The 57,671-nt window shown below is 57.1% G+C and carries 45 protein-coding genes (2 of these 45 running past the window's edge); 35 read left to right on the top strand and 10 right to left on the bottom strand.

Going from position 1 to position 57,671, the window contains the following annotated elements; translation table 11 throughout:
* The 3 genes in view from xerD to recJ are tightly spaced (at most 45 nt apart) and all read left to right on the top strand, a layout consistent with a single transcriptional unit that may run on beyond the window.
* Nucleotides 1-205: the 3' portion of a site-specific tyrosine recombinase XerD gene (xerD, locus tag ACZ3HG_RS09615; RefSeq protein WP_191933914.1), read on the top strand. The gene continues 689 nt to the left of window position 1, outside the view; the window shows 205 of its 894 coding nt (coding positions 690-894); its start codon lies beyond the left edge, outside the window; the stop codon is at nt 203-205.
* Between the two features lie 45 nt (nt 206-250).
* A complete protein-coding gene (gene dsbC / locus ACZ3HG_RS09620) occupies nt 251-955 on the top strand; it encodes a bifunctional protein-disulfide isomerase/oxidoreductase DsbC (RefSeq protein WP_191933915.1) in 705 nt (234 codons plus the stop codon).
* Between the two features lie 4 nt (nt 956-959).
* Nucleotides 960-2,678, top strand: a complete 1,719-nt coding sequence (gene recJ / locus ACZ3HG_RS09625) for a single-stranded-DNA-specific exonuclease RecJ (RefSeq protein WP_191936353.1) — start codon at nt 960-962, stop codon at nt 2,676-2,678.
* A 58-nt stretch (nt 2,679-2,736) separates the two neighbouring features.
* Here the strand turns inward: recJ and ACZ3HG_RS09630 are convergent, their stop codons facing one another.
* Complete coding sequence (locus ACZ3HG_RS09630) at nt 2,737-3,360, bottom strand: LysE family translocator (RefSeq protein ID WP_465332744.1); 624 nt, start codon at nt 3,358-3,360, stop codon at nt 2,737-2,739.
* Nucleotides 3,361-3,505: 145 nt separating this feature from the next.
* On the opposite strand from ACZ3HG_RS09630, the gene prfB reads away from it, so the two are divergent.
* The 3 genes from prfB (at nt 3,506) to ACZ3HG_RS09645 (ending at nt 6,749) form a co-directional block, all read left to right on the top strand.
* Nucleotides 3,506-4,604 (top strand): peptide chain release factor 2 gene (gene prfB / locus ACZ3HG_RS09635; protein WP_137269027.1). Its coding sequence is split into 2 segments (ribosomal slippage): nt 3,506-3,580 and nt 3,582-4,604, totalling 1,098 coding nucleotides; the frame shifts between segments, so codons are not numbered across the junction.
* Nucleotides 4,605-4,613: 9 nt separating this feature from the next.
* The gene (gene lysS / locus ACZ3HG_RS09640) at nt 4,614-6,134 is read left to right on the top strand and encodes a lysine--tRNA ligase (protein WP_191933918.1); all 1,521 of its coding nucleotides are present in this window, start codon (nt 4,614-4,616) and stop codon (nt 6,132-6,134) included.
* A 114-nt stretch (nt 6,135-6,248) separates the two neighbouring features.
* Nucleotides 6,249-6,749 (top strand): cupin domain-containing protein, encoded by a 501-nt coding sequence (locus tag ACZ3HG_RS09645; RefSeq protein WP_191936248.1) that lies wholly within the window; start codon nt 6,249-6,251, stop codon nt 6,747-6,749.
* A 76-nt stretch (nt 6,750-6,825) separates the two neighbouring features.
* Here ACZ3HG_RS09645 and ACZ3HG_RS09650 read toward each other — a convergent pair whose 3' ends face one another.
* Nucleotides 6,826-7,449 carry a serine protease gene (locus ACZ3HG_RS09650; protein WP_191933919.1) on the bottom strand — a complete coding sequence of 208 codons (624 nt, stop codon included), beginning with the start codon at nt 7,447-7,449 and terminating at the stop codon, nt 6,826-6,828.
* A gap of 483 nt (nt 7,450-7,932) precedes the next feature.
* Between ACZ3HG_RS09650 and ACZ3HG_RS09655 the strand changes: the two genes are divergently transcribed.
* A complete protein-coding gene (locus tag ACZ3HG_RS09655) occupies nt 7,933-9,096 on the top strand; it encodes an MFS transporter (RefSeq protein WP_191933920.1) in 1,164 nt (387 codons plus the stop codon).
* Here ACZ3HG_RS09655 and ACZ3HG_RS09660 read toward each other — a convergent pair.
* A complete protein-coding gene (locus tag ACZ3HG_RS09660) occupies nt 9,093-10,013 on the bottom strand; it encodes a LysR family transcriptional regulator (RefSeq protein ID WP_191936247.1) in 921 nt (306 codons plus the stop codon). The two genes, ACZ3HG_RS09655 and ACZ3HG_RS09660, sit on opposite strands and share 4 nt — an antisense overlap.
* 123 nt (nt 10,014-10,136) lie before the next feature.
* Between ACZ3HG_RS09660 and lysA the strand changes: the two genes are divergently transcribed.
* On the top strand, nt 10,137-11,390 hold the full coding sequence (gene lysA, locus ACZ3HG_RS09665) for a diaminopimelate decarboxylase (protein WP_465332745.1): 1,254 nt from the start codon (nt 10,137-10,139) through the stop codon (nt 11,388-11,390).
* 61 nt (nt 11,391-11,451) lie between these two features.
* Here the strand turns inward: lysA and ACZ3HG_RS09670 are convergent, their stop codons facing one another.
* Nucleotides 11,452-11,763, bottom strand: a complete 312-nt coding sequence (locus tag ACZ3HG_RS09670) for a PTS lactose/cellobiose transporter subunit IIA (RefSeq protein ID WP_191933923.1) — start codon at nt 11,761-11,763, stop codon at nt 11,452-11,454.
* Between the two features lie 182 nt (nt 11,764-11,945).
* On the opposite strand from ACZ3HG_RS09670, the gene ACZ3HG_RS09675 reads away from it, so the two are divergent.
* From ACZ3HG_RS09675 to ACZ3HG_RS09695, 5 genes are read left to right on the top strand one after another with little or no spacing between them, the layout of a single operon-like run.
* The gene (locus tag ACZ3HG_RS09675) at nt 11,946-13,280 is read left to right on the top strand and encodes a PTS sugar transporter subunit IIC (RefSeq protein WP_062744271.1); all 1,335 of its coding nucleotides are present in this window, start codon (nt 11,946-11,948) and stop codon (nt 13,278-13,280) included.
* Nucleotides 13,281-13,289: 9 nt separating this feature from the next.
* The gene (locus ACZ3HG_RS09680; protein ID WP_191934054.1) at nt 13,290-14,717 is read left to right on the top strand and encodes a glycoside hydrolase family 1 protein; all 1,428 of its coding nucleotides are present in this window, start codon (nt 13,290-13,292) and stop codon (nt 14,715-14,717) included.
* Nucleotides 14,718-14,727: 10 nt separating this feature from the next.
* Entirely contained in the window at nt 14,728-15,045 is a 318-nt protein-coding gene (locus ACZ3HG_RS09685) for a PTS sugar transporter subunit IIB (RefSeq protein WP_062744269.1), read from the top strand.
* 40 nt (nt 15,046-15,085) lie between these two features.
* Nucleotides 15,086-15,859 (top strand): FCD domain-containing protein, encoded by a 774-nt coding sequence (locus ACZ3HG_RS09690; protein WP_062744268.1) that lies wholly within the window; start codon nt 15,086-15,088, stop codon nt 15,857-15,859.
* A 5-nt stretch (nt 15,860-15,864) separates the two neighbouring features.
* Complete coding sequence (locus tag ACZ3HG_RS09695) at nt 15,865-16,317, top strand: GNAT family N-acetyltransferase (RefSeq protein WP_191934055.1); 453 nt, start codon at nt 15,865-15,867, stop codon at nt 16,315-16,317.
* Nucleotides 16,318-16,454: 137 nt separating this feature from the next.
* Here the strand turns inward: ACZ3HG_RS09695 and galR are convergent, their stop codons facing one another.
* On the bottom strand, nt 16,455-17,456 hold the full coding sequence (gene galR, locus ACZ3HG_RS09700; RefSeq protein WP_191933924.1) for an HTH-type transcriptional regulator GalR: 1,002 nt from the start codon (nt 17,454-17,456) through the stop codon (nt 16,455-16,457).
* A 194-nt stretch (nt 17,457-17,650) separates the two neighbouring features.
* Between galR and ACZ3HG_RS09705 the strand changes: the two genes are divergently transcribed.
* From ACZ3HG_RS09705 to ACZ3HG_RS09750, 10 genes are all read left to right on the top strand, one after another.
* Entirely contained in the window at nt 17,651-19,924 is a 2,274-nt protein-coding gene (locus ACZ3HG_RS09705; protein ID WP_191933925.1) for a molybdopterin guanine dinucleotide-containing S/N-oxide reductase, read from the top strand.
* A gap of 371 nt (nt 19,925-20,295) precedes the next feature.
* Entirely contained in the window at nt 20,296-22,011 is a 1,716-nt protein-coding gene (locus ACZ3HG_RS09710) for a penicillin-binding transpeptidase domain-containing protein (RefSeq protein ID WP_191933926.1), read from the top strand.
* A 261-nt stretch (nt 22,012-22,272) separates the two neighbouring features.
* On the top strand, nt 22,273-22,461 hold the full coding sequence (locus ACZ3HG_RS09715; protein ID WP_191934056.1) for a toxin-antitoxin system HicB family antitoxin: 189 nt from the start codon (nt 22,273-22,275) through the stop codon (nt 22,459-22,461).
* A 195-nt stretch (nt 22,462-22,656) separates the two neighbouring features.
* On the top strand, nt 22,657-23,787 hold the full coding sequence (locus ACZ3HG_RS09720) for an efflux RND transporter periplasmic adaptor subunit (protein ID WP_465332746.1): 1,131 nt from the start codon (nt 22,657-22,659) through the stop codon (nt 23,785-23,787).
* Between the two features lie 15 nt (nt 23,788-23,802).
* Nucleotides 23,803-26,931 (top strand): efflux RND transporter permease subunit, encoded by a 3,129-nt coding sequence (locus ACZ3HG_RS09725; RefSeq protein ID WP_465332747.1) that lies wholly within the window; start codon nt 23,803-23,805, stop codon nt 26,929-26,931.
* Nucleotides 26,921-28,324: an efflux transporter outer membrane subunit gene (locus ACZ3HG_RS09730; RefSeq protein ID WP_274604363.1), complete on the top strand. Its 1,404-nt coding sequence runs from the start codon at nt 26,921-26,923 to the stop codon at nt 28,322-28,324. The genes ACZ3HG_RS09725 and ACZ3HG_RS09730 overlap by 11 nt, the downstream gene beginning before the upstream one ends.
* Nucleotides 28,325-28,531: 207 nt before the next feature.
* Complete coding sequence (locus ACZ3HG_RS09735; RefSeq protein WP_465332748.1) at nt 28,532-29,755, top strand: MdtA/MuxA family multidrug efflux RND transporter periplasmic adaptor subunit; 1,224 nt, start codon at nt 28,532-28,534, stop codon at nt 29,753-29,755.
* A complete protein-coding gene (locus ACZ3HG_RS09740; protein ID WP_465332749.1) occupies nt 29,752-32,910 on the top strand; it encodes an efflux RND transporter permease subunit in 3,159 nt (1,052 codons plus the stop codon). Before ACZ3HG_RS09735 ends, ACZ3HG_RS09740 begins: the two co-directional genes overlap by 4 nt.
* On the top strand, nt 32,907-36,005 hold the full coding sequence (locus ACZ3HG_RS09745) for an efflux RND transporter permease subunit (RefSeq protein ID WP_465332750.1): 3,099 nt from the start codon (nt 32,907-32,909) through the stop codon (nt 36,003-36,005). The genes ACZ3HG_RS09740 and ACZ3HG_RS09745 overlap by 4 nt, the downstream gene beginning before the upstream one ends.
* 10 nt (nt 36,006-36,015) lie before the next feature.
* On the top strand, nt 36,016-37,404 hold the full coding sequence (locus ACZ3HG_RS09750) for an efflux transporter outer membrane subunit (RefSeq protein WP_465332751.1): 1,389 nt from the start codon (nt 36,016-36,018) through the stop codon (nt 37,402-37,404).
* A 60-nt stretch (nt 37,405-37,464) separates the two neighbouring features.
* Here the strand turns inward: ACZ3HG_RS09750 and ACZ3HG_RS09755 are convergent, their stop codons facing one another.
* The gene (locus tag ACZ3HG_RS09755) at nt 37,465-37,665 is read right to left on the bottom strand and encodes a hypothetical protein (protein ID WP_465332752.1); all 201 of its coding nucleotides are present in this window, start codon (nt 37,663-37,665) and stop codon (nt 37,465-37,467) included.
* A gap of 778 nt (nt 37,666-38,443) precedes the next feature.
* On the opposite strand from ACZ3HG_RS09755, the gene aas reads away from it, so the two are divergent.
* Together aas and lplT are read left to right on the top strand one after the other, a co-directional pair.
* Entirely contained in the window at nt 38,444-40,600 is a 2,157-nt protein-coding gene (aas, locus tag ACZ3HG_RS09760) for a bifunctional acyl-ACP--phospholipid O-acyltransferase/long-chain-fatty-acid--ACP ligase (protein ID WP_465332753.1), read from the top strand.
* Nucleotides 40,597-41,814, top strand: coding sequence for a lysophospholipid transporter LplT (gene lplT / locus ACZ3HG_RS09765; protein ID WP_191933934.1), 1,218 nt, complete (start codon nt 40,597-40,599; stop codon nt 41,812-41,814). The genes aas and lplT overlap by 4 nt, the downstream gene beginning before the upstream one ends.
* A gap of 54 nt (nt 41,815-41,868) precedes the next feature.
* Here the strand turns inward: lplT and ACZ3HG_RS09770 are convergent, their stop codons facing one another.
* The 4 genes from ACZ3HG_RS09770 to mutH all read right to left on the bottom strand — a co-directional run bounded on the left by ACZ3HG_RS09770 (nt 41,869) and on the right by mutH (nt 44,981).
* Nucleotides 41,869-42,909 carry an NADP(H)-dependent aldo-keto reductase gene (locus tag ACZ3HG_RS09770; RefSeq protein ID WP_465332754.1) on the bottom strand — a complete coding sequence of 347 codons (1,041 nt, stop codon included), beginning with the start codon at nt 42,907-42,909 and terminating at the stop codon, nt 41,869-41,871.
* Nucleotides 42,910-43,111: 202 nt separating this feature from the next.
* Nucleotides 43,112-43,327: a YgdI/YgdR family lipoprotein gene (locus ACZ3HG_RS09775; RefSeq protein WP_191933936.1), complete on the bottom strand. Its 216-nt coding sequence runs from the start codon at nt 43,325-43,327 to the stop codon at nt 43,112-43,114.
* Nucleotides 43,328-43,495: 168 nt separating this feature from the next.
* Nucleotides 43,496-44,206: a TerC family protein gene (locus tag ACZ3HG_RS09780; protein WP_191933937.1), complete on the bottom strand. Its 711-nt coding sequence runs from the start codon at nt 44,204-44,206 to the stop codon at nt 43,496-43,498.
* An 88-nt stretch (nt 44,207-44,294) separates the two neighbouring features.
* Complete coding sequence (mutH, locus tag ACZ3HG_RS09785; protein WP_191934058.1) at nt 44,295-44,981, bottom strand: DNA mismatch repair endonuclease MutH; 687 nt, start codon at nt 44,979-44,981, stop codon at nt 44,295-44,297.
* A gap of 685 nt (nt 44,982-45,666) precedes the next feature.
* Here mutH and rppH point away from each other — a divergent pair.
* From rppH to ptrA, 10 genes are all read left to right on the top strand, one after another.
* Nucleotides 45,667-46,194 (top strand): RNA pyrophosphohydrolase, encoded by a 528-nt coding sequence (gene rppH / locus ACZ3HG_RS09790; RefSeq protein ID WP_156286951.1) that lies wholly within the window; start codon nt 45,667-45,669, stop codon nt 46,192-46,194.
* 12 nt (nt 46,195-46,206) lie between these two features.
* Nucleotides 46,207-48,453: a phosphoenolpyruvate--protein phosphotransferase gene (ptsP, locus tag ACZ3HG_RS09795; protein ID WP_191933938.1), complete on the top strand. Its 2,247-nt coding sequence runs from the start codon at nt 46,207-46,209 to the stop codon at nt 48,451-48,453.
* 259 nt (nt 48,454-48,712) lie between these two features.
* Nucleotides 48,713-49,591, top strand: coding sequence for a prolipoprotein diacylglyceryl transferase (gene lgt / locus ACZ3HG_RS09800; protein ID WP_191933939.1), 879 nt, complete (start codon nt 48,713-48,715; stop codon nt 49,589-49,591).
* Entirely contained in the window at nt 49,588-50,382 is a 795-nt protein-coding gene (gene thyA / locus ACZ3HG_RS09805) for a thymidylate synthase (RefSeq protein WP_465332755.1), read from the top strand. Before lgt ends, thyA begins: the two co-directional genes overlap by 4 nt.
* 193 nt (nt 50,383-50,575) lie before the next feature.
* Nucleotides 50,576-51,037, top strand: a complete 462-nt coding sequence (locus ACZ3HG_RS09810) for a prepilin peptidase-dependent protein (protein ID WP_191933941.1) — start codon at nt 50,576-50,578, stop codon at nt 51,035-51,037.
* Nucleotides 51,028-51,579, top strand: coding sequence for a prepilin peptidase-dependent protein (locus tag ACZ3HG_RS09815; protein ID WP_191933942.1), 552 nt, complete (start codon nt 51,028-51,030; stop codon nt 51,577-51,579). Before ACZ3HG_RS09810 ends, ACZ3HG_RS09815 begins: the two co-directional genes overlap by 10 nt.
* Entirely contained in the window at nt 51,579-51,992 is a 414-nt protein-coding gene (locus tag ACZ3HG_RS09820; protein WP_465332756.1) for a DUF2509 family protein, read from the top strand. The genes ACZ3HG_RS09815 and ACZ3HG_RS09820 overlap by 1 nt, the downstream gene beginning before the upstream one ends.
* Nucleotides 51,982-52,299 (top strand): prepilin-type N-terminal cleavage/methylation domain-containing protein, encoded by a 318-nt coding sequence (locus ACZ3HG_RS09825; RefSeq protein ID WP_191936239.1) that lies wholly within the window; start codon nt 51,982-51,984, stop codon nt 52,297-52,299. Before ACZ3HG_RS09820 ends, ACZ3HG_RS09825 begins: the two co-directional genes overlap by 11 nt.
* A 75-nt stretch (nt 52,300-52,374) precedes the next feature.
* Nucleotides 52,375-55,743, top strand: coding sequence for an exodeoxyribonuclease V subunit gamma (recC, locus tag ACZ3HG_RS09830; protein ID WP_191936238.1), 3,369 nt, complete (start codon nt 52,375-52,377; stop codon nt 55,741-55,743).
* Between the two features lie 142 nt (nt 55,744-55,885).
* Nucleotides 55,886-57,671: the 5' portion of a pitrilysin gene (gene ptrA, locus ACZ3HG_RS09835; RefSeq protein ID WP_191936237.1), read on the top strand. Its footprint extends 1,100 nt past the window's final position; only the first 1,786 of its 2,886 coding nucleotides appear in the window; it begins with the start codon at nt 55,886-55,888; its stop codon lies off the right edge, out of view.

The following is a 57,671-nucleotide window of genomic DNA, read 5'->3' on the forward strand; positions in this document are numbered from 1 at the left end:
CACACTGGCGGGCATCGATAGCGCAAAACTGTCACCGCACGTGCTGCGCCATGCGTTTGCCACCCATCTGTTGAACCACGGCGCAGATTTGCGTGTCGTACAGATGCTGTTAGGTCACAGTGATTTATCGACCACCCAGATTTACACGCACGTAGCGACCGAACGACTGCGCCAGTTACACCAGCAGCATCATCCACGTGCCTGATTGATATAAAATACAGCCCGCTTAGTGAGGCTATAAGGACATGAAATGAAGAAGCACTACCTGTTACTTTCGGGACTCATCGCGCTGGCCAGTGGACTGGCTCATGCCGACGATGCCGCCATTAAACAGTCGCTGAGTAAGCTGGGCTTACAGCAGACCGAGATCCAACCTTCGCCGCTGCCTGGTTTTAAAACAGTATTGAGCGAAAGCGGTGTGCTGTACGTTACCGACGATGGTAAACATTTTGTACAGGGTCCTCTCTATGACGTCAGCGGCAGCCAGCCGGTCAACGTCACCAATCAGCTGCTGGAAAAGAAAGTGGAAGCACTGAGCAAAGAGATGATCGTGTATAAAGCGCCAAAGCAGCAGTATGTGGTGACGGTCTTTACCGATATTACCTGTGGCTATTGCCGCAAACTGCACGAGCAGATGGCCGACTACAACGCGCTGGGGATCACCGTGCGTTATCTGGCCTTCCCGCGTGAAGGGCTGAACGGCAACGTGGCGAAAGAGATGAAATCGATCTGGTCTGCGGGTGACCCCCATAAAGCCTTTGATGCGGCGATGAAAGGCGAGGCCGTGTCACCGATTGATGGCAAAATCGATATTGGTCAGCAGTATAAATTAGGCGTGCTTTACGGCATTCAGGGCACCCCGGCGATGCTGCTGGAAAACGGGACGATGATCCCGGGTTACCAGAGTCCGCAGGATCTGAAAAAATTCCTCGACAGCCAGAAAAACGGCGGCTGATTTGGTGAATCGTAAAACTGAACTCCGTCGCCGTGAGGCGACGGACGCTGCTGCACTTCCTGCCGATCTTCACCCGCTGTTACATCGTCTGTATGCCCGCCGGGGGATACAGCAGGCCAGTGAGCTGGAGCGGGGGGCGAAATATCTTCACCCCTTCCAGTCGCTGAGTGGTATTCAGGCGGCGGTGACTGTTCTGCAACAGGCGCTGACCGATAACCTCTGCATTATGATTGTCGGTGATTTCGATGCTGATGGTGCCACCAGCACCGCGCTGACGGTGCTGGCACTGCGCAGCATGGGCGGGCAGAACATTAAGTATCTGGTGCCAAACCGTTTTGATGACGGCTACGGTCTGAGCCCGGAAGTAGTCGAGCAGGCCGCCGCCCGCGGTGCCCAGCTGATCCTGACGGTGGATAACGGTATCTCGTCACACGCCGGGGTGGCGCTGGCCAACGAGAAAGGCATTGCCGTGGTGGTGACCGATCACCACCTGCCGGGGGAGACACTGCCGGAGGCGGCGGCCATCGTTAACCCTAACCTTGCAGACTGTGATTTTCCCTCCAAGTCGCTGGCGGGCGTAGGCGTGGCGTTTTACCTGATGCTGGCGCTGCGCGCCCGGCTGCGTGACAGCGGGGTGACAACGCTACCCAATCTGGCAGAGCTGCTGGATCTGGTGGCGCTGGGTACCGTGGCCGACGTGGTGCCGCTAGATGCCAACAACCGCATCCTGGTCTGGCAGGGACTGAGTCGTATCCGGGCCGGTAAGTGCCGTCCGGGGATCCGGGCGTTGCTGGAAATTGCTAACCGCGATGCGCGTCAGCTGGCCGCCAGTGATCTGGGATTTGCCCTTGGGCCGCGTCTGAATGCCGCAGGAAGGCTGGATGATATGTCGGTCGGCGTGGCGCTGCTGCTGAGTGAAGATTTGGGCCAGGCGCGAATGCTGGCCAGTGAGCTCGATGCGCTGAATCAGACGCGTAAAGAGATCGAGCAGGGAATGCAGTCCGAAGCCCTCGCCCTGTGTGACCGGCTGGAAAGCACCAGTGAAGCGCTGCCGTTGGGCATCGCTATGTACCATCCTGAGTGGCATCAGGGGGTGGTCGGTATTCTGGCCTCCCGTCTGAAAGAGCGGTTTAACCGGCCAGTGATTGCCTTTGCACCGGCAGGGGACGGGACGCTGAAAGGGTCGGGACGTTCGATCGCCGGGCTGCACATGCGCGATGCGCTGGAGCGTCTGGATACGCTGAATCCGGGGCTGATCATTAAGTTTGGTGGTCATGCCATGGCAGCCGGTCTGTCGCTGGAAGAGGCTAACTTTGAGCGCTTCCGTCAGTGTTTTGCCGAACTGGTGGGGGACTGGCTTGATGCCGAATCCCTGCAGGGCATCGTCTGGTCTGATGGCGAACTGATGGCCCAGGAGCTGACGTTACCGACGGCCGAGTTGCTGCGCGAAGCAGGCCCGTGGGGGCAGGCGTTCCCGGAGCCGACGTTTGACGGCAAGTTCAGGCTGCTACAGCAGAAGCTGGTAGGTGAACGCCACCTGAAAGTGATGATTGAGCCGCTGGGCGGCGGGCCGCTGCTGGACGGCATCGCGTTTAACATTGATACGACGCTGTGGCCCGATCCGAGTGTCAGGCAGGTGGAGCTGGCCTACAAGCTCGATGTCAATGAGTTCCGTGGTAACCGTACCGTGCAGCTAATTATCGAGCATCTCTGGGCGCTGTAGCCTGCCCGTGCGGCAGAGGAAACAGCGGGCTGACCAAAACAGAAGGTCAGCCCGGGCATTATCCCGGCCGGCGGCTTAATGCCAGCCTGGCAGCAAACAGCAGAAATACCGTGCCGGTGGTGCGGTCCAGCCACTTCACCACCTTCTCACGCTTCAGCACGCCGGAGAGCTTACGCGTGCTGCCAATCAGTAGCGATGACCACAGCGAGCCCAGTACCACATGGATCAGCACCAGCCCGAACGTCCATAGCACCGGCGAATGCCCGGTTGGAATAAACTGCGGCAGGAAAGAGACATAGAAAATCCCCACCTTGGGGTTCAGCAGGTTGCCAAAAAAGCCGCGCAGGAACGCGTTCTGAGATCCTGTTGCCAGCGCCGCATCACCCATCTTTGTCCGCGGTTTCAGCAGCATTTGCACGCCCAGCCAGGCAAGATACGCGGCCCCGCACCACTTCAGCAAATTATACGCCAGTTCAGAGACGGCAATCAGCGCTCCCAGACCAAAAGCCACCGCTACCGCCCAGGCCAGACACCCGGCATTAATCCCCAGCTGTGCCTGAATCGCTTTTTTCGTTCCCTCCACGGCAGAGGTACGCAAAATCAGCGCGGTATCCAGCCCCGGGGTAAGGGTGAGCAGGGTGGCAGCGAAGGTAAAGGCCAGCAGGGCATCGGTCACGGACATATTCAGACTCCACTTGGTAAGGCGTTCCGGGGTACGGGCACTGAACAGGCAATGCGCGTTCAGTGCTACAAACTGTGCGCTATTTCGGTTAAACTGCGTGGTTACTATTACGCCCTTTTCGATCACCTAAAAAGATTCTAAAACCATGTTTGAAATTAATCCGGTAAAGAACCGTATTCAGGATCTCACTGAACGCAGCAGCGTTCTTCGGGGGTATCTTTGACTATGATGCCAAGAAAGAACGTTTACAGGAAGTTAACGCTGAACTAGAGCAGCCTGATGTCTGGAACGAACCTGACCGCGCACAGGCGCTGGGTAAAGAACGTTCCGCCTTAGAGGCCGTTGTCGAAACGCTGGATCTGATGGAGCAGGGGCTGGAAGATGTCGCTGGTCTGCTGGAGCTCGCCGTTGAAGCCGAAGATGAGGACACGTTCAACGAAGCGATTGCCGAACTTGACGTGCTGGAAAAGAAACTCGGTGAGTTAGAGTTCCGCCGCATGTTCTCCGGGGAATACGACAGCGCCGACTGCTACATGGATATCCAGGCCGGCTCGGGCGGTACGGAAGCTCAGGACTGGGCCAGCATGTTGCTGCGTATGTACCTGCGCTGGGCGGAAGCCCGCGGTTACAAAACTGAGATCATCGAAGAGTCCGACGGCGAAGTGGCAGGCACCAAATCCGCGACCATCAAAATCATCGGCGACTACGCGTTCGGCTGGTTACGTACTGAAACCGGCGTGCATCGCCTGGTGCGTAAAAGCCCGTTCGACTCCGGTGGCCGTCGTCATACCTCGTTCAGTTCGGTGTTTATTTACCCGGAAGTGGATGACAACATCGATATCGATATTAACCCGGCCGACCTGCGTATCGACGTATACCGCGCTTCAGGAGCGGGTGGTCAGCACGTTAACAAGACCGAGTCGGCGGTGCGTATTACCCACTTACCGACCAACATTGTGGTGCAGTGTCAGAACGATCGTTCTCAGCATAAAAACAAAGACCAGGCTTTCAAGCAGCTGCGCGCGAAGCTTTACGAATATGAAATGCAGAAGAAAAATGCGGATAAACAGGCGGCGGAAGACAATAAGTCTGACATCGGCTGGGGTAGCCAGATCCGCTCTTACGTGCTGGATGATTCCCGCATCAAGGATCTGCGTACTGGCGTAGAGACGCGCAACACTCAGGCGGTTCTGGACGGCGATCTGGATCGTTTTATCGAAGCAAGTTTGAAAGCAGGTTTATAAGGAACTCACATGTCTGAACAACAACCGCAGGCTGCGGACGCCGCACTTGAGCTGAACAATGAATTAAAATCACGCCGTGAGAAGCTGGCCGCGCTGCGTGAAGCCGGTCTGCCGTTCCCAAACGATTTTCGCCGTGACCGCACTTCCGATACGCTTCATGCCGAATTTGATGGTAAAGAAAACGAAGAGCTGGAAGCACTGAACATCGAAGTCAGCGTTGCAGGCCGAATGATGACCCGCCGTATTATGGGTAAAGCCTCTTTCGTCACGCTGCAGGATGTGGGTGGCCGTATTCAGCTTTACGTTGCCCGCGACGATCTGGCAGAAGGCATTTATAACGAACAGTTCAAGAAGTGGGATCTCGGCGATATCGTCGGCGCGCGCGGTAAGCTGTTCAAGACGAAAACCGGTGAGCTGTCTATTCACTGTAGCGAACTGCGTCTGCTGACCAAAGCCCTGCGCCCGCTGCCGGACAAGTTCCACGGCCTGGCCGATCAGGAAACCCGTTACCGTCAGCGTTACCTTGATCTGATCTCTAACGACGAGTCGCGCAACACGTTTAAAATCCGCTCACAGATCATGGCCGGCATCCGCAGCTTTATGGTGGGCCGCGAGTTTATGGAAGTGGAAACCCCGATGATGCAGGTGATCCCCGGCGGCGCGGCGGCGCGTCCGTTTATCACCCATCATAATGCGCTGGACATTGATATGTACCTGCGTATTGCACCGGAGCTGTATCTGAAGCGCCTGGTAGTGGGAGGATTCGATCGCGTCTTCGAAATCAACCGTAACTTCCGTAATGAAGGGGTCTCCCCACGTCATAATCCAGAGTTCACCATGATGGAACTCTATATGGCCTATGCGGATTATAAAGACCTGATCGAACTGACCGAAAGCCTGTTCCGTACGCTGGCGCAGGATATTCTGGGCAACACCGTGGTGCCTTACGGCGATCAGGAGTTCGACTTCGGTAAGCCGTTTGAAAAGCTGACGATGAAAGAGGCCATTCTGAAGTATCGTCCGGAGACTAATCTGGCCGATCTTGATGACTTTGATAAGTCGGTGGTGATTGCGCAGTCTCTGGGCATCAAGGTCGAGAAGAGCTGGGGACTGGGACGTCTGGTTACCGAGATCTTCGAAGAGACCGCCGAAGCGCATCTGATCCAGCCAACCTTTATTACGGAATATCCGGCAGAAGTTTCGCCACTGGCACGTCGTAACGACCAGAATCCGGAGATCACCGACCGCTTCGAATTCTTTATTGGCGGCCGTGAAATCGGTAACGGCTTCTCCGAGCTGAACGATGCAGAAGATCAGGCAGAGCGTTTCCTGCAGCAGGTTAATGCGAAAGACGCCGGTGATGACGAAGCGATGTTCTATGATGAAGACTACGTGACGGCACTGGAACACGGTCTGCCGCCAACGGCAGGTCTGGGGATCGGTATTGACCGCATGGTGATGCTGTTTACCAACAGCCATACCATTCGTGATGTGATCCTGTTCCCGGCAATGCGGCCAGGCAACAAGTAAGCGTCTATCGCAGCATCAAACGGTCAGCCTTATCGCTGGCCGTTTTTTTTTGCGTCCCTCTGCAAAATAGCCAATAGTTACGTTTTATCACATCGTACTGCAGGGAGAATCCCCATGGCCCGACCTGGTTTTATCCGCCACTGGCAGGAACTGGAGGGAGAGGATAATGAACATTATCCGGACAGCGACGAGCTGATGTCGATTGGCGCCCCGCTTGGCAGAGCTCTGGGCCTGACGCGTCTGGGTATTCACCATGAACGCTTACTACCTGGGCGGCGAATGTCGTATCCCCACGCAGAAAGTGCGGAGGAAGAGTTTGCTTTTGTGCTGGAAGGTGAACCGGACGTATGGATCAACGGCGAGCTGTATCGGTTAAGGCCCGGAGATGCGGTGGCATTCCCGGCAGGCACCGGTATTTGTCATACCTTTATCAATAATAGCGACCGTGAGGCCCGCTTTATTGTGGTCGGCGAAGCGAATAAAAAAGATAACCGCATCTGGTATCCCAAAAATCCGGTCTATCTCTCAACGCGAGAGGACCGCTGGGAAAACCCGCCAGAACAGGATTTTGGCCCCCACGACGGATTGCCTGACACATTGAAAAAAGAGCCATGAGAAAAACGTTGGGACAGTACGATACCTGTCCGGATGGCGAGGGGGCTTATGCAGGCGTCATGTGCTGCGGTGAGTATCAGGATTTCACCGCATCATTCAGCCAGTCTTTAAAGCGAGCGTAGGGAATATACAGCGAGACATCTTTATACAGTGTTTTGCCGGTTTTCATGTCGTTAATGCGCTTGCTGTAGCCCACAATCACCCCGCCGATAGAGTCGTCAGAGGCGTTATACACCGCGCCGCCGGACATGCCCTGCACCACGCCCGCATCGGACGCCACCACCACGCAGCTGACTTTATTCCAGGAATTTTTCAGCCCGGTATTGATCAGGTTGGTGCCCGTTGAGGCCACCGGCATCGCGGAGATAAAGCTGTAGCCATACATGTTGATTTTGTCGCCGATCAGGCCATTACGAAAATGCGGGGGAGGGACGTTATCATTTTTATGGTACACCACCGCCAGATCGCACTCAGGATGATACGACTTCACCCGGTACATGGAGAATTTAGCGACATGGGCCGCCGTCAGGCTGTAGTTGGCCGTCAGGGGGATGGTGGTGCCCAGCGTCCCCAGCCCCAGAACGGTTGGGATACCGGTGACAGTCATATCCACCCGGTCATGCGCTTCACTGCTGTACTGATACTTCCCTACGGAACACCCGCCCAGAAAAAGGGCTAGCAGGCAAATGGCGAGTCGCATCGGGTCTCCTCAGTGATGAGTATTTCAGGTAAAGCAGGAAAGGTCATAACCTCGTTAACTGACATATCGGCCGTGGTTCGCAAAACTTTAATGTATCGATTACGCCTGAAATTGTGCTGATGACCTTCAAAGACCCGACAAGGCTCAGTCTCAATTTAAAATCATAGGACGAATCGCAAAAAAGAATGATTAGAAATAATGATGTAATTTGGGTTTAGGGAAAAGTATAGCGAAATACGCTGACGAAATGTGCACTCGATCGCATTTTTTTTGCTCTGCATTGACCTTAATCAGACGATTCTTGCCTGCAAGACAACAGTCTCTTGCAGAATCCGCGCTGTAAGCCTTTCTGCTGCTATGTTTTAATAAGTTGCTGTGACCCAGATCACTCATCCTGAGCGGACTGCGTTAATTTAATTCAATACCCGACTGAGCTCTCTGCTGGCAGAGGGCAGGGTTTCTATTCTCCTGGGAGTGTGTGACATGCCTGTTTCATTACTGGCGCTGGCGTTGAGTGCCTTTGCTATCGGCACCACCGAATTTGTCATTATGGGGCTGTTGCCGGAGGTCGCGAATGACCTGAGGGTGTCTATTCCCTCTGCGGGCTGGCTGATCAGCGGCTATGCGCTCGGCGTAGCGATTGGGGCACCGATTATGGCTCTGCTGACGGCAAAACTGCCGCGCAAGCGGACGCTGACGCTGCTGATGGCGATCTTCATTGTCGGCAATGTGCTCTGTGCGCTGGCCTATACCTATAACCTGCTGATGCTGGCCCGCATTGTGACGGCACTCTGTCACGGGGCCTTCTTTGGTATCGGGGCGGTGGTGGCCGCCAGCCTCGTGGCGCCGGGTAAACAGGCCTCCGCGGTCGCCCTGATGTTTACCGGTTTAACGCTGGCTAACGTGCTGGGCGTTCCGCTGGGTACCTGGTTCGGTCAGATGTTTGGCTGGCGCGCCACGTTCTGGGGCGTGGCGGTGATTGGTGTGCTGGCCTTTATTGGCCTGATTGTCAGCCTGCCCACCAACAAAGATGAAAAACCGGTGCATCTGGCGTCAGAGGTGAGTGCGCTGAATAACGGCAAACTGTGGCTCTCCCTGCTGATGACTGTGTGCTTCGCCGCCGCCATGTTTGCGCTGTTCAGCTATATCGCGCCGCTGCTGTTAGAAGTCACCGGGATTACTGACCGGGGTGTCAGCTGGACCCTGTTCCTGATCGGTGCCGGTCTGACCGTGGGCAATATTGTTGGCGGGAAACTGGCAGACTGGAAAGTGTCCTTCAGCCTGATCCTTAGCTTTTCGCTGATTGCGGTGTTCTCGCTGCTGTTCAGCTGGACCAGCCATTCACTGTGGCTGGCGGAAATCACCCTGTTCCTGTGGGCGATGGCGACCTTCGCCATGGTTCCGGCCCTGCAGATAAACGTAGTCCGCCACGGTAAAGATGCCCCGAACCTGGTCTCAACGCTGAATATCTCGGCCTTTAACGTCGGCAATGCGTTGGGTGCCTGGGTCGGTGGGGCAGTGATTGGCGGCGGCTACGGGCTGACGGCGGTGCCGGTTTCGGCCGCGTTACTGGCGGTGGCCGGGCTGCTGGTCTGTCTGTATACCTTCCGGGGATCGCGCGGCCGCCCGCAGGAGGCCCGCGCTTAACGCAGTCGCTGTGCCAGCCGTTCGCTAAACGGCGCAATATGCTGATGCAGATGCCGACTAAAGGCGTCGGCCAGCGCAGAGGCCGGACGGTGACGCGGCCGGATCAGACTGACGGTGAACGGCACGGCAATGCTGAAACGCCGTATTACCACCCCGCTGTCGGCGTAATCGAGCGCCGTCAGTGGGTTCACAACCGACACGCCCGCCCCCGCTTTCACCATTGAACAGACCGACGCCGCACTGTGTGTCTCCATCACCATACGCCGCTGTACCCCATGCTCGGCAAAAATGCCATCCAGTATCTGCCGGTAGCTGTCGGTGCGGGACAGGCTGATGTAATTCTGTCCGTGGAAATCGGCTGGGGTTAGCGTGCTCCGCTGTGCCAGGATATGCCCGGCGGGCAGTACACAGACTTCATCGCCGGTAAACAGGGCGCTGCGATCGGTACCCGCCGGCGTATGTGTGGTTTCGGTGAGGCCCAGATCGTAACGCTGTGCCGACAGCCACTCCTCCAGTAGTGGAGATTCCTGCGGAATAATATTCAGGCTGAGATCCGGGTAGTGCTGCATAAACGGCTGGCACAGCAGCGGCAGTAGCGATTGGGAAAACACCGGCAGGCAGGCGACTGACAGCTCACCCTGACGAAACTGGCGCAGCCCCTCGGCGGCGCTGATAATGCGGTCAAGCCCGTACCAGGATCGCTGCACTTCTTCAAAAAGCTGCAGCCCCTGCACCGTGGGCTGCAACCGGCCCCGCACCCGTTCAAACAGCTGCAGGCCGGTCAGCTTTTCGAAACGCGCCAGCTCACGGCTGACGGTAGGCTGTGAGGTGTGCAGCAGCGTGGCGGCTTCGGTCAGGTTGCCGGTGGTGACCACGGCATGAAAAATTTCAATATGACGCAGAGAAATGCCTGCCATCGATGATTACCGGGTTAAGCGCAGATAACCCATATCATGGGTGAATAGAGTCCAATAAAAAAGATATTTTTATCCCACATCAGGATGTGGCGTAATGGCCGTATCATCTTATGGAGAATGCTTATGCCACGCCTGCTGACCGACACCACCACCGCCCTGACTCAGGACAACCTGCTGCCGCTGGCACTGCAGTACGATGGCCCGATCTGGGCTTATGATGCCGCGATTATTCATGAACGCATCCGCCAGCTGCAACAGTTCGACGTGGTGCGCTTCGCACAGAAAGCCTGCTCCAACATTCATATCCTGCGCCTGATGCGCAGCGCCGGTGTCAAGGTCGACTCCGTGTCGCTGGGCGAGATTGAGCGCGCGCTGGCAGCGGGCTACGTGGCGGGAGGCGATGAAATTGTTTTCACCGCCGACCTGCTGGATGAACCTACGCTGGCGCGGGTGGCAGAGCTGAAGATCCCGGTCAATGCCGGCTCGGTTGATATGCTGCACCAGCTTGGGCAGGTTTCCGCGGGGCATCCGGTCTGGCTGCGCGTGAATCCCGGATTTGGCCACGGCCACAGTCAGAAGACCAATACCGGCGGTGAAAACAGCAAGCACGGTATCTGGCACGGCGATATGGCGCTGGCGCTGACGGCTATTCAGCAGTATCAGCTGAAGCTGGTGGGGATCCACATGCACATCGGTTCCGGCGTTGACTACAGCCACCTGGAGCAGGTATGTGATGCAATGGTCAGCCTGGTAGTGAGCTTTGGTCAGGATCTGGAGGCGATCTCCGCCGGAGGCGGGCTGTCAGTTCCGTACCGCTTTGGTGAAGAGACCATCGATACCCGTCACTATTACGGCCTGTGGGATGGCGCGCGTCAGCGCGTGGCGCAGCATCTTGGCCATCCGGTGAAGCTGGAAATTGAACCGGGACGTTACCTGGTGGCGGAGTCGGGCGTGTTGATAAGCCAGGTACGCGCCGTGAAGTCGATGGGCAGCCGCCACTTCGTGCTGGTGGATGCCGGATTCAACGACCTGATGCGTCCGTCGCTGTACGGCAGCTACCACCATATCTCGGCCATCGCCGGAGATGGCCGGCTGCTGGACGAGCAGACGACCCTTGATACCGTAGTGGCAGGACCGCTGTGTGAATCGGGTGATGTCTTCACCCAACTGGAAGGCGGCAAGGTCGAAACGCGTGCCCTGCCTGCGGTTCAGGTCGGTGATTATCTGGTCTTCCACGATACCGGTGCCTACGGTGCATCGATGTCGTCGAATTACAACAGCCGTCCGCTGATCCCGGAAGTGCTGTTTGAAAATGGTCAGCCGCGCCAGATCCGTCGCGCACAAACGGTGGCCGAGCTGCTGGCGCTGGAACTGTAATCCACTCCCTGCGTGCCATATGGGCCGATCATTTTTCCGATCGGCCCGTTGCCGCACACGACTATCCGGCAAACATCTCTTTCCTCAGCAGGACAATCTCTTCCGCCAGATCCCGGCACAGCATCGCATTCATCAGATGATCCTGAGCATGGACCAGAATCAGTGTCACCGGCACCTTGCCACAGCCCTCATCGGCCCCAATCAGCTGGGTCTGGATCTTATGTGCCCCGCGTGAGGCCTCTACCGAGGCTGCCAGCGCCTCATCTGCCTGTTGCCACTCCCGCTTGCGGGCATGCTGGATTGCGCTCATGGCGTGGGAACGTGCTTCACCCGCGTTGATCAGCAATTCCATCATCGTTTGCTCGAAATCCATCACAGCCTCCATTGGTATACCAAAATTGGTCTGATTATCTTATTGGAATACCAGTGATCACTTCTGAGAGATAAATCACAGTAAATAATCAGCGATTGTTTATTTTTGGTATGCCACAACAGCGGAAGTTCAACAAACTATCAATGCCTGGATGCCTGACCCTTTACCTCGAGGATTCACACATGTCTCTACAGGATCGGCTAATCGACTCGCTGGGGAGTTTTGCCACTAAGTTCAACAGCTACCGCTATATTATGGCGATCAAATCATCGTTTATTACGCTGATGCCGGTGATTATCGTCGGCGCGTTTTCGGTGCTGATTTCCAATATGGTACTGGACGGTAAGAACGGCCTGGCGAGCTTTGCGGCGCTGTCGTTTCTGGCAGAACTGAAGCCCATTACTTCCAGTATTAACTACGCCACCCTCAGCTTCCTGAATATCGGTGCGGTATTTTTGATCGGTATTGAACTGGGGAAAATCAACGGCATCAAGACCCTGTTCCCGGGCCTGCTGGCGATTATCTGTTTTGTCGCGGTGACGCCCACCACCTTAAGCATGATGGTCAACGGGGAAATGCAGGTGGTGACCGACGTGCTGGCAAAACAGTTCTCTGATACCAAAAGCCTGTTCCTTGGTATGTTTATCGCCATTCTTTCCGTTGAGATTTACTGCCGTCTGGAGCATGTGGATCGGCTTAAGATCAAAATGCCGGACACCGTCCCGCCCAATGTGGCTGCTTCGTTCTCCGCGCTGATCCCGGCGATCATTACCGTTTCCGCCATTGCCACCTTTGGTTTTATCTTCCACCGTTTTACCGGCATGTATCTGTACGACGCCGTGTACAAAATTGTGCAGGAACCGCTGGAATCGGTAGTGCAAAGTCTGTGGGGCATTCTGCTGCTGATGTTTGTTGCCCAGTTGTTCTGGGTGATCGGCATCCACGGTAATCAGATGGTCAAACCGATCCGTGAACCACTGCTGCTGGGGGCGATCCTCGTTAATATGAACGCCTTTGAGCAGGGGATTGAAGCGCCGAATATCATCACCATGCCGTTCTGGGATGTGTATATGAGTATCGGTGGTTCCGGGCTGACCATTGGTCTGCTGACGGCAGTCATGCTGGCAACCAAACGTAAAGAGATGCGTGAGATAGCTAAACTCTCCTTCGGCCCGGGCCTGTTCAATATCAATGAGCCGGTGATCTTCGGTATGCCGATCATGCTGAACCCGATCCTCGCCATTCCGTTTATTATCACCCCGCTAATCACCGGCTCGATCGGCTACTTCGCCACGGTGACCGGTTTTGCCGGTAAAGCAGTGGTGATGGTGCCCTGGACCACGCCGCCGATCATTAATGCCTGGCTCTCCACGGCCGGATCGATGGGGGCGGTAGTGACGCAAATTGTCTGCATCCTGGTCTCTATTCTGATCTATCTGCCGTTCGTCAAAATTGCCGCACGCCGTGCGGAAGCCGCTGACGCTAAAGCGTTACAGCCTGAACCCGCGAAAAATTAAGGAGTTATGATGAGTACCTTTAACGTCACCATCCCGGACGATTTTATCCTCGGTGCTGCCGCGTCGGCGTGGCAAACCGAAGGTTGGAGCGGCAAAAAATCCGGCCAGGACTCCTATCTCGATGCCTGGTATCAGCACGATCGCCACGTCTGGCATAACGGTTTCGGGCCGGCGGTCGCTACCGATTTTATTAACCGCTACAAAGAAGATGTGGCGCTGATGAAAGCCTCGGGCCTGACGCACTACCGCACCTCGATTAACTGGGCGCGCTTTCTGACCGACTATGAAAATGCGGTGGTAGATGAAGAGTACGCGGCTTACTACGACAGCCTGATCGATGAACTGCTGGCCAATGATATTCAGCCGATGCTGTGCCTGGAACATTACGAACTGCCTGCGGTCCTGCTGGAACAGTACGGTGGTTGGGGTTCGAAACAGGTGGTGGAGATGTTCGTCCGCTATGCGGAGCAGGTATTTGCCCGTTACGCCCACAAGGTAACGCGCTGGTTTACCTTTAACGAGCCGATTGTGGTGCAGACCCGGGTTTATCTGGATGCGCTGCGCTGGCCGTATGAGCAGAACACCGATAAATGGATGCAGTGGAATCATCACAAAAACCTCGCCACGGCGAAAGTGGTGCAGCTGTTCCGTGAGAAAGGTTATCAGGGTAGCGTCGGCACCATCCTTAACCCGGAAGTGACTTACCCGCGCTCCAGCGCCGCGCACGATGTCAGGGCGGCCGAGATTTACGATCTGTTCTACAACCGCGTGTTCCTTGACCCGGCGATCAAGGGCGAATACCCGGCAGAGCTGATAGCGCTGCTGGCAAAACATCACGTTAACTGGGAGTACGATGCGCAGGAGCTGGCGATTATTCATGCCAATCGCGTCGACGAAGTCGGGATTAACCTTTATTACCCGCACCGCGTTAAAGCGCCCTCGCGGGCATGGCATGCGGAAACGCCGTTCCACCCGGCCTTTTACTACGAACATTTTGAGCTGCCGGGACGGCGGATGAATACCTCTCGCGGCTGGGAAATTCAGCCCGCTATCGTCTGGGATATGGCGGTACGCATGAAAAATGACTACGACAATTTCCCGTGGTTTGTCGCAGAAAATGGCATGGGCATTGAGAACGAAGCCCGCTTCAAAAACGCCGATGGCGAAATCCAGGACGACTATCGCATCGCCTTTATCACCGAACATCTCTATCAGGCGCTTCGCGCCAGGGACGCAGGCATGAACTGCCAGGGCTATATGCTGTGGGCCTTTACCGACAACGTCTCGCCGATGAATGCGTTTAAAAACCGTTACGGACTGATTGAAATCGACCTGGAAAATCAGCGTCAGCGCCGGATGAAAAAGTCCGCCCGCTGGTATCAGCAGGTCAGTGAACAGCGCCAGCTTTCTGTCACGCTGGACGATGAAGCCAAATAAGGAGCAACTGATGCAACGTATCGTACTGGCCTGCGCAGCAGGCATGTCCACCTCCATGGTGGTGACACGCATGGAAAAAGAAGCGGCCGCACGCGGGCTGGAGTACCAAATCTATGCGATCCCGGAACAGAACCTGCGCGATGAGCTGGAAAATTACCCCGGCGAAGTCGCCGTGGTTCTGCTGGGACCGCAGGTACGCTTCAAGCTGGAAGAGAACCGCAAGCTGACCGACAGCCATCAGATCCCGATTGCGGTGATTGATTCGGTGGCTTACGGTACCCTTAACGGCGCAAAAGTACTCGATCAGGCGCTGGCTTTGGTAAACTAGCGGCCATCAATAGTGATAATGGTTTAAAAGGTGAGGATCCGTGGACAAAGGTGCGCCTGCGCAGGACAAAAAGCAGTATCAGGAAATCGGGCACGATCTGCGTCAGCAAATCATCGAGGGCCACTATCCGGTAGGATCGCGCCTGCCGCCGGAGCGTCAGATCGCCGAGACCTGGGGCGTCAGCCGCACCATTGTCCGAGAAGCGTTACTGATGCTGGAGCTGGAAGGAACGGTGGATATCCGCCAGAGCTCCGGCGTGTACGTGATGCGTATCCCTTCGGAAAGCAGCGATGAAGAGGAAGCGTTCTTTCGCAGCGATGTCGGCCCGTTTGAAATGCTGCAGGCGCGTCAGCTGCTGGAGAGCAATATCGCCGCCTTTGCCGCAAAAATGGCGACCAAGGCGGATATTGAAAATCTGAAGCGTATCCTGGAGCAGGAACAGCGTGCCATCGCCCTTGACGATAAAAGTCAGGACAATGACAAGGTGTTCCACCTGCTGCTGGCCGGAGCCACACAAAATCAGATGCTGCTGGATACCGTTAACAGCATCTGGCGTCATCATGAAAGCAGTCCGCTGTGGCAGCAGTTACGCAGCCATATTGAAACGCGCAGCTACCGTCTGAAGTGGCTGGGCGATCATCAGACCATCCTTGCCGCTTTGCGGCGGCGGGACGTGATGGGGTCCTGGCAGGCGATGTGGCAGCATCTGGAAAATGTGAAGCACAGCCTGCTGGAGCTGTCGGACGCCGACGCCCCGGACTTTGATGGTTATCTGTTTGAATCCGTACCCATTTTTCAGGGTAAGCTGGTGTGAGTTTACTGCGTATAGTGCCATTGAGCGCCGTGCCTGAACACCGGGACATCCTCGCTGACTGGCTGTGGCGGGCGTTTGGCAGTGAAAACAGTCGCGATTTTTTTGCCAGCATCCTCGACAGCAGCCTGAGCGGTGCCGATCTGCCGCTGACTTTTGTGGCGCTGGACGGCGACCGTCCGGTGGGCACCGTCGGGCTGTGGCGCTGCGATTTGATCAGCCGTCAGGATCTGTTTCCCTGGCTGGCGGCGCTGTATGTGGATGAGCCTTATCGCGGGCAGGGGGTAAGCGGGCAGCTGCAGCAGACGATCATTGACCGCTGCCGTCAGCGGGGCGATCGCCATCTCTACCTCTATTCAGCCTGTGCGGATTATTACGAACGTTTTGGCTGGGCGTACATCGGCGATGCGCTGGATTATCCGGCGACAGCGGTACGGCTATACCACAAAACGCTGGAATAACATCGGGACGCTGGAATAACATCGGGGCGTGCGGGCCTGACCGGTAATGCTGGCCTTCAGCATGGGACGACCAGAAAACGTCGTCGTCGCGGCGAAAGAGCGCACTGCAGGCCCGGTCTTTAATCAGCACCCCAGCATTACGACGGTGCCCCCACCGAATGACGGCGCACCAGCGTCGGGCTGAACAGATTGGTGATCTCCGGCAGTGGCTGCCCGTGAGCCAGAGCCAGCGCCAGTTCAGCCGCCTGCTGGGCCATCGTCACGATAGGGTAACGCACCGTTGTCAGACGGGGGCGCACGTAGCGAGAAACCAGCACGTCATCGAAGCCGATCAGCGACATCTCCTCCGGCACGCGCACGCCGTTATCACTCAGCACGGCCAGCGCCCCGGCGGCCATCGAATCGTTATAGCAGGCGACGGCGCTAAACGTTTTCCCCTGGCCAAGCAGTTCGGTCATCGCCTGCTCACCGCCTACTTCATCCGGCTCACCAAAAGCCACCAGCCGATCGTTACACGGCAGGTTGTGCTCCTTCAGCGCATCGTAGTAGCCCTGCAGGCGGTCGGTGGCATCGGAGATGGAGTGTGTGGAACAAATATAGGCAATGTTAGTGTGGCCCTGCTGGATCAGATAGCGGGTCGCCAGCCAGGAACCATAGCGGTCATCCAGCGCAATGCAGCGGGTTTCATAGCCCGGCAGCACGCGGTTCAGCAGTACCATGCCGGGGATCTGCTTCATCAGCGGCATCAGCTCCTGGTCGGGAACCTGCTTGGCATGAACGACCAGGGCCGCGCAGCGGTGGCGCATCAGTTGCTCAATCGCCTGACGCTCTTTCTGCTCATTATGGTAACCGTTACCAATCAGTAAAAAGTTCCCGGTTTCCCAGGCGACGGAATCCACCGCTTTGACCATTGCGCCAAAAAAAGGGTCGGAAACGTCCCCAACCACCAGTCCGATGGTTTCGGTTGACTGCTGCGCCAGCGCGCGTGCATTGGCGTTGGGGTGATACTGCAACGACTCCATCGCAATGGTCACCGCCAGGCGTGAGGCTTCACTGGCTTTAGGAGAGTGGTTAATGACACGGGACACGGTCGCTACCGAAACGCCCGCGAGTCTGGCAACATCCTTTATGGTAGCCATGAGTTAAATGCCTTCCTGGGTAAGCGTTTACATTGCCATTAGTGTTGCGGAAAGCGTCAGTGACTGCAAGCCTGCGGAGTGATGCAGAATGTCGCAGACATCGCAAAGCCAGACGATAAAACGCCCTGTGCCGCTGCCCGGTGAAAAATGATATTCTGCTTTTCCAGAAAAACACCTGTTTAACGGATCCTGCAATGACGATTATTAATGTGCCACACCTTGCCCACTGGGGTGCCTTTAGCGCCGTGGTTGAAGACGGAAAACTGCTGCGTTGTGAGCCGTTCTTCGCCGATCAGGATCCGTCCCCGATGCTCAACAGCATTCCCGAACTGGTTTACTCAGATAAGCGTATCCGCAGGCCGATGGTGCGGCGTTCATGGCTGGCGTCACGCGAGAACAGTGACCGCACCCTGCGCGGCCGGGAAGCGTTTGTCGAAGTGGACTGGGATACCGCGCTGGACCTGGTGGCAGAGGAAAATCGTCGGGTGCGCGATCGTTACGGTGCCAGCGCTATTTTCAACGGATCTTACGGCTGGTCCTCGGCCGGGCGCGTCAATCATGCCCGCACCCTGGTCCGCCGGTTTTACAACCTGGGCGGCGGGGGCATTGACCAGCAGGGAAATTACAGCTGGGGGGCCGCGCAGTTCTTTCTGCCTTATGTGATTGGCACCTATATGCCGCTGACCGGACGGGTGACTGACTGGCCGAGCGTGATTGATCACTGCGAAATTTTTATCGCCTTCGGCGGCCTGGCGCTGAAAAACAGCCAGGTGGCTTCCGGTGGGGCAGGGGAGCACAGCCTGAAGCCAGCGCTGTTAAAGCTGGCCGCTAAAGGGACCCCGGTGGTCAACATCAGCCCAATGCGCGATGACTGCCCGGCCTTCGTCAATGCGGAGTGGATCCCCATCCGCCCCAACACAGATGTGGCGCTGATGCTGGCGCTGGGCTATGAAATTGACCGCCTGGGAGCGGTGGATCATGCCTTCCTGCAGTCGCACTGCGTGGGGTATCCGCAGCTGCGTGCTTATCTGCTGGGCGAGAGCGATGGCCAGGCGAAAACGCCGCAGTGGGCCAGCGAGATCACCGGTATTCCGGCATCGCGTATCAGTCTGCTGGCCAGACAGTTGTGCGGCAAACGCAGCTTTATCACCTGTTCCTATTCCGTGCAGCGCGCCCATCGCGGCGAGCAGCCCTACTGGATGATGATTGCCCTCTCCTCCATGCTGGGTCAGCCGGGCCTGCCGGGGGCCGGGTTCTCCTTCGGCCACGGCTCAATGAACAGCGTGGGTAACCCGCGCACGGAGGGGCCATCGCCGCTGATGTCGACCGGCTTTAATCCGATTGCTGACCAAGCCATCCCGGTGGCGCGCATCAGCGATATGCTGCTGAACCCCGGTACGGAATATACCTTCCAGGGGCAGACGCACACCTACCCGGATATCCATCTGGTGCACTGGGCGGGGGGCAATCCTTTCCATCATCACCAGCAGCTTAACCGTCTGGTGGAGGGCTGGCAGCGCCCGGATACGGTGATTGTACAGGATATCGTCTGGACGCCTGCGGCACAGATGGCAGACATTGTCCTGCCGGTCACCACCTCGCTGGAGCGTAATGATATTGGCGGCTCGTCTAAAGACCGCTTTGTACTGGCGATGCATCAGGCCATCAAACCGCAGCATCAGGCGCGCAACGATTTTGATATTTTTGCCGATCTCGCTGACCGTCTGGGGTATCGCGATACCTTTACTGAAAAGCGCAATGAGCGCCAGTGGATTGAGCACCTCTACCAGCAGTGCGCGGTGGCACATCAGGGCAAAGGCATTGATTTCCCATCCTTTGATGATTTCTGGCAGACGGGTCACGTCGAGATCCCGGCGTCGGAAAAAGAGTGGGTATTTATGGAGGCGTTCCGCCAGGATCCGGTTGCCCACCCAATTAAAACTGCCAGCGGTAAGATCGAGCTCTTCTCGGAAACCATTGCCGGTTACCAGCTTCCCGACTTTGGCCCTCACCCGGAGTGGCAGCCGCCACAGGAATGGCTGGGTGCGCCGCTGGGTGAACGTTTCCCGCTGCATATGATCTCTATTCAGCCTCACGACCGTCTGCACAGCCAGATGGATGCCACGCCCTCGGTGCAGGCGAATAAAACTGCCGGACGTGAAACGCTATTGATGCACCCGCAGGATGCCGCAGCCCGCGGCATCAGCGACGGGGACGTGATTGAAGTTAGCAACGATCGTGGCACCATGCAGGCAGGGGTGCGTCTCAGCGACGGGATCAGTCCGCAGGTGGTGCTGATCGCGACCGGCGCCTGGTTCGATCCGGGTTTCGGCAAAGCCTGGAAGCCTTACGACCGGGCGGGGAACCCGAACGTACTGACGCTGGACATTGGTACCTCCTCACTGACCCAGGGGCCCAACGCCATGAGCTGCCTGGTGGAGATCAGAAAAGCGGACGTTGACGGCTGAAGCGAGGAGACATTGCAAAAAACCCTACAAATCACATAGCTGGTTACATTTTGCGGGTAACTGTTGCGATTGGCGTGTAGCGGCATATCGTCCAGGATTGCTACAGTTCAAGTCCCAGAGGTATTGATGGGTGAACATCAAAAAGTTTTTATCGCTTTGTTTCACCAACCTGCGCAGATGCGCAGGTTTTTTTTGCCTGCAACGCAGTGAGTAATGGCTAACAATCTGATTTATAAAGTTTTTTTATTCGCTGATACCGTCGCGGTTGCCGCGCGACCACTCACGATCTGAAACACAGTTTCCCTGTCATCCCCGCAACATTTTTTGTATAACTGCCAGCAAGTTATCTTCCAGCCCGTTCCGGAACCCACATGCCCCCGTTAAAAAAATTCCTGGCAAAGTCTCAGTCAGCTCCGACGTTTAACCCCGTGCGTTTCAGGCTCGTTTGCCTGGGCGTGGTGGTCTGCCTGGTGCTGCTACTGGCGAGGGTCGCTGATTTACAGCTGATCAACCATCCGATGCTGGAAAAGCAGGCCGATGAGCGTTCGCTGCGAACCGTGACGCTGCCGACCAACCGGGGTACGCTGCTGGATCGTAACGGTGAAGCCCTGGCCCTCAGCGTTCCGTCGCGTGATGTGATTGCGGATCCGCAGCGCGTACTGCAGGCACACCCGGACTTTACCAACGCCAAATGGCAGTATCTGGCCAACGCGCTGGAGCAGCGCCCGGAGCAGCTGGCGGCGCAGATTAATGCGAACCCCAACCGTCGCTTTCTCTATCTCGGGCGCAAGGTGGAACTGGGCATTGCGAAGGATATTGTCAAACTGCATCTGACCGGCATCAGCACCGTGTATAACGACAGCCGCTTCTATCCGATGAGCGAAGCCACTGCGCCGCTGCTCGGCATTGTGGGGGCGGATAACAGCGGGCTGACCGGGCTGGAAAAAGGCTTCGATAAGCTGCTGCAGGGCACCCCGGGAGTGGAGAAGTATCGTCAGGATGCCAGCGGTAACATTGTCGCGATGATCAACTATGAGCCGCCGCAGCAGCCGCCGACGGTACAGCTTAGTATTGATAAATTCGACCAGTACACCATGTACAGTAAGCTGCGCGATGGCGTGCTGCTTAACAAGGCAGACTCGGGGGCGGCAGTACTGGTGAAGATCGACACCGGGGAGATCCTCGGAATGGCCTCCTATCCGTCGTTCAACCCCAACAATTTTGTTGATGTCTCTCCGGCGCAGATGCGTAATACCGCCATTAATGACAGTTTTGAACCCGGCTCAACCGTCAAGCCGCTGGTGGTGATGGAAGGGCTGGAGCGTAAGCTGGTTCGCCCCGATTCGGTGCTGGATACCACGCCTTATCGCGTCAACGGCCACCTGATCCGCGATGTCGGCCATTGGCCGCGTCTGACCATGACCGGCATCCTGCAGAAATCCAGTGATATCGGGGTGTCCCATATTGCACTGGCAATGCCGGCCGAAGTGCTGGTGAACACCTATCATGCTTTTGGCCTGGGCAAACCCACCGGGCTGGGGCTGACCGGCGAGAGCGTGGGCTACTTCCCGCTGCACCGTGAACGCTGGGCAGATATTGAACGTGCCACCTTCTCGTTTGGCTATGGCCTGCGCGTGACGCCGCTGCAGATTGCCCGCGAATACGCCACGCTGGGCTCCTTTGGCATCTACCGGCCGCTCTCTATTACCAAAGTCACCCCGCCGGTCTCGGGCCGACGGGTGGCCGATGAAGAGATCGTGCGTGAAGTGGTGCATATGATGGAAAGTGATGCGTTACCCGGCGGGAGTGGGGTGCGTGCCGCCGTGCCGGGCTACCGCCTGGCGATCAAAACCGGGACGGCAGAAAAAATGGGCGACAGCGGTAAATATGATGGCGGCTATATCAACTACACCGCTGGCGTAGCGCCAGCCAGCAATCCGCAGGTGGCGCTGGTGATTATGATCAACCATCCGACGGCGGGCGATCACTTTGGCGGCTCGGTGGCGGCACCGGTCTTTGGCAATATTATTGGCCCGGTACTCAAGCATATGAACATTGCACCGGATGCGATTTATCATCCGGGCTGATACAACAGGCTTTTCCGCTAACCCACGCTAATGCGTGGGTTTTTTTATCTTTACGCCCTCTGTTGCCTGCCGACTTGTTACAGCGGTGAAATTCGCTGACAACTTTTCCTTACCACATACACTAATCGGCAAAATAAACCTCGTCCATCGCGCTACTGTGATGCCACCACGGTGCGGTACGCATTCCATTGCATCGTGTCAGCCCCCTGAGGTGTTGGTAGCGCTGCAGGGGGCGTTTTTCACCTTCAGGAACCGACGATGATGCCGAAACTTAAAGACAGGACGCCCAAAACCGGCGGCCGTTCAGCGGCTTTTCAGCTACGCATTCACCCTGAACTCCATGACCAGCTGAGGGTGCTGACGGACAATGAAAATGTGACGCTTGCCTGCTGGCTGAAAGAGCTGGCACGGCGTGAACTCAGGAGGAGAGGAATCGAACCACAGGGCTAGTCAGAGCCGTTATCGCGGGAGCAACAGGGCGGCATCCGTCGATGCGAACAGCACGACCGGTTTACTCGTCGCGTTTCGATAGAAAACTTAGCAGACACTTAACAAGCCAGATTTTTGCCCCCGCTATAATGCTTTTCTTTTATGAGAATAATCACTCTCGTTATTAATTTAAATCATTCTAATTGAGACTTCACCATGCGCTTAAGGATCCTTTCCGCGAGTTTAGTTTTTGTGCTGTCTGCCTGTGACCAGACAGCGGCACCTTCCGGCGATGTGCCGGTTAATGTGGGGGTCAGCACGCTGAAAAGCGAAGCCGTTACCCTGTTCACTCAGTTGCCCGGCCGGACTACGGCGGTGCGCACGGCAGAAGTGCGCCCGCAGGTCAGCGGTATCGTGCTGAAACGCCTGTTTAAAGAGGGGAGCGAGGTCAAAGCCGGACAGCCTCTCTATCAGATCGACCCGGCGAGCTATCAGGCGACCTACGATAAAGCCATGGCTACCCTGATTAACGCGGATAAAGTCGCTGCACGCTACAAACCGCTGGCTGCCGCCCATGCCATCAGTCAGCAGACTTACGATGATGCTGTTGCCACGGCTCGTGAGGCGAGGGCGGATGTGGAAACAGCGCGGGTCAATCTGAACTACACCCATGTCCGGGCACCCATCACCGGGCATATCGGTCGCTCCCTCGCCACGGAGGGGGCACTGGTAACGAACGGCCAGAGCAGCTACATGAGTCTGATCCAGCAGCTTGACCCGATCTATGTGGACGTCAGCGAGTCGTCGCTCGATCTGCTGGCACAGCGCCGCGCGCTGGCAAACGGGCAGATGAAAAAAGCCGGAGACAATGCGGCAGCGGTGACGCTCACGCTGGAGGACGGTTCTCCCTACCCACTGGAGGGGCGACTGGAGTTCTCCGAAGTGACGGTAGATGAAAGTACCGGCAGCGTCACCATGCGTGCCGCCTTCCCCAACCCGCAGCGCAATCTTCTGCCGGGGATGTTTGTTCACGCCAGCTTCCCCCAGGGCGTGGCAGAGCAGGGCATTCTGGTACCGCAGGAGTCGATTATGCACGACACCAAAGGTCGGCCGTATGTCTATCTGGTAGATGCGAAAAACCGTATCACCGAGCAGCAGATCGTCACGGGCCAGATGCTGGGCAACAAATGGCTGGTGAATGCCGGTCTGAAGTCGGGCGACAGGGTCGTGGTCAACGGCCTGCAGAGCGTTCATCCGGGATCGCGGGTATCAACCAGCGCCAGTGAGAGTCAGAGGCCGGAAGCATCAAAGGCAAATCTGACCACCGCCGACCCGTCGGCTCAGTAAGTAAAGGAAACGTGGATGTCTAAATTTTTTATTGAACGCCCTATTTTTGCCTGGGTGATTGCCATTGTGGTGATGCTGGTCGGGGGGCTGTCGATTCTCAGCCTGCCTGTGAACCAGTATCCGAATATCGCGCCGCCGGCGATTTCGGTCCAGGTCGCCTACCCTGGTGCCAGCGCAGAAACCACACAGAATACGGTGGTGCAGGTTATTGAACAGCAGCTTAACGGGCTGGATCACCTGCGCTATATCGAATCGCAGAGCAACAGTGACGGCAGCGCCACGATTATCGTCACCTTCAACCAGGGTACCGATCCGGATATCGCTCAGGTTCAGGTGCAGAATAAGGTCTCGCTGGCCGAGTCACAGCTACCGACTGAAGTGGTTAATCAGGGGATTAATATCCGTAAATACCAGTCCAACTTTATGCTGGTTGTCGGGCTGACATCGAGTAATCCTAACCTGAGCAACGGCGATCTTGCTGACCTGATGGTGTCGAAATTACAGGACCCGATCGCCCGCAGTAACGGCGTGGGTGACTTTATGGTGATGGGGTCAGAATACGGAATGCGTATCTGGCTGGACCCGGCAAAACTGTATAAATACCAGCTGGTCCCCAGCGATATTACAACGGCCATCAGTCAGCAGAACGTGCAGGTCTCCAGCGGTAAGCTGGCCGGCTTGCCGACGGTGAATGGAGCCCGATTCAGCGCTACCGTGGTGGGCAAAACGCGTTTGCAGTCGGTGGAGCAGTTTAAAAATATCCTGCTGAAGGTCAACCCTGATGGCTCTCAGGTGCGCCTGCGTGATGTGGGTGGCATCGATCTGGGGCCGCAGGATTACAGCATCTCGGCCACCTACAACGGTGAGCCCTCGGTGGGGATTGCGCTGCGTCTCGCCAGCGGCGGTAACGTGCTGGATGCGATCAACAACGTGCGCAAAACTGTCAACGGCATCAAACCCTTCCTGCCCGAAGGGGTGAAAGTGAACTTCCCCTACGATACCTCGCCGGTCGTCAGCGCCTCGATTAAAGAGGTGGTAAAGACCCTGGTTGAGGCGATCGTTTTGGTGTTCCTGGTTATGTTGCTGTTTTTACAAAACCTGCGGGCGACGCTGATCACCACCATGGTCGTGCCGGTCGTCCTGCTGGGCACCTTCGGTATTCTCGCGGCTTGCGGTTACACCATCAACATTCTGACGATGTTCGGCATGGTGCTGGCCATCGGCCTGCTGGTGGATGACGCCATCGTGGTGGTAGAAAACGTCGAGCGTGTAATGCACGACGAGGGACTCGACCCGAAAGCGGCCACCATAAAATCCATGCAGCAGATCCAGGGCGCCCTGCTGGGTATTGCCCTCGTCCTGTCGGCGGTACTGCTGCCGATGGCCTTCTTTAGTGGTTCTACCGGTGTGATTTACCGCCAGTTTTCGATCACCATCGTGTCGGCGATGGCACTCTCCGTGCTGATGGCGATGATCTTTACCCCGGCGCTGTGTGCCACCTTACTGAAAGCCAGCTCCGCCGAACATAAAAACACCGGGATGGCTGGCTGGTTTAACCGTAAGTTTGATGCCGGCACGCTGCGCTACACCCGCAGCGTTGGGGTGGTGATCTCCAGGCGCTATCTGTTCCTGCTGATCTATCTGGGCATCGTGGTGGCCACCGGCTATCTGTTCACGCGCGTACCCACTTCATTCCTGCCGGATGAGGATCAGGGGGTCATGATGGTGCAGGTAACGCTGCCGGCCAATGCTTCCAGCGAACGCACACAGGAGGTACTGAATAACATTGGCGGCTGGCTGCTGAAAAATGAACCGGAAGTCAGATCCGTGTTTTCACCGAACGGATTCAGCTTTGCCGGACGTGGGGAAAATACCGCCATGTCTTTCGTTCTGCTAAAACCCTGGGATCAGCGCAACAGTAACCAGTCGGTGGCCAAACTGGCACAGCGAACCATGGCGCACTTTGCCTCCCTGAAGGATGCCAAAGTGTTTGCCCTGGTGCCGCCTGCGGTCATGGAGCTGGGCAATGCGACCGGCTTTGACTTCTTCCTGCAGGATGTGAATAACCAGGGCCACGCGGCGCTGATGGCGGCGAGAAATCAGTTCCTCGCGATGGCGGCAAAAGACAAACGGCTGTTCGCCACCCGACCCAACGGCATGGAGGATGAACCGCAGTACCATCTGATCATTGACGATGAGCGGGCAAGGGCGCTGGGCCTGAACCTGGAAGATATCAACGACACGCTCTCCACCGCCTGGGGTTCCAATTATGTGAATCAGTTTATTTACAACGGCCGCGTGAAGAAAGTCTACGTGCAGGGGAATGCGGGTTCCCGCGTCACCCCGGAAGATCTGGACAAGTGGTACTTCCGCAACGCCAGCGGTGACATGGTGCCGTTCTCGGCGTTTGGCAGCGGTAAATGGGAATACGGTTCGCCACGCTATGAACGTTTCAACGGCGTGTCGGCGGTCGAAATTATGGGCTCCCCGGCTCCCGGCTACAGCTCCGGTGAGGCGGTCAAAGCGGTCAATGAGATCGCTGCCAGACTGCCCAAAGGCTTCAGCGTGCAGTGGCACGGCCTGTCCTATGAGGAACAGATGTCGGGCTCACAAACGCCTGCGCTGTATACCATTTCCATCCTGATGGTCTTCCTCTGCCTCGCCGCGCTGTATGAGAGCTGGTCGATCCCATTCTCGGTGCTGATGGTGGTACCGATGGGCGTGCTGGGGACGATTCTGGCCGTGCTGCTGCGCGGGCTGGAAAATGATGTTTTCTTCCAGGTGGGGCTGCTGACCACCGTCGGGCTGGCGGCAAAGAACGCCATTCTGATTGTTGAGTTCGCCAAGGATCTGCATGAGAACGAAGGTAAAGGGCTGGTGGATGCGGCGATGGAGGCGGCCAGACTGCGTATCCGGCCGATCATCATGACGTCGATGGCCTTTGTGCTCGGCGTGATGCCGCTCACCATCTCACACGGGGCAGGTGCCGGTAGCCAGCACTCCATCGGGACAGCCGTGGTGGGCGGGATGATCACCGCTACCTTCCTCGCTATCTTCTTTGTCCCGATGTTTTACGTTGCGGTTGCGCAGCATTTTGCTGGTAAAAGAAAATCGAAAACTGAGGTCGAAGAACATGATGCGTAACGCTTTTTCTCTGGGGATGTTACCACTGGCAGTCATACTGGCAGGCTGTACGATGGAGCCGGACTATCAGCGTCCGGCCCTGCCGGTGGCCGCGCATTATGACCAGAATAACCCCCTTGCCGGCAACGGTGCGGATATCCGCTGGCAGAACTTCTTTACCGATCCGGTAATGCACCGGTTGATCGCCAGTGCGCTGGCCAATAACCGCGATCTGCGCGTGGCGGCGCTTAACGTCGAAGTGGCGCGTTCACAGGTGCAGATTGACCGTGCGGCGCTGATGCCCTCCGTTGACTTCAACGGCAGTGATGACGTGACGCATCTGCCGGGTAACCTCTACAGTACGAAAAGCAGTGGGCCGGTTACCTACCGGCAGATGAATACCAGCCTGGGCGTAACGGCGTGGGAACTGGACTTCTTCGGTCGGCTGCGCAGCCTGCGCGATCAGGCGCTGGAAGCCTGGCTGGCCAGCGCGGCCACGCAGCGGGCTACGCAGATCAGCCTGATTGCCGAAGTGGCCTCGGGCTATCTTTCGCTCTGTGCGGATAATGCACTGCTGAAGCTGGCGCAGGATACGGCGAAGAGTCAGCAGGATTCCTACGATCTGACCAAACGCAGTTATGACGGCGGCGTGGCCAGCGAGCAGGACCTTGTGCAGGCCGAAACCTCGGTGCGGGCAGCACAGGCCGACATCGCCAGCTACAGTCGTCAGGTGCGACAGGACGTTAACGCCCTCAGGCTGCTGGTGGGCACCGAACTCCCGCCGGATTTACTGGCGGGGGCACATTTACAAAAGGCGTGGCACTTCCCGCCGACGCCGGCCGGACTCCCGTCCGATCTGCTGACGCGCCGCCCGGATATCATCGCCGCAGAACATACGCTGAAAGCGGCCAATGCCAACATCGGGGCGGCGCGCGCCGCCTTCTTTCCCAGCATCTCGCTCACCGCGGCGGGGGGCTCCACCTCCAGTACCTTCAGTCATCTGCTCTCTGGCGGAACGGCGGCCTGGTCGTTTGGCCCGGGTATCAACCTGCCGATCTTCGACGGCGGGGTGAATATGGCCAATCTGGATATCGCCAAACTGCAAAAACGCATTGAAATTGCAGACTATGAAAAAACCATTCAGACGGCATTTAAAGAGGTGGGGGACGCGCTGGCAGGACAGGAAACCTATCAGGATGAGCTAAAAGCACGGCAGTTGGATGAGGCGGCAAACCAGCGTAATTTCAGCTTCGCAGACGTGCGCTACCGTGAAGGCGTGGACAACTATCTTAACGTGCTGGTGGCGCAGCGCTCACTGTATGCCTCACAGCAGTCGCTGATCACCACGCGCCTGGGACAGCTCAACCAGCAGATAACGCTGTATAAGGCACTGGGAGGTGGCTGGAAATCGTGATGAAAACAGAGTGAATATTGCAGTTCTTACGAAAACCTTACGCCCCTCGTATAGAACCTCCGCAGATAATTAGATGATAATGGGAATTACTATCAACAAGTATTGATGGTGCCGCCGGTCAGCCAGGTCTGACCGACGTTAAATCCCAACTGCGCTGGACCTGTCAGCGCAGTTCTCTTTTTACTGCATCCTGAAGACGTTAACCCCATGATCGCGAACCTACCGAAGAAACCTCACTCCCGGCGAACTCAGTTTCTCTGCCTGATTATGCTGCTGATTGCTGTCGCACTGATCTGGCATTTCTGGCCGCAGGGGCATTCCGCCACGGGTACACCCGGCGGTATGCGGGGGCCGGGCGGGCCGGGAAAGACGGCGGGAATGACCACGCCTGTGCATACCGGTACGGTGGTGCAGGCCGATGTGCCGGTTTATCTCGATGCGCTGGGAACGGTGATCCCGAATGCAACGGTGACCGTCACCAGCCGGGTGGAGGGGCAGCTGGTACACGTCTACTTCAAAGAGGGGCAGAAAGTGGCGGCGGGGGAGTTGCTGGCACAGATTGACCCGCGCAGCTATCAGGCGACGCTGGCGCAGTATCAGGGCGAGCTTAATCAGAATCAGGCGCTGCTGAGAAGTGCGCAGCTGACGCTGGCGCGCTATCAGAAACTGTATGCTCAGGACTCGCTGGCGCGCCAGGATCTCGATACCCAGACCGCCACCGTCGGCCAGTACCGCGGTGCGGTGACAGCGGATCGGGCGCAGATTGACGCGGCAAAACTCAATATTGAATATGCCCGTATTACCGCCCCGATCGGCGGGCGGGTGGGCCTGCGCCTGGTGGACGCCGGTAATCAGGTACAGAGCAGTTCGACCACCGGGCTGGTGACCATTACCCAGACGCAGCCTGCAGCGGTCACCTTTAGCCTGCCCCAGAGCCATATCCCGACGCTGCTGGCCGCCCTGCACCATGACCGGACGCTGCCTGCGACCGCTTTTGATCAGCAGGGCAGCCGCGCGCTGGCGCAGGGGGCGGTGCAGTATATCAGTAACCAGATCGACACCAGCACCGGCTCGGTGGAGCTGAAAGCGCTGTTTGCCAACGGGGATGAGGCGCTGTATCCGAATCAGTTTGTGAATCTGCGTCTGCAAACCGGCACCCTCAAACAGGTTACGGTGATCCCTGCTCAGGCCCTGCAGCTGAGCAGCGATGGCAGTTTTGTCTATGTGGTGAATAAGGACAGCACAGTAAGCCGTAAAGCGGTGACCACCGGGCCGATCTTTGGCAGTGACCGTCAGGCGATCCTGCAGGGCGTCAGCGCCGGGGAGCGGGTAGTGACGGAAGGGATAGACCGTCTGTCCGACGGCAGTAAAGTCGCCGTGGTGACCGCGGAAGAGACGGCTGCCGCCAGCGCCGGTAAGAAAGCGCAATGAATCCGTCGCGCATTTTTATCGAACGCCCGGTGGCCACTATCCTGCTGATGATGGGCGTGCTGATTTCCGGTATTTTTGCTTACCGCACGCTCTCCACCTCGGCGCTGCCGCAGGTGGACTACCCGACCATTCAGGTCACCACGCTCTATCCCGGTGCCAGCCCGGACGTCATGGCTTCATCGGTAACGGCCCCTCTGGAACGCCAGCTCGGACAGATGTCCGGTCTGAGCCAGATGTCCTCCAGCAGCGCCAGCGGATCGTCAGTGATCTCACTGAAATTCTCGCTCGACCTGTCGCTGGACGTGGCCGAACAGGAAGTGCAGGCGGCAATCAACGCCGCCGACAGCCTGCTCCCTGACGACCTGCCTAATCCGCCGACCTATAAGAAGGTTAATCCGGCAGACAGTGCGGTGATCACTCTGGCCGCCAGCTCGGATACGCTGCCCCTGACCCGGGTTCAGGACCTGGTAAACACCCGTATTGCCCTGAAGCTGTCGCAGATTTCCGGGGTCGGTATGGTGACGCTGGCGGGGGGCCACCAGCCGGCCATCCGCCTGCAGATGGACCCGAAAGCACTGGCGGCACACGGCCTGACGCTGGAAGACGTGAATACGCTGATCGGTAACAGCAACGTTAACGGCTCGAAGGGCGGGTTTGACGGCCAGTACCACTCAGTGACCATTGATGCCAATGACCAGCTACGCACCGCCGCGGAATACGGCAATCTGATCCTTACCTGGAAAAACGGGGCGGCGCTGCGCCTGCGCGACCTGGCGCATATCGAAGAAGCCGCAGAGAATACCTGGCAGTCGGCGTGGGCTGACAATCAGCCGGCGATTGTTATCAGCGTGCAGCGCCAGCCCGGGGCGAACGTTATCTCAGTGGTGGACAGTATTAAAGCACAGCTGCCGGCGTTACAGGCGGCAATGCCGGACGGGGTTCGGGTGAGGATACTCTCTGACCGCACCCAGACCATTCGCGCCTCCATCAGCGATGTGCAGTTTGAGTTGATGCTGTCGATTGCGCTGGTGGTCATGGTGACGTTCCTGTTCCTGCGCAACGTGGCGGCCACGCTGATCCCCAGCGTAACCGTACCGCTGTCGCTGGTCGGCACCTTTGGGGTGATGTACCTGGCTGGTTTCAGCCTGAATAATCTCTCGCTGATGGCCCTGACCGTTGCCACTGGCTTTGTGATTGACGATGCCATCGTGGTAGTGGAGAACATTTCCCGCCGTCTGGAAAAGGGGGAAAGCCCGCTGGAAGCGGCGCTGAAAGGCTCGGCCCAGATCGGCTTTACCCTTATTTCTCTGACTTTTTCCCTGATTGCGGTGCTGATCCCGCTGTTGTTTATGGGGGATGTCGTCGGGCGGCTCTTTCGCGAATTTGCCATCACGCTGGCGGTGTCGATCCTCGTTTCCCTGCTGGTGTCGCTGACGCTGACACCGATGCTGTGTGCGACACTGTTGCGCCCGGTTCCTGAAAATCGCCAGACGTGCTTCTATCGTAAGGGCGGCGAGTTTTTTGACCGGCTGGTGGCCGGGTACGATCGCCTGCTGACCGTCGTTCTCAACCATCAGCGTCTGACACTGCTGGTGTCGCTGGCCACGCTGATCCTTACTGTGCTGCTCTATCTGCTGGTGCCGAAAGGCTTCTTCCCGGCCCAGGATACCGGACTGATCCAGGGGGTAACGGTGGCCTCGCAGGATGTGTCATTTAAAGAGATGTCGCGGCGGCAGCAGCAGCTGGCGGCGATGATTTTGCAAAATCCGGCCGTCGGGAGCCTCTCCTCGACGGTAGGCATTGATGGCAGCAATACCAGCCTCAACAGTGGCCGCCTGCTGATTAACCTTAAACCGTTTGACCAGCGGGGCGAACGCGCGGATAGCGTCATCGCGCAGCTCCGGCAGGCGACGGCGGGCGTGCCGGGCATCGCGCTTTATCTGCAATCCGCACAGGATCTGACGGTTAACGACCAGGTCACGCCGGACCGCTACCAGCTAACGCTGGATGATGCGGACAGCCAGAACCTGGTGACCTGGTCACCGAAGCTGGTCAGTGCGCTGCGTCAGCGTCCCGAATTCAGCTCGGTGGTCAGTAATTTACAGGACCAGGGACAGGTGGCCTATGTCGAACTCAACCGTGATGCCGCCGCGCGCTTCGGCATCACGGCCTCCGACGTTGATACGGCACTGTATAACGCCTTCGGCCAGCGTCTGATTTCGACGATATTTACCCAGTCGAATCAGTATCGCGTTGTGCTGGAGGTGGCACCGGCATTCCGGCAGTCTCCGGCCTCGTTCGACGATATCTGGCTGCAACCGTCAGCCGACAGCAGCACCGCGACGTCAACAACTGACAGCGCCTCCACGACCCGCAGTTCGGCCAGCGGGATGGTCAAACTGACCTCGGTGGCAAGTATTCACCTGCGTACCGGTTCGCTGGTGCATATGCGTCTGAACCAGTTCCCGGCGGTGACGATCTCGTTCAATCTGAGTGACGGCTATTCACTGGAGCAGGCACAACAGGCGGTAAGCGAGGTCTCGGCCTCGCTGGCGGTGCCGCCGTCGGTGACGCTGCGCTACCAGGGGGAAGCCGCAGCCTTTCAGCGTGCCACCGGGAATACGCTGTGGCTGATCCTCGCCGCGCTGCTGACCATGTATGGGGTGCTGGGGATCCTCTACGAGAGCTTTATACATCCGGTGACCATTCTGTCAACGTTGCCCTCGGCGGCGGTGGGCGCTCTGCTGACGTTAATGCTGGCCGGCACGGAATTTAGCCTGATCGCGCTTATCGGAGTGATCCTGCTGATTGGCATAGTCAAAAAGAACGCCATTATGATGATCGACTTTGCCCTGGAGGCAGTTAAAACGCAGCACCTCGGTCCGCGAGAGGCGATCCACCAGGCCTGTCTTCAGCGCTTCCGTCCGATCCTGATGACCACCATGGCGGCGCTACTGGGTGCGCTGCCGCTGATGCTGGCCTCCGGCTCGGGGGCGGAGCTGCGCCAGCCGCTGGGGCTGGTGATCGTGGGCGGTCTGATCTTCAGCCAGGTGCTGACGCTGTTCTCCACCCCGGTGATCTACCTGTGGTTTGACGGCGTGTCACAGCGTATGAAACGCTATCTGCGCCGTCAGGCCGCACGGGGGCGTGAATGAGTCTGCCCCGCCTGTTTATTTTTCGTCCGGTGGCCACGCTGGTGTTGACGCTGGCCCTGGTGTTACTGGGGGCGCTGGGCTATCGCCTGCTGCCAGTGGCCCCGCTGCCAACCGTGGATTTTCCGACCATCATGGTGTCGGCAGAACTGCCCGGTGCCAGCCCGGAAACGATGGCTGCCACGGTAGCGACGCCGCTGGAGCGTGCGCTGGGGCAAATTGCCGGTATCTCTGAAATGACATCGGAGAGTTCGCAGGGCTCAACCAATATTATTCTGCAATTTGCCCTCAATCGCGATATCAATGGTGCCGCCCGCGACGTGCAGGCCGCGATCAACGCGGCACGCAGCCTGTTGCCCACCAGCATGCCGTCACTGCCAACGTATCAGAAGGCGAACCCGTCTGATGCGCCGGTGTTGATGATGGCGCTGTCGTCCACCACCCGAACCAGTGCTGAGCTGTACGATCTGGCTGACAGTAAAATTAAGCAGAAAGTCGCTCAGGTCAACGGGGTCGGGGACGTCTCCCTGCGCGGCAGCGCCCTGCCTGCCGTGCGCATTGATCTGCAACCGCAGCAGTTAAGTCAGTACGGCATCTCGCTGGACCGCGTACGGGAAGCGATTGCTGGCAGCACCACCAGCCTGCCGAAAGGGAGACTGGAGGGAAAAAACCAGTCCTGGATGGTGGATGGCAACGGGCAGCTTGACCAGGCCAGTCAGTACCGTAGCCTGGTCATCGCCTGGCGCAATGGCCGCGCGATCCGCCTGAACGATGTCGCCCACGTTTATGATGGGGTAGAGGACCGCTACAGCGCCGGGTTCTATAACGGTTCGCCGTCGGTCACTATCGGCGTTACCCGTTCAGCCGGGGCCAATATGCTGGAAACGATTGACGGTATTAAGGCCCAGCTGCCGCTGATAGAAAAAGATCTGCCCGCAGACGTCAAGCTGACCATGGTGGTTGACCGTTCGCCCAACGTGCGCGCCTCGCTCTATGAAACGGAAGAGACGCTGTTGATCGCCATGCTGCTGGTAATTGGCGTGGTATTCATCTTTCTGCGCGACATACGCGCGCTGATTATCCCGGCGTTGGCGCTGCCGGTGTCGCTGACGGGGACCTGTGCCGTGATGTATCTGTGCGGCTACAGCCTGGATAACCTGTCGCTGATGGCGCTGATTATCGCCACCGGGTTTGTCGTGGATGATGCCATCGTGGTGCTGGAAAACATTACCCGCCATATCGAAGAGGGGCTCAGTCCGGTGCGCGCTTCAGTCAAAGGTGCGCAGGAGGTGAGTTTCACCGTGCTGTCGATGACGCTATCGCTGGTGGCGGTGTTTATCCCGATCCTTCTGATGGGCAGCATCGTTGGCCGTCTGTTCCGCGAATTTGCCGTCACGCTGACCGCCTCGCTGATTATATCGATGCTGGTCTCCCTCAGCCTGACGCCGATGCTTTGTTCGCGTTTGCTGAAGCGTAAACCGGCGGTGACCAGGCGTCCGCACCCGCTTTATCAGGGGATTGAAAAGGGTCTGAATCACCTACTGGCGGGCTATGCCGTCGCCCTGGATTGGGTCATGCGCCATCAGCGCCTGACGATGTTCAGCCTGCTGCTGACGGTGATCCTCAACCTGTTTCTGTACTCGGTGGTGCAGAAAGGGTTCTTCCCGAATCAGGATACCGGCCTGCTGATGGGGATGCTGCGTGCCGACCAGAATGTGTCCTTTCAGGCGATGGAGCTGAAAGTTAAAGCCTTTGCTGCGATGATCGAAAACGATCCGGCGGTGGATGGCGTGATGTCCTCGATGGGCAGTGGGGCATTTGGCTCACGGAATACGGCGATGTTCTTCGTGCATCTGAAAGACGTCGATAAGCGCGAGGCTAATGCCAGCGAAGTGGCGAACCGCCTCAGCGGTAAAACACGGAATATCCCGGGTGTGGCACTGTTTCTGATGGCAGCGCAGGATCTGCATATTGGCGGGCGCAGCGCCAATGCCTCCTTTCAGTACAGCCTGCAGGCGGACAATCTTGATGCTCTGCGCATCTGGACGCCGAAAGTGAAGGCGGCGCTGGAACAGATCCCGCTGCTGACCAGCATCGACTCCGACGCGCAGACCGGGGGACAGGAGGTGATGATCAATATTGACCGCGACCGCGCCACGCGGCTGGGTGTGGACGTGCAGATGCTGGATGCCATGCTGAATAATGCCTTCAGCCAGCGGCAGGTGGCCACCCTGTACAAAACCCTTAACCAGTATCATGTGGTGATGTCTCTTAGCCCCGAATGGACGCGCGATGCAGATACCCTGAATAAGCTCCTGGTCATTAACGACAGCGGTGAACGTATCCCGCTGTCGGCCTTTGCCAGTATCAGCGGCAGCAATGCTCCGCTGTCCGTTAATCACCAGGGTCAGTCGGCCACCAGTACCTTTGCCTTTAACCTGACGGACGGGGCCTCGCTGGAACAGGCGCAGGTGGCAGTGAAAAACGCGATGGCAAAAATCGGCCTGCCGGATACCATTCAGGCGGGGTTTTCCGGAACGGCACAGGCCTTTGCCGAGCTGAGTGCGTCGATGCCGTGGTTAATCCTTGCCGCGCTGGCCGCCGTCTATATCGTGCTGGGAATGCTGTATGAAAGTTATCTTCATCCGCTGACGATCCTCTCTACGCTCCCCTCTGCCGGGGTTGGTGCGCTGTTGCTGATGATGCTGACCGGGACAGAGCTGACGGTGATCGCACTGATCGGCATTCTGCTGCTGGCAGGTATTGTGAAAAAGAACGCCATCATGATGGTTGATTTTGCCCTGGCCGCCGAGCGTAAGCAGGGGATGAGCCCGCAGCAGGCGATCACCCAGGCCTGTCTGATGCGTTTCCGGCCCATCATGATGACCACCCTGGCCGCGTTCTTTGGCGCTTTACCGCTGGCGCTCGGCAGCGGCGGTGATGCCGACCTGCGCAGCCCGCTGGGGCTGGCCATTGCCGGAGGACTTGCTCTGAGCCAGTTACTTACGCTGTTCACCACCCCGGTGGTGTACCTCTGTCTTGACCGCGTCGGTCTTGTCACAAAACACGCGTGGCAACGTCTGCGTCATGCGGATTAACCTGATGATAATGAAAAATAAACTTTCTCCTCTTATGCTGGCATTGCTGGTAAGCGGCTGTACCCTGGGGCCGGCCTATCAGCGTCCGACGGTACCGTCTTCACTCTCTTACAAAGAAGCCAGAGGCTGGCAGCAGGCCGAACCTCAGGATCAGGTCAGCAAAGGTGACTGGTGGGCGGTTTATCATGACAGCACGCTCGACCGACTGCTGCGCCAGGTAAGTATTTCGAATCAGAACGTCGCACAGTATGAGGCGCAGTATCGTCAGGCGCTGGCGCTGGCCTCTGGATCGCGCAGTGACCTGTTTCCGACCGTGACGGTAACCGGCAGTTCGACGCGCAGCGGAACTGCCAGCAGCAGCGACAGTGGGAATGCGGCGGGCAACAGCCATTCGCTGGAGGCGTCTGCCTCCTGGGAGCTGGATCTGTGGGGTAAACTGCGCCGCACGCTGGAAGAGAACCAGGCCAGCGCCGGTGCCAGTGCCGCTGCGCTGGCGAACATGACGCTCAGCGCCCAGTCGACGCTGGCGCAGGACTATTTTCAGCTGCGTATCCTTGACCAGCGCATTGCGCTGTATGAGAAAAGCGTGGCCGCTTATCAGCGTTATCTGACGGTCATTAACAACAAGTATCAGGCGGGCAGTGAATCGCGTGGTACCCTGGCCCAGGCGGAAACCCAACTGGAGAGCGCGCGCGCTTCAGCGCTGGATCTCAGCTGGCAGCGTGCTCAGCTGGAACATGCGATTGCCGTACTGATCGGGCAACCCCCGGCAGCATTCAGCCTGGCGGTAGCACCGTTGCAGGCCACGTTGCCTGCTATTCCTCCTGCACTGCCTGCGGATTTGCTTCAGCGCCGTCCTGATATTGCTCAGGCGGAGCGTACCGTGGCGGCGGCGAATGCGGCGGTGGGGGTGGCGATTGCCGGTTATTTCCCGGATCTGACGCTTAGCGCCAGCGCGGGGTATACGGGCTCCAGCTTTCGTCATCTGCTGACCTTACCTAATCGCGTCTGGTCGCTGGGGCCAGAACTGAGCGGCACGCTGCTGGATTTTGGTGCCACCTCGTCGAAGGTGGAGCAGGCAAGAGCCGCCTATGATGCAGATGTCGCCAGCTATCGACAGACCGTGCTGTCCGCCTTTGAAGAGGTGGAAAACGCCCTGGTGGCGCTACGTACCTTTGAGGCTGAAATGCAGGCACAGGAGCGGGCAGCCGCTTCAGCGCAGACATCAGCGTGGGTGACGGTGAATCAGTATCAGGCCGGAATGATTGATTATCTGGATGTCGCTACGACGGAGAATACCAGTCTGAACCAGCAGCAGAGTATGTTGACGTTGCAGAGTACACAGTGGGTAACCAGCGTGCAGTTGATGGTGGCCCTGGGAGGGGGGTGGACGCCCTGAAGCAGGCTATTCAGTATATCAGGCCACAGAAGTCTGTGGCCTGAGGCATTTCAGGTTAAATCAGAGTGTCCAACCGTTATCACGCGCAGTACATATAGGATCAAGGCTGATCTCTTTACACCATTTTAGAAACTCAACTTTTGCTGCTGGTGCGTACAACGGATCCAGATTCAACGCTTTATGCACTGACAGGAATTTTGCAAAATCTTGCCATCCAGCCCCTGAGACAAGGTTTATTTCATTAATGCTTAACGTTTTCATTTTATTACCCATAGGTTAATTAAAAGCCTGTACGTGTATACAGAATGTCATGCGTTATCTTTACTTAAGAGGCATTTGCATCGACTAGTAAAGGAAAGACCCGATACTGCCCCAGCCTGAAGATTTCAGGAGGCCCGGAGATCCATTCTATTTTCCTGGCACCAGTGATTGAAGTCTTTACGGAACTGGAGAGAAGAGACATAAGGATCGATGCCAGCTTCTTTTGCCTGCTAAATCATCGTAAAGAACTTATCCTGACTTGTGCCTGATACGGTGCTAAATTTGATTGCTGTTCGGCGTTTTCATCGTTTATTTCATTATGTTAATGTCTGAGTTTAAATCAATGTGAAAGATCCATTAATTTAAACGTGAGACTATTTTTAACAGCTTTTAGATCCAATGACGTAATTAGACGGCATTAAGTTTTTCTGTGCAATCGTAATAATGCTATATTCTTTTTTTGTTGGGTGAGAATTAATTTTTTATATTTTCTTCTTTTATTGGTTTTTCCGATTTTTCTGGTGTATTACGCTTTTTTTTGCAATGTATTGCATTATTTATTCGTGATTTTTGACTCCCGGTGTTTTAAAAAACGTGAATATCATTGTCAGCGCTGTGATTTTTCACAGTCCTGACCGGCACGACACGGATGATTTTAGTCTAGGACGATGATTTACTTTTTTTGCTGCTTTTTCTCTATTTATACTCAGTCACATATTGAGTTGGGCTGTCATATCCTGCATCGTTAGAGACAATTGTGATCCGCTATGGAGTCGGCATGTTGTTTACATTCTTTCGCGTTCTTTTTCGCATACTCTTTCGTACCCGTCTGACGGGTGAACTCTCAGGGCTGTACAAAGAGAAGGTGCTGATTACCCCTAATCATATGTCATTTATTGATGGCATCCTGCTGGCGGTGTTCCTGCCGGTGAAACCGGTGTTCGCCGTTTACTCCTCTATCAGTGAGCAGTGGTACATGCGTCTGCTGCGTCCCCTGATCGATTTCGTTCCGCTTGACCCGACAAAACCCATGTCTATCAAGCATCTGGTGCGGCTGATCGGCACCGGCCGTCCTGTAGTGATCTTCCCGGAAGGACGTATCACCGTCACCGGGTCGCTGATGAAAATTTATGACGGGGCGGGCTTCGTCGCTGCAAAATCTCAGGCGACCGTGGTGCCGTTGCGTATTGAAGGTGCCGAATACACGCCGTTTGGCCGCCTGGCGGGGGTGTTTAAACGACGCCTGTTCCCGCGCATCACCCTGACCGTTCTGCCTGCGACCACCATCCCGATGCCGGAAGCCCCGCGCGCACGCGATCGCCGACGTCTGGCGGGGGAGCACCTTCACCATATTATGATGGAAGCCCGCATGGCGGTGCGTCCGCGTGAAACCCTGTATCAGGCGTTTCTTTCCGCCCGCACCCGCTACGGGCTGTTTAAGCCCTGTGTGGAAGATGTCAGTTTTAAACCCGACAGCTATACCGGGTTGTTGAAAAAGGCGCTGGGCGTCGGTCGTATTCTGGAGCGCTACAGTCAGCCGGGTGAGTCTGTCGGCCTGCTGCTGCCGAATGCCACCGTCACGGCGGCGGCCATTCTCGGGGCATCGATGCGGGGGCGCATCCCGGCGATGCTGAACTACACCGCCGGGGTGAAAGGGCTGACCAGTGCCCTGAGCGCCGCCGAAGTGAAAACGGTGTTTACCTCACGCCAGTTCCTCGACAAGGGCAAGCTGTGGCACTTGCCGGAGGGCATTCCGCAGGTGCAGTGGGTCTATCTGGAAGATCTGAAAGAGACCGTCACTTTTCAGGATAAGCTGTGGATCCTGCGACACCTGCTGATGCCTGCGCAGGCCGAAGTAGCACAGCAGCCGGAAGATGCGGCGATGGTGCTGTTTACCTCCGGCTCAGAAGGTCATCCGAAAGGCGTCGTTCATTCACATAAAAGCCTGCTGGCGAACGTGGAGCAGATCCGCACCATCGCAGATTTTACCCCGCGCGACCGGTTTATGTCGGCACTGCCTCTGTTCCACGCCTTCGGCCTGACGGTCGGGCTGTTGACTCCGCTGATGACCGGGGCACAGGTGTTTCTTTATCCCAGCCCGCTGCATTACCGCATTGTGCCGGAGCTGGTTTATGACCGTAACTGTACCGTACTGTTCGGCACGTCGACCTTCCTTGGTAACTATGCGCGTTTTGCCAGTCCATATGATTTTGCCCGTCTGCGTTACGTAGTAGCCGGGGCAGAAAAACTGCAGGAGCAGACGCGCGAACTGTGGATGGAAAAATATGGCATCCGCATCCTCGAGGGCTACGGCGTTACCGAATGTGCGCCGGTGGTGGCCATTAACGTGCCGATGGCGGCCAAAACACATACCGTCGGGCGCATCCTGCCGGGCATGGATTCGCGTCTGATTGCCGTACCGGGTATCGAAAACGGTGGCCTGCTGCAGTTACGGGGTCCGAATATAATGAAAGGCTATCTGCGCGTCGAGCGGCCTGGCGTGCTGGAAGCCCCACAAGCGGATAATGGCGAAGGGCAGATGGAAGCGGGCTGGTATGATACCGGTGATATCGTCAGTTTTGATGAAGGTGGGTTCTGTCAGATTCAGGGACGTGTGAAGCGTTTTGCCAAAATTGCCGGGGAGATGGTCTCCCTGGAGATCGTCGAAACGATTGCCCGCAAAGCATCGGAAGACAAGCAGCACGCGGCTACCCTTAAACCGGACGGCAATCGCGGTGAGGCGTTGGTACTGTTTACCACCGACCCGCAGCTGACCCGCGAACAGCTGACCCGCGCCGCCCGTGAGCTGGGCAGCCCGGATCTGGCTGTCCCACGCGATATCCGCGTTCTGTCACAGCTGCCGCTGCTGGGCAGCGGTAAACCCGACTTTGTCACGCTGCGTGAAATGGCAGAAAAACCGGAGGATCAGGCATGAGCACTTCTCAGGTAAGCGGCCAGCCGCTGATGTCTAAGGGCATGATGGCGGTGATTGGCGCGCAGTTCTTCTCCGCGTTTGGCGATAATGCGCTGCTGTTTGCCACCCTGGCCGTGATGAAGTCGCTGGTTTACCCGGAGTGGAGTCAGCCGGTGTTGCAGATGATGTTTGTTGCCACCTACATCATTCTGGCCCCGTTTGTCGGCCAGCTGGCGGACAGCTTTGCGAAAGGGCGGGTAATGATGTTTGCTAACGCCCTTAAGCTGCTGGGGGCCCTGGTGATCTGCTTCGGATTTGATCCGTTCCTCGGTTACAGCCTGGTGGGCATTGGCGCTGCGGCTTATTCGCCAGCGAAGTATGGCATTCTGGGCGAACTGACCGGCGGAGAAACGTTGGTAAAGGCCAACGGCATGATGGAATCCTCGACCATTGCCGCTATATTGCTGGGTTCGGTGGCCGGGGGGTTCCTGGCTGACTGGAATCTGACGGCCGCCCTCGCCGCCTGCGTGCTGGCTTATGCGCTGGCGGTGGCAGCAAATGTGCTGATCCCTAAGCTGGATGCAGCGCGCGGCGGCCAGTCCTGGCACCCGGCCCGCATGTCTGCCAGCTTCTTCCGCGCCTGCGGCACGTTATGGCGCGATGGCGAAACGCGTTTTTCCCTGGTGGGCACCAGTCTGTTCTGGGGGGCCGGTGTGACCCTGCGTTTCCTGCTGGTACTCTGGGTGCCGGTCGCGCTGGGTATCAGCGATAATAAAACGCCGACGCTGCTGAACGCCATGGTGGCCATCGGTATCGTATTCGGGGCGATTGCCGCGGCGAAGCTGGTCACGCTGAAAACTGTCGGGCGCTGTATGCCTGCAGGCGTGCTGATTGGCGTGGCGGTGCTGGCCTTCTCGCTCCAGCATCAGGCCCTCAATGCCTACGTACTGCTGATAATTATCGGCATGCTCGGCGGCTTCTTTGTCGTACCGCTGAATGCGCTGTTGCAGATGCGTGGGAAAGACACGGTCGGGACAGGCAATGCGGTCGCCGTACAGAACCTCGGTGAAAATACCGCGATGCTGCTGATGCTCGGGCTCTATACGCTGGCGATTAAGTTCGGTGCTCCGCCGGTGGCGACGGGCGTCGGCTTCGGTGCGCTGTTTGCGCTGGCGATTGCGGTACTGTGGGGCTGGCAGCTGGCGCAGAAACGGAAAGTCACTGCCCGGCTCTGAGTTGTGACGAGGGTAACGCCAGGGCATATGGCTGCCCTGGCGGTAGCCGTCGAATTAAGGGGCCGGATAGGTAAAGCGACGATGGATCGCTTCCAGCCCTTCCAGTACCTCTTCATTCAGCGTCAGATCGTAGCTGTCGATGTTCATTTTTAACTGTTCCAGCGTGGTTGCCCCCAGTAAGGTGCTGGCGACAAACGGCTGCTGGCGTACAAAGGCCAGTGCCATCTGCGACGGATCCAGTCCGTGCTGCTTCGCCAGCGCGACATACTCGGTAATAGCCCCGACAGACTGTTCGCTGCTGTAGCGCTTGAAACGACTGAACAGGGTGTTACGCGCCCCGGTCGGCTGCGCGCCGTTAAGGTATTTCCCACTCAGTGTGCCAAAAGCCAGACTGGAATAGGCCAGCAGTTCGACGCCTTCATGCTGGCTGATTTCAGCCAGACCGACTTCAAAGCTGCGATTCAGCAGGCTGTAGGGATTCTGGATGCTGACGATACGCGGCAGTTCATGTTTCTCCGCCAGCTGCAGATAACGCATCACGCCCCACGGCGTTTCGTTCGACACGCCGATATAGCGGATTTTACCGGCACGCACCTGCTCAGCCAGCGCCTCCAGTGTTTCCAGTAGCGTCACGGTCGCTGCGCTGTCGGTGTACTCATAGTTCAGCTTGCCAAAACAGTTGGTCTGGCGCTGCGGCCAGTGCAGCTGATACAGATCGAGATAATCGGTATTCAGCCGCTTCAGGCTGGCATCCAGCGCGCTGCGTATATTTTTGCGATCCAGTGCCTGGCCCGGACGGATGGAGGCATCAGCGCCACGAATTGGCCCGGAGACTTTAGAGGCGAGGATAATCTTGTCGCGATTACCGCGTGCTGCCAGCCAGCTGCCGATATACTGCTCGGTCAGGCCCTGCGTTTCCGGGCGGGGCGGGACAGGATACATCTCGGCTGTATCAATCAGGTTGATGCCGCGGCTCAGGGCATAATCCAGTTGTGCATGGGCGTCGGCTTCGCTGTTTTGCTCACCAAACGTCATGGTGCCCAACCCCAGAGAACTGACTTCCAGGGTGCTGTGGGGGATACGGTGATAATGCATTGCCGGCTTCCTTTTTCATTATTCAAAGGTCAGGGACATCAGGGCGTCCGCAACAGGGGCTTTTTGCCTGGGACTGGCACGTGTCGCACCGAAAACCCGGTTTTTGACTATAACCGTGCTGAACGGGCGGGGGAAGGGGGGATTTATCGGGAAGTGCTACAGAGAGCCACCTTTACCGCGTGGGTCAGGTGGCAACGGGCGCTTAACGCTCAACAATCGATGAGACTTCGTCACCGTTGATCTGCTTTTCGTGACCGCTATCGTCCGTATATTTCACCAGGCCGGTCTCTTTATCGATCTGCGGCTTACCGTCGGTCATAATCATCTTGCCTTCTTTGGTCGCCATGACGTAGTCGCTGCTGCATCCGGACGTTAACACGGCCAGGCCGACGACTGCTGCACCCAAAATCCACTTCATACTTTTCTCCCCTCTTCATTACTCAACCGGTATCAGTGTAGTAATAAACTAATTTCCCTGTAACGATAATAGTATGAGTCTGAAAATAGACGTTGCGCACAACGTACCATTGACATGTTGACCTCATTATACCTTGCCCGGCCAGTGCGGGCGGGCAGGGCGATAATTTTACAGAGGACGCTTTTTATTGCGTGCCAGATTAAGGCATTCCACGGCCATGGAGAAGAACATAGCAAAGTAGATATAGCCTTTTGGAATGTGAATACTGAAACTTTCCAGCATCAGGGTGAAGCCGACCAGGATCAGGAACGCCAGCGCCAGCATTTTTACCGACGGATGACGGTCAACGAACTCACCGATAGCCCGGGCGGCAAACATCATCACCAGTACGGCAATCACCACGGCAGCCATCATGATAATCAGATGGTCGGAAAGACCGACGGCAGTGATCACTGAGTCCAGACTGAAGATGATATCCAGCACCATAATCTGCACGATGGCCCCGAAAAACGAATGCACTTTCGTCGTGTGTTCGCCACCTCCGCCCTCGATCGTTTCATGGATCTCCATGCTCGACTTCCAGAGCAGGAACAGCCCACCAAACAGCAGGATCAGATCACGGGCTGAGAAAGCGTGATCCATCAGGGTAAACAGCGGGTCGGTCAGACGAATAACCCAGGCAATAGAGGCCAGCAGACCAAGGCGCATTAACATGGCACCGGCCAGACCAATACGGCGGGCGGTATTTTGCTGATGCGCCGGCAGTTTGGCGACGACCAGCGAGAGGAAAATAATGTTATCTATCCCGAGAACAATCTCGAGGATCGTTAGCGTGCCCAGCGCGAGCCAGGCATTGGGATCGGCAATCCATTCAAACATGTTAAAAGCACACCTTAAACTTAAACGAAAGCTAAACGACGATTATACGCAAGGTTGACGACAGTGGGAAAATCTTTAGGACAATTTCTTAAAGAAGAAAATGCCGGGCCAGCAGCGGTGCAGTGAAGGTTTTTTTCAGATAAAAGCCGCGTGGGAGCGTCATGATGGGCTGGCCATCACGACCGATGCCCTCCGTCAGCGCCTTGCTGTTAGCCGCCTTGGGGCGGATTTGCAGTACTTCTCCATGCCGTGCGGTGATCTGTTCGACCTGGCCTAAGACGATCATATCCATCAACTCTTCCCAGTCGCGCTGCAGGCGCTGTTCCTCGCTGGCGTCGGGGCTCCACAGCAGGGGAGCGCCCACGTGACGTTGCGCCAGCGGGATGGCACGATCCCCTTCTACCGGGATCCACAGCACTCGCGTCAGTTTATGGCGTACGTGGCTGTTCTGCCAGGTGACGCCGCTGTTTCCGGTCAGCGGGGCGACGCAGACAAAGGTGGTTTCCAGCGGGCGGCCGGCGGCATCTACCGGGATGGTTTTTAGCTCAACGCCGATGCCGGCGAAGTCCTGCTCGGGTTTACTGCCTGCGCTGGCACCCAGATAACGTTCGAGCAGAAGCCCCACCCAGCCTTTGTCGCGCTTAAGATCGCGCGGCACGGGCAATAAGATCTGCTGAGCCAGTTCGCCGAGCGTATACCCGGCCAGCGCAGAGGCACGAGCCAGCAATTCTTCTTCATCCTGTGGAGGAGGAACGATGTGATACGGGTTAGTCATCATAAAGCCTGAGTTCTGTTCAAAAAATAGCCGCGTTTTGCCCACACAGGGAATCTGACTTACTCATCTGGGGAAAACACCAATAATAGCATGATAAACCATGTTTTTTTATTCCTTCATCCTCGCGAATTCACCCTGCTTCCCGTAGTTTTACCCGGGTTGCCACCGACAATGAACAGGATCACCGGGGTACTTATCCACAGAAAAGTGGGATAACTTCCCTTTTACAATAATACTGTTTCCATTTACAGCCTTGACGGCACGGTTTTTACCCCGTTTTGCGGTTTTCATGCCCAACTAATCGGCATATTCTGTGGATAACGTAGTAAGCGTTCGATCTTTCACCAGTTGACGATCCGGGCCAGATGACAAAGCGATGACAGCCGGGGGAAATGCTGTGATTAACGTCAAAACCTAATGATTAATATGGGTTTATTCTGAGTTTAAAAAACGGCGCTTTATCAGCGACAGAAAGTTTTCCCCATCTGTTAACAGAGTTCTGCACAAAGCTATCCACAGAAAACGTGAATAAGATCGCCTTTTTCTCCGCGTTTCTGTTTATAACTTTGTCAAAATGGACAAGTTATCCCAGCCTGGCATCGTCACATCGCCTGAAACCAGTGGTTTACCGTCTGTAAGGAGTATGAAACAATCAGAACATCCAGTTTTAGTTTGAGGTAGTCCGGTGATCGATGATGATGGCTACCGCCCGAATGTTGGTATCGTAATTTGTAACAAGCAGGGACAGGTGCTGTGGGCCAGACGATTTGGTCAGCACTCCTGGCAGTTCCCCCAGGGCGGTATTAACCCGGGGGAAACGGCGGAGCAGGCGATGTACCGCGAACTTTTCGAGGAAGTCGGTTTGAACCGCAAGGATGTCCGCATCCTTGCATCTACCCGTAACTGGTTACGATATAAGTTGCCAAAACGTTTGGTGCGTTGGGACACAAAGCCGGTTTGTATCGGCCAAAAACAGAAGTGGTATCTTCTGCAGCTGATGTGCAATGACGCGGATATCAATATGCAAACCAGCAGTACCCCAGAGTTTGATGGCTGGCGGTGGGTGAGTTTCTGGTATCCGGTTCGCCAGGTGGTCTCCTTTAAGCGCGACGTGTACCGACGCGTGATGAAAGAGTTTGCCGGCGTGGTTATGCCCCTGCAGGAGAATACCGTACAACGGAATACGCCAGGTTTTCGACGGAAGAGAGGTTAAGCCACGTAGATTATGCTCACACAGCTACGCGAAATAGTTGAGAAAGTGGCGGCAGCGCCCCGGCTTACCGAGGCGCTGGATATTTTGGTTAACGAAATCTGTCTGGCGATGCAAACCGAAGTGTGTTCGGTCTACCTCGCGGATCACGATCGTCGCTGCTACTACCTGATGGCTACGCGTGGGCTAAAAAAGCCGCGTGGGCGCACCGTCGCCCTGGCCTTTGATGAAGGGATTGTCGGGCTGGTGGGTCGACTGGCCGAGCCGATCAACCTTGCTGATGCGCAGAGTCACCCCAGTTTCAAATACATTCCCTCCGTAAAGGAAGAGCGTTTTCGCTCCTTCCTTGGCGTGCCGATTATCAGCCGCCGCCAGCTGCTTGGCGTGCTGGTGGTTCAGCAGCGTGAGCACCGTCAGTTTGACGAAAGTGAAGAGTCATTTCTGGTTACGCTGGCCACACAGATGGCGGCTATCCTCTCTCAGTCCCAGCTGAATGCCCTGTTTGGTCAATACCGGCAAACCCGCATCCGCGCACTGGCGGCAGCGCCTGGCGTTGCCGTCGCCCAGGGCTGGGTCGACTCCAGTCAGCCTTCGCTGGAAAATGTGTTCGCGGCCTCGACTCTCGATACCGTCAGAGAGCGTGAGCGGCTGGCGCTGGCAATGAGCGAGGCTTCCAGTGAGTTCCGCCGCTACAGCAAGCGTTTCACCGCCAGTATGCACAAAGAGAGTGCGGCGATATTTGATCTCTACTCTCACCTGTTAACCGACGCCAGGCTGAAAAAAGACCTGCTGGCGGAAATCGACGCCGGTTCCGTCGCCGAGTGGGCGGTGAAAAAAGTCATCGAGAAGTTTGCCGCCCAGTTCGCCAGCCTGCAGGACAGCTACCTGCGTGAGCGCTCCGGCGACCTGCGCGTACTGGGGCAGCGGCTGCTGTTTCACCTTGATGACACCATGCAGGGCACCAATACCTGGCCGGAACGCTTTGTGCTGGTGGCCGATGAGCTGACGGCCACCACCCTGGCCGAGCTGCCGCGTGACCGCCTGGCGGGCGTGGTGGTGCGCGATGGCGCGGCTAACTCTCATGCGGCCATCATGGTGCGGGCAATGGGGATCCCTACGGTGATGGGGGCCGATATTCAGCCCGAGCTGATGAAAGGACGTCTGCTGATCGTTGACGGCTATCGTGGCGAACTGCTGGTTGACCCGGAACCGGTGCTGGTGCAGGAATACCAGCGTCTGATCAGTGAAGAGAATGAACTCAGCCTGCTGGCGGAAGATTTTGTCTTCCTGCCTGGCGCACTGAAAAGCGGTGAGCCGGTCAAGGTGATGCTGAACGCGGGCCTGAGTGCAGAACATGAACAGATGGTGGGTAACCGGGTAGACGGCGTAGGCCTGTACCGTACCGAAATCCCCTTTATGCTGCAAAACGGCTTCCCATCGGAAGAGGAGCAGGTGGCGCAGTATCAGGGCATGTTGCAGCTGTTCCTCGATAAGCCGGTTACCCTGCGTACGCTGGATGTCGGTGCGGATAAACAGCTGCCGTATATGCCAATCAGTGAAGAGAACCCGTGCCTGGGCTGGCGGGGGATCCGCCTGACGCTCGACCAGCCGGAAATTTTCCTCGTACAACTGCGGGCCATGCTGCGGGCCAACGTGGCCAGTAATAATCTTAATATCCTGCTGCCAATGATCACCAGCCTGGAAGAGATTGATGAGGCAAGACGGCTGATCGCCCGTGCCGCGCGTGAAGTGGAAGAGATGCTCGGTTACACCATTCCGCAGCCGCGCATTGGTGTGATGGTCGAAGTGCCATCCATGATCTTTATGATTAGTCAGCTCAAAGGCCGGGTAGACTTTGTCTCCGTCGGCACCAACGATTTGACGCAGTACCTGCTGGCGGTCGATCGTAATAATACCCGGGTGGCCAGCCTGTATGACAGCCTGCATCCCGCCATGCTGCGCGCGTTAAAAAGTATTGCAGAAGAGACACAGCGTGCGGGGATAGAGCTTTGTTTGTGCGGTGAAATGGCCGGTGACCCGATGTGCGTAGCGCTGTTGGTGGGAATGGGGTATCACCATCTGAGCATGAACGGCCGCAACGTAGCGCGGGTAAAATACCTGCTGAGTCATCTCGACCATGAAGAGGCGCAAACGCTGGCACAACGCGGGCTGGAAGCGCAGTTTGCCACCGAGGTGCGCCATCAGGTGGCGTCCTTTATGGAACGGCGGGGATTAGGCGGGTTGATTCGCGGCGGCAGGTGAAAGGGGTTTCAGGGCCGTTTGGGTTGCCAGTTTTTTCCTGCTCAAGCGCCGCGTGCTTGTGCATTATCCGCACGTTCAGCTGGCCGGGACAAGACGGCTGGCTGCGGGAATTCCTGAATCGTCATCACTCATGCTGTCTGCTTAACAAAGTTTACAGTTAGCTGAGAACGCAATAATTCGCATTATGCTATCATGCGCGCCTTATGCAGCCCCTCCTTGTGCGGCTGCCTGTCAGGACTGACTTTAACAATGGTGAAAGATGAATAACGGCTATCTGGCTTTCCCTCAATTTGATCCGGTGATTTTCTCCATCGGGCCGGTTTCTCTGCACTGGTACGGACTGATGTACCTCGTGGGTTTTGTCTTCGCGATGTGGCTGGCTGTGCGCCGTGCTAACAAACCGGGCAGCGGCTGGAAAAAAGAAGAGGTAGAGAACCTCCTGTACGCGGGCTTCCTCGGCGTCTTCCTGGGCGGACGTATCGGCTATGTCCTGTTCTATAACATGCCGCTGTTCCTCGACAATCCTCTCTATCTGTTCAAAGTCTGGGATGGCGGTATGTCATTCCACGGTGGCCTGATCGGGGTGATCGTGGTGATGATGATCTTCGCCTACCGCACCAAACGTCATTTCTTCCAGGTGGCTGATTTTATGGCACCGCTGATCCCGTTCGGTCTGGGCGCGGGTCGCCTCGGCAACTTTATTAACGGCGAACTGTGGGGACGGGTCGACCCGAACCTGCCGTGGGCGATGCTGTTCCCGGGCTCTCGTAGTGAAGATATTGCCCTGGTGGCGACTCACCCTGAGTGGCAGCAGCTGCTGTCGACTTACGGGGTACTACCGCGTCATCCTTCTCAGCTTTATGAGCTGATCCTTGAAGGCATCGTGCTGTTTATTATTCTCAACGTCTTCATTCGCAAATCCCGTCCCATGGGCGCGGTATCCGGGCTGTTCCTGATTGGCTACGGTGCGTTCCGTATTATCGTTGAGTTCTTCCGCCAGCCTGACCAGCAGCTTGGCCTGTTCAGCGGCATCAGCATGGGGCAGATCCTCTCTATCCCGATGATTGTGGCTGGCGTGGTTATGATGATTTGGGCGTATCGTCGTCGCCCGCAAACACAGGCTCGTGGGGAAAAATGAAACAGTATCTGGCGTTAATGCAGCACGTGCTCGAACAGGGCACGCCAAAAAACGATCGTACCGGTACCGGCACGCTGTCGATTTTTGGTCATCAGATGCGTTTCAACCTGCAGGACGGGTTCCCGCTGGTGACCACCAAGAAGTGCCATCTGCGTTCGATCATTCATGAACTGCTGTGGTTCCTGAATGGCGATACCAATATTGCTTACCTGAAAGAAAACAAGGTCTCGATCTGGGACGAGTGGGCTGATGAGAATGGCGATCTTGGCCCGGTTTACGGCAAGCAGTGGCGCAGCTGGGGAACGCCTGATGGGGCACAGATTGACCAGCTGACAAAGGTGGTTGAACAGCTGAAATCCGATTCGGATTCGCGCCGGATCATTGTGTCAGCCTGGAATGTCGGTGAGCTGGATCAGATGGCGCTGGCACCCTGCCACGCGTTTTTCCAGTTCTACGTGGCCGACGGCAAGCTTTCCTGCCAGCTTTATCAGCGTTCGTGCGATATTTTCCTTGGCCTGCCGTTCAATATCGCCAGCTATGCGCTGCTGGTGCATATGATGGCGCAGCAGTGCGACCTGGAAGTGGGTGACTTTGTCTGGACCGGGGGAGACACTCATCTCTACAGCAACCACCTTGAACAGGCTCACCTGCAGCTGACGCGTGAACCGCGCGCGCTGCCGAAACTGATTATCAAGCGTAAACCGGCCTCCCTGTTTGACTATCGTTTCGACGATTTTGATATTGAAGGCTACGATCCGCATCCGGCGATTAAAGCACCGGTCGCGATCTGAGGCGTACCGCCCCCTTTCCCGGGGGCGGCACTGCCAGACGCGGTGATAAATTTCTGGTTAATCCCTTCCCTCCTGGAATCCCTCTCTCAACGTAAATGAATATGCCTGCAAGCGGGCAATCACTCTGCATGACGTCGCGCAATAACGCGAACAGGCGCTGGCCCCTGCGGGGTAAAAGCGCACAATGCCGTTCATGAAAAAGCGAAACCTTAACGGATTTACCCTGCTGGAAATGATGGTGGTGCTTACCCTGCTTGCCTTGCTCAGTCTGAGTGGCTGGGGCGGCTGGCAGCGCTGGCAGCAACGCCAGCAGCTCAACGACAGCGCGCAGCAGATCCAGCGTCTTTTACTCCGGCTGCGCAGTGATGCCAACTGGCATAATGTTGTCCATATCCTCTGGCTGAAGCCGGGGGCGCGCTGGTGTCTGGGGGCAGGACCGGTGAGGTGCGATCGTCCCCTGCGACATACCCTCCTGGCACCCCATTCCGCTATCAGCATCCGTTCAATCACCGAGGGTATGGGCTTCTATGGCCTGAATAATACAGCCCGTCCCGGCAGTATCGTTATTGCCAGTGAGGCCGGTGAGCGACGTATTATTGTATCTTCCCGCGGACGGGTGCGTATCTGCTGGCAGAACGAGGAGGCATGCCGGTGAAAACACAGGGGTTTACGCTGCTGGAAATGTTAATCGCTCTGGCTGTCAGCAGCCTCCTGATGCTGGGGGCGGCGCGAATGCTGCCGCAGCTGCAGACGCAAAGTCTGCGCTTGATGCTGCACGCCCGGTTGCACGAAGAGCTGCAGCAGATCATGCACACGCTGGAAAAAGCCGTGCGGCGGGCTGGCTACTGCCACGGGCACTGCCAGGGGGCCGGATTACAGGACACCCGGGGGGCCGACGGTTGCCTGCGGGTGCGCTGGGACGAAAACAGCAACGGCCAGTGGGAGGCCGCCGGGCATCACAACAGTGAGGTGTGGGGCTACCGTCTGCGGGCATCCAGCCTGGAAATGCAGCGCGGCATAGCGAACTGTCACGGTGGCGGCTGGGAGCGCCTGAACGACCCGCGAACAACCGGGATTGATGCGTTTCAGGTGATCCGCACCGGGCGTCAGGTGAAGATCATGCTGAGCGGCTATGTGCGCCGTTTTCCTGATATCAGGCTCGATCTTGAGCACTGGCTGACGGCGGAGAACCTCTGATGCCTCTGGCGACCCAGCGTGGCAGCGGAGCCCTCGTCGCGGTGATGATTGTTCTGCTGATGGGCACTCTGATGCTGCATGCTACACGGCGGCAGTTAAGCGATACTATGAGCCTGGTGGGGGATGAGCAGCGCTATTTCCAGCAATTTACCGGGGCGATGTCAGCACTTGCCTGGGGCTTACGCCTGCGCTGGCCCACCGCAGAACGCTGGCAGTGTCAGCATCAGGCGGAGTATCACTGGCGCGCCTGCATGCAGCCAGCGCTGCTGTTGCTCAGGGCCGACAGCGGACCGGGCACGCTGGCGCTCTGGCGCTGGGTCCGCCCGGGAGAGAAGGGCGCGATAGTGCCACATCCCAACGGCTGGCTGGATTTTTGCCCGTTAGCCGGGGGGGAAGCCTGTGATGGTGAATAATCGCCTGCTTCAGCGCGGATCCAGTCTGATCGAGGTGCTGTTTGCCCTGCTGCTTTTCAGCCTCAGCTACACGGCCCTGATGCATTATCAGCTGGCGCTGGGGCAGGGATTTCAGCGGCAGTGGCAGCAGCGCGAAGCCTGGCGTAATGCCTTCCAGCGATTACAGGGGAAAGAGACCGCAGGCTGGCAGACACCACAACGCTCACGCAGCGGTCCCGGGGGCTGCCGGCTGCTCACGGCGAAAGCCATCAGCCCGGCAGGACAACAGGCTGAACTGACGCGACTGCACTGTGATGAACCGCGCTGACGGAACCGTGACATTTTCAAGCCGGGCGTAACGGGGTAAAGTAGCCTCCGGCGTTTTATTAAAGGGCATGTGAGTATGTTTACCGTTTACCATTCGAATCAGCTGGATCTGCTCAAGACGCTGGCGTGCTGGCAGATAGAGAATCAGCCGCTGGGCGATCCGCTGCGTTCTGAAGTGGTACTGGTACAAAGCCCGGGGATGGCGCAGTGGCTGCAAATGTCGCTGGCCGAAGAGTTTGGTATTGCGGCCAATATCGACTTTCCGCTGCCCGCCAGTTTTATCTGGGACATGTTTGTCAGGGTGTTGCCAGAAATCCCGAAAGAGAGCGCCTTTAATAAATCCAGCATGAGCTGGAAGCTGATGGCGATCCTGCCCGTCATGCTGCCGGGCGACGAGTTTGAAATGCTGCGGCACTATCTCAGCGATGACGACGACAGCCGTAAGCTGTTCCAGCTGGCCTCACGCGTGGCAGATCTCTTTGACCAGTATCTGGTTTACCGTCCGCACTGGTTAAACAGTTGGGAAAAAGGTCAGCTGATTGATGGCCTGGGCGAATCGCAGCGCTGGCAGGCCCCGCTGTGGGCTGCCCTGGTTGAGTATACCCATAAACTCGGCCAGCCAGAGTGGCACCGTGCCAATCTCTATCAGCGCTTTATCAGCAAGCTGGAGAACAGCCGTGAGCGACCGGCCAGCCTGCCAGACCGCGTGTTTATCTGCGGTATCTCCGCACTTCCCCCGGTCTATTTGCAGGCCCTGCAGGCGCTGGGCAGACACATTGATATTCACCTGCTGTTCACTAACCCCTGCCGCCACTACTGGGGCGACATTCAGGACTACGCTTTTCTTGCAAAACTGCAAAGTCGCCACCGGCGGCATTATCAGGATAACCGTGAAATTCCTCAGTTCCTCGACAGTGACTCCGCGTCCTCCCTCTTTAACGAGGGGGGAGAGCAGCAGCTGAGTAATCCTCTGCTGGCTTCCTGGGGCAAGCTGGGACGTGACAACCTGTATCTGCTGGCACAGATGGAACCCAACGAAGTCTTTGCCTTTGTTGATATTGAACCGGATAACCTGCTGCATACGCTGAAGCGCGATCTGCTGGAGCTGGAAGATCATGCAGCCATTGGCCTGAAGCAGAGCGACTGGTCCCACAGCCGCAGTAAGCGGGTGCTGGCACCGGACGACCGTTCGGTAGCTATCCACCTGTGCCACAGCCCGCAGCGTGAGGTGGAAGTATTACAGGATCGGCTGCTGGCGATGATGGCAGACGATCCCACGCTGACCGCCCGCGATATCATCGTGATGGTCGCCGATATTGATGCCTACACGCCGTTTATTCAGGCTGTCTTTGGCAACGCGCCAGCGGAGCGCGCGCTGCCGTTTGCGATTTCTGACCGTCGTGCCAGTCAGGCCCATCCGGCATTACAGGCGTTTATTTCGCTGCTCAGCCTGCCGGAAAGTCGCTTTACCGCTGAGGATGTGCTGGCGCTGCTGGAAGTTCCGGCTGTCGCCAGCCGGTTTGCGGTTGATGAAGAGGGCCTGCGTCTGCTGCGCCACTGGGTGGCAGAGTCCGGCGTACGCTGGGGGCTGGACGATGACAGCGTACGTGAGCTGGATCTGCCGGCGACGGGTCAGCACACCTGGCATTTCGGTCTGACGCGGATGCTGCTGGGCTACGCCATGAACAGTGATGCGGGCGACTGGCAGGGGATTTTGCCTTATGACGAATCCAGCGGGCTGATCGCGGAACTGGCCGGCAACCTCGCGGAGCTGCTGATGCAGCTGAATCGCTGGCGGCAGTGGCTGAGTGAACCCCGTATGCTTGAGGACTGGCTGCCGCTGTGCCGCCAGATGCTGGATGACTTCTTTACCAGTGACGCAGAAACAGAAGCGGCCCTGGCTCTGATTGAAGAGCAGTGGCAGCAGGCGATAACCTACGGCGTAGAGGCGGGCTATAAGCAGGCCGTGCCGCTCGCGCTGCTGCGTGATGACCTGTCATCGCGTCTGGATCAGCAGCGGATCAGCCAGCGCTTCCTCGCCGGCCCGGTTAACTTTTGTACGCTGATGCCAATGCGCTCTATTCCATTTAAAGTGGTCTGCCTGCTGGGGATGAACGACGGCGTCTATCCGCGCACGCTGCCTCCGCTGGGGTTTGATTTAATGAGCCAGCAGGCGCAGAAGGGGGATCGCAGCCGCCGTGACGATGACCGGTATCTGTTCCTGGAGGCACTTAATTCCGCGCAGCAGCAGCTTTATATCAGTTATATCGGTCGCTCAATTCAGGACAACACGGAGCGCTATCCGTCGGTACTGGTCAGTGAATTAGTGGAGTACATCAGTCAGAGCTTCTGTCTGGAACAGGATCGCGACCGGGATGTCGACAGCAGCGCCGATGCGGTGGTGAAGCATCTGCACCACCTGCACAGCCGGATGCCTTTCGCGGCCGAAAATTTCAGTACCGGCTATGAATTCCGCAGTTTTGCCGCCGAATGGCTGCCCGCGGCCAGCGCAAAAGGGACAGCCCATCCGCCGTTTATGCAGCCGTTACCGGATGAGCCATCAGACGCGCTGAGTTTTGATAAGCTGGTGCGTTTCTGGCGGCACCCGGTGCGGGCTTTCTTCAGCCTGCGTCTGGGGGTCAGCTTCCAGCTCGAAGAGACGGGGCTGCCCGATGCCGAACCGTTTTCCCTGCAGGGGTTGAGCCGCTATCAGGTGAACATGCAGCTGCTGAACAGCCTGATTGAGGGCAGTGAAAGCGAGCGTCTGTATGCCCGCCAGCGTGCTGCCGGGGCGTTACCCTACGGGGCCTTTGGTGAGCTGTTCTGGCAGGAGCAGGAGCAGGAAATGAGTGAACTGGCCGGGCGCGTGCGGGAGCGGCGGGCGGCGGCAGAAAGCTGGGAGATCCAGCTGGAGGTCGGCAACCTGGCCCTCAGCGGCTGGCTACCCCAGGTGCAGGACAGCGGTCTGCTGCGCTGGCGTCCGGGTATGCTTAATTTTAACGACGGGCTGACGCTGTGGCTTGAGCACCTGGTGTACTGCGCGCTGGGCGGAACCGGCAGCAGTATGATGTTGGGTCGTAAAGAGAGTGAGTGGCGCTTCGCCCCTCTGACTGCTGAGGACGCCATGCAGCACCTCAATCGTTATGTTGAAGGCTACCGGCAGGGCATGTGCGCGCCGCTGCTGTTGACCGCATCCGGTGGTGCCTGGCTAAGGGCCTGTTACGACGAAAAAACGGGCGTGCTGCTGCGCGATGACGCCACGCTGAAAAAAGCCCGTGTAAAACTGCTGCAGTGCTGGCAGGGAAATTATCAAATTGACGGGGAGGGCACTGACCCTTACCTGCAACGTCTGCTGCGCACGCTCGATAGCGTCAGTGAACAGGGGATGACCGCAGAGGCGGAACGCTGGCTGTTCCCTCTGTTGCAGCACCATTGCCCGAATTAGGGCATGTTTTCAGGACATTCAGCGCTGCATCCTGTATGTTTTTATTGCGTTAAGCGCGCAGATTAATCCTGTGCGTTGGAATCTGTAAGCCGATATTTAACCGGCAGGAAGCCGGTGAATAATAGCCCGTTGAGGAGTTTGAATGCGTCGTTATGCAGTCTGGTTAGCTTGTTTTGTTTCTGTCACGCTGTTTGCCCCGCTGGTTCAGGCGCAGCAAGGCTGGCAGCCGATTACTGACACTATCCGAAAAAGTGAGAAGGACCCTCGCCAGTATCAGGCCATTACGTTAGATAACGGCATGACTGTGCTGCTGGTCTCTGACGCGCAGGCGACGAAATCGCTGGCGGCGCTGACACTCCCCGTGGGTTCACTGGAAAACCCCACCGAACAGCCCGGACTGGCCCACTACCTTGAACATATGGTGCTGATGGGATCGAAACGTTATCCGCAGCCGGATAACCTTGCCGAATTCCTGAAAAAGCACGGCGGCAGCCATAATGCCAGCACGGCGTCTTACCGCACGGCTTTCTACCTGGAGGTAGAAAACGATGCGCTGCAGCCTGCTGTCGATCGTCTGGCCGATGCCATTGCAGAACCACTGCTTGACCCGGTTAACGCTGACCGGGAACGCCATGCGGTCAACGCTGAACTGACAATGGCCCGTTCGCGTGATGGTCTGCGTATGTCGCAGGTGAACGCTGAGACGCTTAACCCGTTGCACCCCAGTTCGCATTTTGCTGGCGGTAACCTGGAGACTCTGAGCGATAAGCCAGGCAGCAAACTGCACGATGCGCTGAAAGCCTTTTATCATCGTTACTACTCTGCCAATTTAATGAAGGCGGTGATCTACAGTAATCAGCCGATGCCTGAGCTGGAAAAAATTGCTGCCGCGACGTTTGGCCGTGTGGAAAACCGGCAGGCGACGGTGCCGGATATCACCGTGCCGGTGGTGACTGACCAGCAGAAAGGCATCATTATTCACTACGTCCCCGCCCAGCCGCGCAAGCAGCTTAAAATCGAATTTCGCATTGATAACAACAGCGACAAATACCGCAGCAAAACGGACACACTGATCGGTTATCTGATCGGTAACCGCAGTAAAAATACGCTGTCAGACTGGCTGCAAAATCAGGGGCTGGCCGATTCAGTGAACGCCGGTGCCGACCCGATGATTGACCGCAACGGCGGTGTATTCGCCATCGCGATTTCCCTGACCGATAAAGGGCAGGCCAACCGTGATGAGGTGATCGCGGCGGTCTTCAGCTATCTGAAAACCCTGCGTACCCAGGGCATTGATAAACGTTACTTTGATGAAGTGTCGCACGTGCTGGATCTCGACTTCCGCTATCCGTCGATTACCCGTGACATGGACTATATCGAGTGGCTGGTGGATACCATGCTGCGTGTGCCGGTGGCCGATACCCTGGTTGCCCCGTATATCGCCGATCGCTTTGATCCCGCAGCGGTCAACGCGCGGCTGGACGCGATGACCCCACAGAATGCCCGTATCTGGTTCATCAGCCCGAAAGAGCCGCACAATAAAACCGCCTACTTTGTCGATGCGCCCTATCAGGTCGATCATATTTCCGCACAGCGCTTCAGCGACTGGCAGAAAGCCAGCGATAAAATTTCCCTGTCACTGCCGGAGCTTAACCCCTATATACCGGATGATTTCAGCCTGATTAAACCGGGTAAGCCTTATTCACGTCCGCAGGAGCTGGTGAATGAGAAAGGGTTGCGCGTGTTCTACATGCCCAGCCAGTATTATGCCGATGAACCGAAAGCGAACATCACGCTGGCACTGCGTAATAAAGCATCAATGAGCACGGCGCAGAATCAGGTGTTGTTTGCACTAAATGATTACCTGGCAGGGGTGGCTCTGGATGAGCTGAGCTCACAGGCCTCGGTGGGTGGCATCAGCTTCTCCA

It is taken from the genome of Erwinia sp. PME.40.26/001 (genome assembly GCF_055556675.1).

Coding starts and splice junctions, on each gene's coding strand:
- dsbC (WP_191933915.1), top strand. CDS start 251: ATGAAGAAGCACTACCTGTTACTTTCGGGACTCATCGCGCTGGCCAGT.
- ACZ3HG_RS09630 (WP_465332744.1), bottom strand. CDS start 3,360: ATGTCCGTGACCGATGCCCTGCTGGCCTTTACCTTCGCTGCCACCCTG.
- lysS (WP_191933918.1), top strand. CDS start 4,614: ATGTCTGAACAACAACCGCAGGCTGCGGACGCCGCACTTGAGCTGAAC.
- ACZ3HG_RS09645 (WP_191936248.1), top strand. CDS start 6,249: ATGGCCCGACCTGGTTTTATCCGCCACTGGCAGGAACTGGAGGGAGAG.
- ACZ3HG_RS09650 (WP_191933919.1), bottom strand. CDS start 7,449: ATGCGACTCGCCATTTGCCTGCTAGCCCTTTTTCTGGGCGGGTGTTCC.
- ACZ3HG_RS09655 (WP_191933920.1), top strand. CDS start 7,933: ATGCCTGTTTCATTACTGGCGCTGGCGTTGAGTGCCTTTGCTATCGGC.
- ACZ3HG_RS09660 (WP_191936247.1), bottom strand. CDS start 10,013: ATGGCAGGCATTTCTCTGCGTCATATTGAAATTTTTCATGCCGTGGTC.
- lysA (WP_465332745.1), top strand. CDS start 10,137: ATGCCACGCCTGCTGACCGACACCACCACCGCCCTGACTCAGGACAAC.
- ACZ3HG_RS09670 (WP_191933923.1), bottom strand. CDS start 11,763: ATGGATTTCGAGCAAACGATGATGGAATTGCTGATCAACGCGGGTGAA.
- ACZ3HG_RS09675 (WP_062744271.1), top strand. CDS start 11,946: ATGTCTCTACAGGATCGGCTAATCGACTCGCTGGGGAGTTTTGCCACT.
- ACZ3HG_RS09680 (WP_191934054.1), top strand. CDS start 13,290: ATGAGTACCTTTAACGTCACCATCCCGGACGATTTTATCCTCGGTGCT.
- ACZ3HG_RS09685 (WP_062744269.1), top strand. CDS start 14,728: ATGCAACGTATCGTACTGGCCTGCGCAGCAGGCATGTCCACCTCCATG.
- galR (WP_191933924.1), bottom strand. CDS start 17,456: ATGGCTACCATAAAGGATGTTGCCAGACTCGCGGGCGTTTCGGTAGCG.
- ACZ3HG_RS09705 (WP_191933925.1), top strand. CDS start 17,651: ATGACGATTATTAATGTGCCACACCTTGCCCACTGGGGTGCCTTTAGC.
- ACZ3HG_RS09710 (WP_191933926.1), top strand. CDS start 20,296: ATGCCCCCGTTAAAAAAATTCCTGGCAAAGTCTCAGTCAGCTCCGACG.
- ACZ3HG_RS09715 (WP_191934056.1), top strand. CDS start 22,273: ATGCCGAAACTTAAAGACAGGACGCCCAAAACCGGCGGCCGTTCAGCG.
- ACZ3HG_RS09720 (WP_465332746.1), top strand. CDS start 22,657: ATGCGCTTAAGGATCCTTTCCGCGAGTTTAGTTTTTGTGCTGTCTGCC.
- ACZ3HG_RS09725 (WP_465332747.1), top strand. CDS start 23,803: ATGTCTAAATTTTTTATTGAACGCCCTATTTTTGCCTGGGTGATTGCC.
- ACZ3HG_RS09730 (WP_274604363.1), top strand. CDS start 26,921: ATGATGCGTAACGCTTTTTCTCTGGGGATGTTACCACTGGCAGTCATA.
- ACZ3HG_RS09735 (WP_465332748.1), top strand. CDS start 28,532: ATGATCGCGAACCTACCGAAGAAACCTCACTCCCGGCGAACTCAGTTT.
- ACZ3HG_RS09740 (WP_465332749.1), top strand. CDS start 29,752: ATGAATCCGTCGCGCATTTTTATCGAACGCCCGGTGGCCACTATCCTG.
- ACZ3HG_RS09745 (WP_465332750.1), top strand. CDS start 32,907: ATGAGTCTGCCCCGCCTGTTTATTTTTCGTCCGGTGGCCACGCTGGTG.
- ACZ3HG_RS09750 (WP_465332751.1), top strand. CDS start 36,016: ATGAAAAATAAACTTTCTCCTCTTATGCTGGCATTGCTGGTAAGCGGC.
- ACZ3HG_RS09755 (WP_465332752.1), bottom strand. CDS start 37,665: ATGAAAACGTTAAGCATTAATGAAATAAACCTTGTCTCAGGGGCTGGA.
- aas (WP_465332753.1), top strand. CDS start 38,444: ATGTTGTTTACATTCTTTCGCGTTCTTTTTCGCATACTCTTTCGTACC.
- lplT (WP_191933934.1), top strand. CDS start 40,597: ATGAGCACTTCTCAGGTAAGCGGCCAGCCGCTGATGTCTAAGGGCATG.
- ACZ3HG_RS09770 (WP_465332754.1), bottom strand. CDS start 42,909: ATGCATTATCACCGTATCCCCCACAGCACCCTGGAAGTCAGTTCTCTG.
- ACZ3HG_RS09775 (WP_191933936.1), bottom strand. CDS start 43,327: ATGAAGTGGATTTTGGGTGCAGCAGTCGTCGGCCTGGCCGTGTTAACG.
- ACZ3HG_RS09780 (WP_191933937.1), bottom strand. CDS start 44,206: ATGTTTGAATGGATTGCCGATCCCAATGCCTGGCTCGCGCTGGGCACG.
- mutH (WP_191934058.1), bottom strand. CDS start 44,981: ATGACTAACCCGTATCACATCGTTCCTCCTCCACAGGATGAAGAAGAA.
- ptsP (WP_191933938.1), top strand. CDS start 46,207: ATGCTCACACAGCTACGCGAAATAGTTGAGAAAGTGGCGGCAGCGCCC.
- lgt (WP_191933939.1), top strand. CDS start 48,713: ATGAATAACGGCTATCTGGCTTTCCCTCAATTTGATCCGGTGATTTTC.
- thyA (WP_465332755.1), top strand. CDS start 49,588: ATGAAACAGTATCTGGCGTTAATGCAGCACGTGCTCGAACAGGGCACG.
- ACZ3HG_RS09810 (WP_191933941.1), top strand. CDS start 50,576: ATGAAAAAGCGAAACCTTAACGGATTTACCCTGCTGGAAATGATGGTG.
- ACZ3HG_RS09815 (WP_191933942.1), top strand. CDS start 51,028: ATGCCGGTGAAAACACAGGGGTTTACGCTGCTGGAAATGTTAATCGCT.
- ACZ3HG_RS09820 (WP_465332756.1), top strand. CDS start 51,579: ATGCCTCTGGCGACCCAGCGTGGCAGCGGAGCCCTCGTCGCGGTGATG.
- ACZ3HG_RS09825 (WP_191936239.1), top strand. CDS start 51,982: ATGGTGAATAATCGCCTGCTTCAGCGCGGATCCAGTCTGATCGAGGTG.
- recC (WP_191936238.1), top strand. CDS start 52,375: ATGTTTACCGTTTACCATTCGAATCAGCTGGATCTGCTCAAGACGCTG.